The organism is uncultured Agrobacterium sp. (genome assembly GCA_913777615.1).
Classification (GTDB): domain Bacteria; phylum Pseudomonadota; class Alphaproteobacteria; order Rhizobiales; family Rhizobiaceae; genus Agrobacterium.
The window spans coordinates 1-57,058 of sequence record CAJYTK010000012.1 but is presented as its reverse complement, the minus strand read 5'-3'; the positions used below and the strand labels follow the sequence as shown (position 1 = coordinate 57,058).

The window sequence follows — 57,058 nt, the reverse complement described above, 5'->3', positions numbered from 1 at the left end:
CGAGGGCGTCCGCACCCGCAGCTTGGCGATGAACTGTTCCGCGACGGATGCCTCTTTCTTCGGGTTCACTATGCCGAAAGGTGAGAAGTGCCGCCGCGAGGAAATGGCAATATTTTCCTCGATCGAGCGACCCTGAATGATGCCATCGTATTTTCGATCTTCCGGGCAAAGCACCATTCCAGCGGTAATTGCCGCCTTGGGGCTGTTGGGAGCCACGGCTACGCCGTCGATGGTGATGGAGCCTTGCTGGCGATGGTCTGCACCATAAAGCAGCCTTGTCATTTCGCTTCGGCCAGCTCCGATCAGGCCGAAGAAGCCGAGAATTTCGCCCTTTCGAACGGTGAAATTGACGGGCGTGCGCAGCTTTGGACCGGAAAGATTTTTGACCTCCAGCCGCACATCTCCGAGGGGGCGCTCTCGCCAGCCCCAGATATTGCTGATCTCGCGGCCAACCATTTCCGAAATAATCTGGTCGCGTGTCGTGTTCTTGATGTCGAGGTGATGCGCAGCCAGCTTCCCATCGCGCAGGACCGTCAGGCTGTCGCAAAGCCGGAAGATCTCATCCAGCCGATGCGACACGTAAAGGATGATGGTGCCGTTCGCTTTCAGTTTCTCAATCAGCGAAAACAGGATTTCGCTTTCTCGTGAAGAGAGGGAGGATGTCGGCTCGTCCAGCGCAATGACGCGCGCATCCAGCATGACGGCTTTGGCGATTTCTACCATTTGCCGCTCGCCGATAGAAAGGGTGGCGACCTTAGCATTCGGATCGACAGCGATGCCGATTTCCTGAAGTTTTGTCCCTACCGTTTCGACAAGCGTGCGGCTATCGATAACGCCTGCCTTGCCGGGGAAACGTCCAAGCCAGAGATTTTCCGCCACGGTCAGTTCGGGAACCAGCTGTAATTCTTGATGGATGACGACCACGCCAGCGTCGAAAGCATCGCGAACCGAACGGTAGGACTGCTTTTCGCCGTTGATCACGATGCCGCCAGTATCGGAGGACTGATCGCCGGAGAGAATGCGTATAAGGGTGGATTTGCCCGCGCCATTTTCACCCATCAGGCCGTGGACGGCACCCTTTTCAACGGCGAATGAGACACCGGATAATGCCTGCACGCCGGGATAGGCTTTGGATATGTCGTTGAACTCAAGAAAAGCCATCATCGCCCCCTGACTTTACAAAGGATAGCCGGCGGCAGTGGCCGCCGGTGGGTCAATGCAGAGGCTCTGGCTTATTCGATGCCGAGGTCGGCGCGAACCTTTTCGTAGTCGCCGCGAACAGCAAGCGAACCGGATGTCAGGATCAGCTTTTCCGGCTCCTTGTTATTGGCAATCCACTCATACATGTTGAGCGCGGTTTCATAGCCATGACGCTTCGGCGAGATGATGACAGTGCCGTAGAAGCCGGTAGCGGAAGGCTTCTTGAACTCGTTGATCGCAGATTCCGCGCCACCGATGCCGACGCCGATCATATTGTCAGCGGAAATGCCGACGGATTCGGACGCACGTACCGCACCAAGTACAGCTTCGTCGTTCAGGCCGAAAGCGATCCAGTGCTTGATGTTGGAATGCTTGTTGAGAACAGTGGTCGCTGCGTTGAGGGCAGCTTCCGTATCGGTCTTTGCCTGCGGTGCGTCAAAGATGTTTTCGGCAGGGAAGCCCGCTGCTTTCAGCGCAGTAATCGCGCCTTCCACACGGTCTACCGCTGTTGGAAGCTGGTCGTAGGAAACGCGAATTGCGCCCACGTCCTTCATCTCCCAGCCGCGCTTCTTGATTTCTGCGGCAATCGACTGACCGACCGTTTCACCGATCTTGATTGCGGAAATTCCCATATGGGGCACGTCTTCCAGCGGCTTGCCATCCGCGCCGACCAGGCGGTCATCGACGGTCATCAGCTTCAGGTCGTTGGCAGTTGCCTTGGCAACGATGCCGGGACCGAGCTTCACGTCCGGTACGCAGATAATGAAACCCTGTGCGCCCTGTGCGCCGAGATTGTCGATGGCCGACTGAACCTTTTCGCCGTCTTCAGCGCCGATCTTGACCAGCGCAAAGCCCTTTTCCTTGGCGGCCTGTTCGGCGAATTTCCACTCGTCCTGGAACCACGGCTCTTCCGCCTGCTTCACGACGAAGCCGATTTTAACATCGGCCGCAAATGCAGCGTTGGCGGTCAGCGCAATGGCGCTAGCCATGATGATAGCCTTCAATGAACGCATGTCTTATCTCTCCCTTTGACCCCGCGTGCCTCCCGCGGTCTTTCTTCATTATTCTTCAAAAATCATACCAGTCAATATTATATGTATGATTTTATTTTTCTATGCACCTTTGATCAGCTCGCCCGGTTTGCGGGTCTTTCTAAGGGCATCGGTCATTTCGGATCTTGCAACGCCGATCAGCTGTTCCATGGAATGGCGGGCGGCCTCCGGTCGCTTCATTCGAATGGCTTCCAGTACGTTCTGATGGGTCAGGATCGCTTGCTCATGAGACTGGCTTTCGCGATTTGTCAGCCGGAAGCTGGCGAGCAATGCGGCACGGATGGCGCTTGCAAATTGTCGGAAGACCCAGTTTCCGCTGGCATTAATGATGGCAGTGTGGAACTCCAGATCGGCGCGGCTCCAGGCTTCATTGTCGCGCGAATTCGCCTCCACCATGTCTTCGAATGCTTGGGAAATAAGATAGAGCTGCCGAGCATTGGCGTTGGCTGCAGCCTGCGCCGCAGCTGCCGGTTCCAGCAGTTGGCGCGCATCTATCAGTGACGAGTAAAAGCTCTCGTCGCCGCCAACCGTCAACATCACGTCCAGCACGATGGGATCGAGATAGTTCCAGTTTTCTCGCGGCAAAACGATGGTGCCAGCCCGTGTGCGTGATCGGACCATGCCAAGCGCCGAGAGATACTGCATTGCTTCTCGCAGACTTGTGCGGCTGACGCCGAATTGCTCGGTCATATCGATTTCATTGGGCAATGTCGCGTTCTCTGCGAAAGTGCCGGATACAATCAATTCCACCAGTCGGCGCAAGAGGGCCTCCCGAACACCCCGCTTACCCTGCTGTGCAATCGGCTCCCCCTGGTGCGTTAGAAACTGCTCCATAATTCTCGTCCCCTGCCGTTCGATCTCCGAATGGGTAGTATGAATGAACAAATACTCCGCATCAAATCGAAAATAAATCGTACAGAAATTGACATGTGTGGGACTAATGATAATGTCCCGGCATCGCGACCTTAAGGACAATAGGTCGCCATAAAACTCGTCATGGGGGAGGAACCGATGAAAAACACCAAGTACATAGGTATCATTGCAGCTGTTCTTTTGGGCAGTGTCGCAACCTTGTCGGCGCAGGAAAATCTAAAGGTCGGCGCGATCTATATGGACGCACAGGGCTTTTATGCAGGCGTGCGCAAGGGCATCCAGACCGGTGCGTCGGAAGCTGGTCGCAAGCTCGATATTGTCGAAACCAATGCGCAGGGAGACGTCAGCAAGGAATCTTCCTTTATCGACTCCCTGATTTCCGCTGGCGTTCAAGCCATCATTGTATCGCCGGTGTCTGCCGATGGTTCCTACCGCGCGATCCGTCGTGCGCATGATGCCGGTATTCCGGTCGTCTGCTACAACACCTGCCTCAACGACAAGGACATGAAGGATTATATCTCCGCCTATGCGGTCGGCGATCCCTTCGATTTCGGTCATAAGCTCGGTGACGCGGCTGCCGACTACTTCATCGCGCAGAAAAAGGAAGCGCCGAAAATCGCAGTTCTGAACTGCGAATTCGTGGAAGTCTGCGTTACGCGCCGCAAGGGCTTCGAAGAAGCGTTGAAGGCCAAGGTGCCGGGTGCGCAGATCGTCGCCAATCAGGAAGGCGCTGTCCTCGATAAAGCTGTTTCGGTTGCCAGCACCATGTTGTCTTCAAACCCGGATATCGATGCTTTCTTCGGTGAAGCCGGTGGTGCGACGCTGGGTGCTGCCCGCGCTGTGAAAAGCCAGGGCAAGGTCGGCAAAGTCGTCGTCTTCGGCGGTGACATGACCACGGAAATCGCGCAGGAACTTTCCGACTTCTCGGTCATCAAGGCCGTTGTCGATATTTCCGGGCAAGGTCTCGGCAAGCTTGCGCTCGCGCAGGCCATCAAGTCCATCGACGGCCAGCCGCCTGAAGGCATCAAGGTCGCTTACAATATCGATCTCTATAAGTCGTCCGAAGATGGCAAGGCCTGGCTGAAGGCCCACGCCGACGGCATTCCCTGATCGACCTTCTCATCGCTGCGGCTCCGCTTGGAGCGCGCCATGTAGCGCCGCCGGATATCCGGCGGCCTCCAAAGCAATGGAAAGACCCAATGACATCTGCTTCCCAGAACAGCCTGCCGGATGGCTCCGCCGTCGCTTCGATAAGAGGTTGCACACGGCAATATCCCGGCGTGCTTGCTCTTGACGATGCCACATTCGAAGTGGCGCCGGGCGAGGTGAGAGCCCTGCTCGGCAAAAACGGCGCGGGGAAATCCACCCTGATCCGAATGCTGACCGGTGCTGAAACACCCGACATCGGGACCGTCGTGATCGGCGGCGCCGAACTCACATCTCACGGCTCCGCCCGTGCCCAGGAATCCTTTCAGAAAGGCGTACGCGTCGTTTATCAGGAACTCAGCCTTGTTCCGGGCATGACGCTTGCCGAAAACCTGTTTCTCGGACGCTGGCCGCGCAAGGGCGGTGTCATTCAATATGCAGCCATGGAGGCAGAAGCGGCGGAAGCCATGGCAAGCCTTGGCCTCAATCTGCCGCCGGATCGTCTGGTGACGGGCTTGAGTCCTGCGGAGCGGCAGTTGCTTGAGATCGCCCGCGCCATGATTGGGCGACCAAAGATAGTCATTCTCGACGAGCCGACAAGCTCGCTGGCCGCCGCCGAAGCGGAAAAGGTGATGGCCGCGGTGACGAGGGTTGCCGCACAAGGAATCGCGGTTATCTATGTCAGCCACCGCATGAACGAAATTCGCCAGATTGCGCATTCCGCCACCATCATGCGCGATGGACGGATCATCGCCACCGTCGACGTGAGAGGTGCCGATACGCGCGAGATTGTCCGGTTGATGCTCGGCTCCGAGGCTTCACAGGCGGCAGAGTTGGAAAGTCACGCCTCTTCGGAGGTGGTTCTGCAGGTGCGCGATCTGGCGCTTGCGCCAAAGCTTTCCGCCATCTCTTTCTTGCTTCGTAAGGGGGAGGTGCTGGGCATCGCGGGTCTGCTCGGCGCTGGCCGCACGGAACTGCTGCAAGCCATCATGGGCGTGCGCGATTTCGATAGCGGCGATGTGCTGGTGGACGGCCGCTCTGTCAAGTCCGCCGGTTACAAGCAGATGGTTGATGCAGGTTTCGGCTATACGCCGGAAAGCCGCAAGGAGGAGGGCATCGTGCCGCTTCTCGGCGTGGATGAAAACACGCTTGCTACGAATTTCTCCGGCGTCAGCCGTAACGGCGTCCTTTCGGGCAGCCGCATGGCGCAGGCGACGCGGGATATCATCGAGCGCCTGCACATCAAGACGGCAAGTACCGATACGCCGATTGGCACGCTTTCGGGCGGAAACCAGCAAAAGGTTGTCATCGGTCGCTGGGTCTATGCCGGAAGTCGCGTTCTTCTTCTCGACGAGCCGACGCGCGGCGTGGATATCGAGGCGAAAGCGCAAATCTACGCCATCATCCGCGAGCTTGCGGCAGAAGGCCGAAGCATCATTTTCGTTTCCAGCGAAATAGAGGAACTGCCACTCGTCTGCGACCGCGCGCTGGTTCTGCGCGATGGCGCGCTGCGCGAAGAGTTCGAATCACCAAACATCGATCAGGACACCTTGATGGCTGCCTGCATTACCGGACATTGAGGGAGACAAGACCATGTCGCTCGATCAAACTACCAAAACGGCCGTTTCAAAGCGGGCACCAAAGCGGGGATTCACCCTGTCGAAGCATATGAACGAGCTTAGCCTGTTCTTTGCCATCGTCGTCCTCTACGTCATCTTCTCATCCACCGCGCCGGGCTTCATGTCCTTCAACAACCAGGTGAATATCCTGCGTGACGCGGCGACAATCGGAATTGCTGCATGGGCAGTCACGCTCATAATCATCGCAGGTGAGATCGATGTGAGCGTCGGTCCGATGGTCGCCTTCATTTCCGTGGAACTAGCATTCCTTTTGCAATGGGGCGTGCCCACGCCCGCAGCCTTCGTGCTGGCCATCGTACTTGGCGCGCTGCTCGGTTCCATTTCCGGCATTCTGCGCGCTTATTTCGATGTGCCTTCCTTCGTCGCGACGCTTGGCATGTGGAGCGCCCTGCGCGGCACGGCGCTGTTCGTTACCGATGCCCTGCCGGTGTCCATTGGTCGCAATGATATGCTGGATGTGCTGGACCGCTCAGTCCTCGGCATTCCTCCAGCCGCGATCATCATGCTGGTGCTGTTTGCAGCCTTCGCTTTCGTCAGCCGCAAGACCGCCTTCGGTCGCTCGGTTTTCGCCGTGGGTGGCAATGCCCATGCGGCTTTCCTCAGCGGTATCAATGTCGCGCGCATTCGCGTGGCTCTTTTTGCCATCGGCGGCGCGATGGCAGCCATTTCCGGTATTCTGCTGGTGTCCCGCCTTGGCTCGGGCAATGCCACGGCGGCGAACGGTCTCGAGTTCGATGTGATCGCTGCGGTCGTTGTCGGCGGTACGGCGCTTTCCGGTGGCCGTGGCTCGATGCTGGGAACGCTGCTCGGCGTGCTGGTGATTACGCTCATCGGTAACGGTCTGGTTCTGCTCGGCATCAACCCGTTTTTCCAACAGGTTGTTCGCGGTCTTATCATCGTCATCGCGGTGCTTGCCAATATTCAGGCGATCAAGCGCAGCCTGTCGCGCAATAAGGGATAAGTGCTGCATGGCTGTTATTGATCTGAAATCCGGCCAGCTCTCGCTGAGTCTCTCAACAAAAGGCGGCATCATACTCGGCTTCTGGAAAGACACCGATGCTGGTGGTGTGCCGCTGTTTCGGCCCGCGAAATCGAGTGATGCGGATGCGCTCGGTTCCTCCTGCTATCCGCTGGTGCCATTTGGCAACCGCGTCAAGGGCAACAGCTTCGGGTTCGATGGCAGAACGTACACGCTGACGCCCAACACGGGGTGGGACCCGCATTACCTGCACGGTGAAGGCTGGCAGGCCGAATGGTCGGTGGGCAAAAGCACACCGGCATCCGTTGAAATGAGTTTCATCTGTGACGGACATTCCACGCCCTATCGTTATCGGGCAGTGGAGACATTTACGCTTGAGGATGAGCGTTTGTCGTTGAGCCTTTCCGTGGAAAATATGGGAGAGCGCCCACTGCCCTTCGGACTTGGCTGGCATCCCTATTTTCCGCTGACGCCAATGACGACGCTGCAAGCGCGCGCCGATCATTTCTGGACCGAAATCGAGGGCTGGTTGCCGGGTGAAAGAACCGAGATCCCTGCCGACCTCGATTTCAGCGAGCCTGCTCCACTACCGGAACGCTGGGTCAACAACGGCTATGAGGGATGGTCCGGCGAAGCGACCATCGTCTGGCCGGAGCGTTTTACCCAGTTGAGATTGACCGCCGATCCGATATTCAGACACGCCTTCGTCTTCGTGTCCGACACTGCTTTCGATTCTTCTTTCGATCGCGATTATTTCTGTTTCGAACCCATGTCGCACCTTGCAAACGGGCATAATCTGCCGGATTTGGGAGACCTTAAAGTGCTGGCATTCGGTGAGAAACTAGCGGGCAGTATTACGCTTGAGCCGCGGAGTTTATGAGCATGCATGCGGAGTTTGGAAATGGCCGATAGCCATGGGTTCGACTACATCATCGTCGGCGGCGGCAGTTCAGCATGCGTCGTGGCTGCGCGTCTTGTGACGTCTGGTGCGCGCGTGTTGTTGCTGGAACGTGGACCGGATAAGGCCAATCCGATCATGCATATCCCTGCCGGCTACATGAAGTTTCTGGCGAAGGATACATACCTTGCCATGCATCAGACAAAGCCGCAGCCACAACTGGGCGGTCGGGGCCCCATCGTGCCGCAGGGTAAGGTTTTGGGCGGTGGAAGCACTGTCAATGCCATGGTCTATATGCGCGGACAGGCAGCGGATTTCGATCTGTGGAACGAGCTCGTCACAGCGCCCGGCTCTAACAATGATGGCTCATGGTCATACAAAGACCTTCTGCCCTACTTCAAGGCGCAGGAAAACAACGACCATCTGGGAGGTGAATTTCACGGTGTCGGCGGGCCGCTGAAGATTTCGCATCTCGGCCACACCAGCCCGATGACGCGCACTTACGTCAAAACCCTCCAGTGCATGGGCATTCCCTATAATCCTGATTTCAACGGTGCGGAGCAGTTTGGCGTCGGCTTCATGCAGCACACGATAGACTGGAAGACGCGCAAGCGCTCCAGCGCGGTCGATGCTTTCTTGGCACCGGTTATGAACAATCCGAAGCTGACCATCGAGACCGGCGCGACCGTGACCCGCATCCGTATGGACGGCGACCGGGTGGTCGCCGTGGACTATGTTCAGGGTGGGACGCGCAAGACTGCGGAAGCAAGCGTTGAAGTCATTCTGGCAGCGGGCGCTTACCAGACGCCGAAGCTGTTGATGATTTCCGGTATCGGACCGGAAGAACATCTCAAGCAGCATGGCATCGCCACGAAACTCGCGCTTCCGGGCGTGGGCAAGAATCTTCAGGATCACTATGAATGCCCGGTCGTCGCCACGACAAAGGGCGCGTTTGGGTATTACAAGCAGGACCGTGGCTGGCCGATGATCAAGGCCGGATTGCAATATCTGATGTTCAAGTCCGGTCCAGCTTCGACCACCGGCGTGGAAACCTGCGCTTTCTACGACCCGGATGGAAACAATGACCGTCCAACGATCCAGATGTTCTGCGTCCCGACCGTCTATCTCGACCGCGATGTGATGGGCACCGATCCGGGCGATGGCGTAACGATCAACTCGCTGCTGCTGCGCCCAAAAGCACGCGGCTCCGTCACGCTTTCCTCCAGCGATCCCTTCGCCAATCCGATTGTCGACACGCAGATATTCGGCCACCCCGATGACTTGAAGCTGACCATGGCTGGCTTCCGTTTCGCGCGTCAGGTGCTGGCGGAATCCCCGATGCGTGACCTTATCGACAAGGAAATCTTCCCGGGTGCAGAAGTGACCAGCGATGAGGCGATTGCAGCCCATTGCAAGCGCACGGTCAAGACCGGATACCACCCCGTTGGCACATGCAAAATGGGCCATGAGGGCGACCCGGACGCGGTGCTGGACACCAAGCTGAATGTACGCGGAACGCGTGGCCTGCGGGTCATCGATGCATCGCTCATGCCAACCATTGTTAGCGGTAATACCAACGCAGCCGTTTATGCCGCGGCAGGGAAGGCAGCGGATCTTATTCTTTCCTGATTGGATCAATCTCATGAAGCTTACTAAGCTAACCACCTACATCGTTCCGCCGCGCTGGCTTTTCCTCAAGGTCGAAACTGATGAAGGCATCGTCGGCTGGGGAGAGCCGGTTGTTGAAGGCCGTGCGCTGACCGTTGAGGCTGCCGTGCAGGAAATGGCCGATTATCTGATCGGCAAGGACCCGTTCCTGATCGAAGATCACTGGACTGTGCTTTATCGCGGCGGCTTTTATCGTGGTGGCGCAGTGCACATGTCGGCGCTGGCGGGCATCGATCAGGCGCTTTGGGACATAAAAGGCAAAGCACTTGGCCAGCCGGTTCACTCGCTTCTTGGTGGACAGCTCCGTGACCGGATCAAGGTCTATTCCTGGATCGGCGGCGACCGTCCGTCGGATGTGGCACAGAATGCTAAGGACGTGGTGGCACGCGGTTTCAAGGCCATTAAGCTTAACGGCTGCGAGGAAATGCAGATCGTTGACACCAATGAGAAAGTCGAAAAGGCCGTTGAAACCATCGCCATCATTCGTGAAGCCGTTGGCCCGCATATCGGCATCGGTGTTGATTTCCATGGCCGCGTCCATCGTCCCATGGCCAAGGTTCTCGCAAAGGAGCTTGAACCTTACAAGCTGATGTTCATCGAAGAGCCGGTTCTCTCCGAAAACCGCGAAGCTCTGAAGGAAATCGCAAACCACACCTCGACGCCGATTGCGCTGGGTGAGCGTCTCTACTCGCGCTGGGATTTCAAATCGGTTCTGGCGGACGGCTTCGTCGATATCATCCAGCCCGACCTATCACATGCCGGTGGCATCACCGAATGCCGCAAAATCGCGGCCATGGCAGAGGCCTATGATGTGGCGCTGGCACCGCATTGCCCTCTTGGACCGATTGCACTCGCGGCCTGCCTACAGTTGGACGCGGTCGCCTACAACGCCTTCATTCAGGAACAGAGCCTCGGCATTCACTACAACAAGAGCAATGACGTTCTGGACTACCTTTCCAACAAGGACGTGTTCCAGTACGCAGACGGCTTCGTGTCCATACCGCAGGGATTGGGTCTCGGGATCGAGATCGACGAGGCATACGTCATCGAGCGTGCCAAGGAAGGCCACCGGTGGCGCAACCCGATCTGGCGTCATGAAGATGGCAGCTTTGCTGAGTGGTGAGGGAGGAAAACGCCATGACGGCAAGACTTTCAGGAAAACGCATTTTCATTACGGGTGCTGCGCAGGGCATTGGCCTTGCGCTTGCCAAGGCATTTCTGCACGAAGATGCTGCTTTGTTTCTTATCGACCGCGATGCCTCTCTCTTGGATAGAGAGGCTGAAGTACTCAAGGAAAGCGGCGGCCAGTTCGGCTGGATGGCTGCCGACATAACGGATACGAAGGCGATCGCTTCTGCCGTGGCACAAGCAGCGGAGGAAGTCGGCCCAATCAACGCGCTCGTCAACAATGCGGGCGTCAACGTTTTTGCTGAGCCCTTGCAGACGAGCGACGAAGAGTGGCAGCGCTGCTTTGACGTGAATCTCAAGGGCGCATGGAACTGCTGCAAGGCCTTGCTTCCGGGAATGATCGAAATGGGGGGCGGCGTGGTGCTGCACATTGCATCCACCCACGCCTTCACCATTATTCCACATACCTTCCCTTATCCGTTGGCAAAACATGCGTTGTTGGGAATGACGAAATCGCTGGGTATTGAATATGCGCCGAAGAATATCCGGGTGAATGCGTTGGCACCTGGCTATGTCGCGACACAAAAGGTCATCGACTACTGGAACAGCTTCCCTGATCCCGTCGCTGCCGAAGCCGAGACGATGAAGTTGCATCCCGGCGGGCGCATCGCAACCCCTGAAGAAATCGCGATGGCTGCCGTCTTCATGGTATCTGACGAATGTCCGTTTATGAATGCAACATGCCTCACCATCGATGGGGGCTTAAGCGTCCAGCAGCATCCCGTTTAATGTGTATGTGACGGTATAGTCTGTAACGGCAAGGATCAAGGCTTAGCGGATGAGTTGAATCCAAAGCCTGGTTGGTGACCTTTAGTAAGTGGGCCGCCCATCCGTTTTGCAGGCCTTGACGAATCTCGCCCATTTCAAGAGCTTTTTCAGAGGTGTTTCTATATACGCTTTTGATGCTCCCGATAAATATGGCTCACGATAATCGACGTCGAGGCGAGCGGCGATTTGTGACTTATTGAGGCATTGGCCGATTTCCCAGAGAAGCCTTCTTAGCGCATGAGCAACAGTATCGCATGATCAGTCGATAGCTGATGATCTCGAAACGCCTTGCTTCACATAGACTGCCTTTACCAACGCTTATAAAATAACGAGGGGGTAATGTGGTATCTGGGTATATTATGCAGGTAACTCTATTATACACTGCGATCTCGCAGTCATTATATGACGCCTACCCACGCATAATCGAATTAACCCAAGCTTTACTTTGCCTTTAGTGTCAAACTTTAATAAGCAGTCCCTTATGGTTGTGAGAGGTAACAGGTAGCTCTCATGATTTTTCCGTGGAACCAAAATCGCCGCAAACAGGGCATCGCCACCAGGCCTAGAATCGGATCGATTGAAGAACGTTATCAACCCTCTCGGATCTCTGCCAAATCTTTGCGACGTGCGATATCGAGTGGCGAAATGTGGCCTGCGTTTCAGCCAATCGTTGATCTGCAATCAGGCGCCATTGTGGGCTTCGAGATCCTTGCTCGCTGGACACATCCTGTTCTTGGCGCAGTTCCACCGGCGGAGTTCATTCCGGTAGCCGAACAGTGTGGGCTAATCGGAGATCTCACAGAGGAAGTCCTGCGAAAAGCGTGTGCATGCGCGATAAAGTGGGAAGGTTCATTTGTCTTAGCTGTCAATCTTTCTCCCGTACAATTTGATGACCCAGAACTCTCGAACAAGATTTTACGTACCGTTCGTTCAAGTGGGTTTCCAGTCAATCGCCTTCACATTGAAATCACAGAGAGCGCACTGCTTGAGGACGATCCGCGTGTCCATGCAACGATTGCGTCGCTTAAGGCATCGGGAATGGGACTTGCCCTGGATGATTTCGGGACTGGATTTTCGAGTTTGACCCAGTTGCATGCGTTCCCGTTCAATAAACTCAAGATCGATATGAGTTTTGTAAGGTCGATGACTGTCGATAGCGGTAGCAGGAAGATCATCGCATCCGTTATCGGGCTGGGTCAAAGCCTTGGAATGATGGTTGTTGCAGAGGGGGTAGAGACAGAGGAACAGGCAATTCTTCTGCGCCGGATGGGCTGCGATCTTGGGCAGGGCTGGCTATTCGGAAAGGCTGAGAACGCCTGGGAAACCAGTAAACTCATCGGAAATCGCTTACTTGGGGAGTTCACAAAACGTGCCGCGCCTGCCCAGCTTTTTCAGCGAGTTCATCAACTAGATGCACTCTACACGGCGGCGCCGATCGGTCTATGTCTACTAGACACTGATCTTATACACCGTAGCGTGAACCCCCGCTTTTCAGCTATGTTTGGCTTGTCACCCGATGACATGCTCGGGAAGACAGTCGGCTCATTCATGCCGGCGCAAGAGGCTGCAAGAGTCTCGAATGATCTCCTGAGGGTACTCAACGGCGAGACAGTCATTCTAGAAGAGTATCGGCCTGTTGGATCAGGCAAAGTATTTTTCGTGATCAATCAGCGTGTTGACGACGACGATGGTGTTCCGATCGGCATATCGGTGTCCGCAGTGGACGTGACAGGCCACAAGGCGGTCGAAACACGGCTGTCACAGACTGAGGATCATCAACGCTGGAGTATTGATCTCAGCCCAAATATTCCCTGGGCAAGCGATGCAGCCGGAGCGGTCAACTTCATGGGGCCTACTCCCGACAGCTCAAAGATTGATGTGAAAGCGCGCATCGATGACTGGATGGAGCGAATGCACCCAGATGATCGACTTCGAGTCCGGTTGGAATGGCTGGGATGGATTCCTTCCGGAAAACCATTCGAAACAATTTTCAGAATGAGACTTGGCGACGACGGCTTTCACTGGATGCTCAGTCGCGCCAAACCTCACCACGGTCCGGACGGCACCATCTCGAAATGGTACGGGGTGATCACAGAGGTGGCTGCCCAGCAAAGCCTTAGCGAACAAGTGCTTAGACTAAAGAATGTTGGCACCTTGTTGCAGCAGCATTCGCACGACGTCGCGCCTATCCGCGCACATGACAATAACGTTCAGTCAATCAAATCTTCAGGCGAAACAGACCACTACAGCCAGCCGTCAGACGGACTGTCGCGATCGCATTATTTATCGATGCTGATGAGGATGTTCGAGGGTGCGCCGATAGCGATGTCGATTACCACCAGTGACACGAAGACTTCGCGCTACGTCAAGGTCAACTCGGCTTATCTTAAGATGACTGGACGTTCCTGGGAGGAGATCGGGGGAAAGACCCTGCTCGCTGCGGGCTCAGCCATCGACAACCCAGCCCGCAATCGGCGCCACCAGCTGTTGCTTGAGCAGGGATACTATGAACTGGAAGAGGTTGACATTGTCCGCGGTGATGGGACGACGATTCCAACCCTGATTTCGGCCCAGAGGACGACCATCAACGGAACCTCATTCGACCTCGAAATCATCGTGGATGTTTCAGAGCGCATGCGGCAACAACGCGAGGCTGAAAATGCTCTGAAAGTTTCAGCTAGAACCGACGCGCTCTCCGGGCTGCCAAATCGTGCCTATTTTGACGAGCAATTGCCACACCGGATCGAGAGGGCCAGGCGATTACAAAGCGTGCTGGCGATCGCTTACGTGGACCTTAACGGCTTCAAGGAAATCAACGATACATCAGGGCATCCTGTCGGCGACGAGGTGCTGAGGGTTATTTCATCAAGGCTGCGGACTGAGTTCATTTCGCATTTTATCGCTCGAGTTGGTGGGGATGAATTCGCGCTGTTGATCGAGACGGATAGGGCGCGGGCGATCGGCCTGCAACAGATGGTCGAAACGCGCATAAACAATATTTTTAAGTCGATATCTCTCAACGGTCGGACTCTGAGGCCTGGAGCGGCGGTCGGCGTAACAATCCTTAACGGCCGGGACGATGCATATTCTCTTGTAAAACGAGCCGACGACTACATGTATACCGCGAAATCGACACGCCAACGGATCGCATTCGTCTATGATGGCAATCAAAAATTTGAAGGTAACGAAGAAATAGTATCCGGTGCTGCCTGATGTTGGAGATAACGGCGAGCTGCTAGCGACTTGTGTGGTCCGCCGTCCGCCATTAGCGCCCATGCGACAGATGGTCGCCTCCGTTTGCGGTCTGCGCGACCAGATCCTTCCGGACGAGCGTTGCGATAATTCCGCTTAAGGTGGCGCGTTCGAGCTCAAGTGCGCGGGCAAGGTCACGCTGCACCGATGGGCCATTATTGACGAGATGCCAGAGAACATACCATTGCGTGGATCCGAGATCGAACGGACCCAAGCACTCGTCCACGAGCGCTCGACCGGCGAAATAACATCGCTTCGTCCATGCCCCTACGGAACGGTTATCAGCGTCAGCTTTATCAGGCATGATGGCAAAACTTTATGGATTCGTATGCTACTAACGATAATCGCAAGGTAGCATACGAATGCCAAGGCCGGGCACGGTTGACAGCGCTTGATGGGCGGGCGCTATCGCCATCTCTTCACATGATCGACGAGAGCACGCAGTTTTGGAGCGAGGTTGCGTCGGCTCGGATAGTAGAGAAAAAAACCCGCGAATGGAGGGCAAAAGTCCTGAAGGAGAGGAACCAGCTCTCCGGATTCGACATAGGGCTTGAATGTGTCTTCCATTCCGAAGGTGATGCCGCCGCCAGCACATGCTGTGCGGATCATAAGCCACATATCATTGGTGGTAATCTGAGGATCGACGGCTACATCAAACTCACGCCCATCCTCGCCGAATTCCCAACGGTAGGGTGCGCTGCGAGGCGTTGGACGCCAGCCTATGCACCGATGCGCAGAGAGCTCCGAAGGATGGTCGGGCTTGCCGAACCGTGCGATGTAGGACGGGGCTGCGAAAGCGCACTGACGCTGGTCGCCCGAGGCGGGAACTGCGACCATATCCTGATCGATGACTTCGCCCAGACGCACCCCAGCGTCATACCCTTCCGCGACAATGTCGAATTCCTCGTCAGTGACCGTCACATCGAGCTGAATGTCTGGAAAGGCATCAGTAAAACGGGCAAGGAGCGGCCCTGAGATAAACTGCTCAGCGATAGATGACACCGCCAGCCTCAACAACCCGCTTGGTGCGCTGTCGCGGTCCGTGGTCGCGTCAAGCGCCAGTCCGACTTCGGAAATCGCCGGCGCAACCCGCTGATATAGCTGTTCGCCAGCCTCTGTGAGACTGACACTGCGCGTGGTTCTATGGACGAGTGCCACGCCCAACCGGTCTTCTAGACGGCGGATCGCCTGGCTGATGGCTGGCCGTGTGACGCCCAAATTTTCCGCGGCGGCGCGAAAGCTCTGCGCTTCTGCGACGGCCAAGAACACGGAGATGCCATTCAGATCGATTGCCATTGGTTAGATTTAGTTACCACGGTGGTCGTCATTGGGCAAGTTGTTCGCTCTCCCTGGCGTGTTTACCTTGGATCTCGCAAAACAGGAGATAGCTGACATGGCGCTTGATCATTATAAACTTCTTGGACGGTCGGGCTTGCGCGTTTCGCCGTTGAGCCTTGGAACGATGACCTTTGGGTCCGAGTGGGGATGGGGTGCGGATGGCGACGAGGCCCGCCGCATTTTCGATCTCTATGTCGACCGAGGTGGCAATTTTATAGACACGTCGGTCAACTATACCGACGGCGGCGCTGAACGACTGCTTGGCACCTATATCGGCGATAAACGCGAGCGTATCGTCCTTGCGACGAAATTCACCATGGCGCGAGAGCCGGGCAACCCTAATTCGGGCGGCAATCATCGCCTCAACATAGTGCGTTCCGTCGAGCAGAGCCTTTCGCAACTCGGCACAGATCGCATTGACCTGCTTTATGTGCATGCATGGGACATGACGACCCGGCCGGACGAGGTTATGCGGGCGCTCGACGACCTCGTTCGGTCCGGAAAAGTTCTCTATCTCGGTATCTGCAACACGCCTGCATGGCTCGTCGCCCAGATGCAGACTCTCGCCGATATCCGCGGCTGGTCTCCTTTTGTGGCGCTGCAGATAGAATATAGCCTTGTGGAGCGGACCGTGGAACATGAGCTTCTGCCCATGGCTGCTGCGCTCGGCCTCGGAGTTTTGCCGTGGTCGCCTCTCGGCGGTGGCGTGCTGACCGGCAAATACTCTCTCGTTGACGTTGAAGATTCACGAGAAGCGGCCGTGTCCGCCAGCCGCAAGGGCGTCATTGCGTCGTCCGGGCATCTGAACGAACGGGCGATCGAAATTGCGCAGGAAGTGAAGGCCGTTGCGGAAGAGGCTGGTACCACGCCCTCACGGGTGGCGCTTGCGTGGACCCTGGCCAATCCGACCGTCGTCTCGCCGATTGTCGGCGCCCGCACGCTCGCCCAGGCGGAAGACAACCTTGGAGCTCTGGATCTGGTGCTCACGCCGGAACAGGTGGCCCGTCTGGACCGGGTCAGCGCGCCGGGCCAAATCTTTCCGGGTCGCTTTACGCAGCGTCCCCTCGTCCAACAACTGATCTTCGGCGGCGCTGCAGTTGAACACCGTGACTGACCCTTGCAACTATGGAAGGCCCGTCGATGGTGCCGGCAGTGTCGTTGCCGGTTGACGGGTCTCAACACGTCCTCAGCAATACGTAAGGACCGATACCATGAGCATTTACCCAACAGACCGCCGGGCTGCCAGCCCGAGCCGGGTAGCTTTAATCGCATTCGCACTGCTCGCCATGCCGGGCGCCGCAATTGCCAACACCGCGGCAACGCAGGTGCAGTCTCAGGAACGTGCCGCAATCGAGCAACGGAACAAGCCCATCATCGAAGCCGCCTTCGAAAAATGGCGAGGAGGCACCTACCTCTTCGCGGAGCTCCTCGCTCCCGACGTCGTCTGGACGATCCATGGCTCCGGACCGGTCTCCGGCACCTATCGCAACCAGCAAGACTTCATTGAACAGGCCTCGCGTCCCCTAACCAGCCGTCTCGCGACACCGATCGTGCCGGAGGTACACAATATCGTTGCCGATGGCGACACGATCATCATCCGCTTCGATGGAACGGCGACCACGACCTCTGGAGCGCCTTATCGCAACCAGTTTGTCTGGATATTCGAGATGAAGGACGGCCTTGTCGCCAATGTGGAAGCCTTCCTGGACCTCGTTGCCTATCAGCAGATCGCCGACAACAACGCCCCGCGTGCCCAATAACCAACGCCCTCGGCTTCCGCAGAAGTCCCGTCTGCCGCACCGGGGCAGTGCGCCAACGCTTTCACCTGCAATTTTAAACAGCAACGTTGAACGGACCCAGACAATGAGACAAGCATTTGCAACTTTCGTCGCAGCGGCAACAATTTCAATTCAACCCTTAGAAGCACAGGAGATCAATTTGCAGCCGAACCATCCATACGCAGGCATGTGGATTACCGACGACAATCGTGTCCGCCATGAACTTTTGCCAAATGGGCGTTATGTCGAGGCCCGCGGTCAGCGTGAGCGAGCCTATGAAGGCCGTTATGAAGTCAACGGCACGCATATCGAGTACTGGGACGACACAGGCTTCACCGCCGATGGCGATTTCGTCGAAGAGGGCACACTGCACCATGGCGGCATGATCTTTCGCCGCAGGTCGGTGACGCCGTGACATGCCGACGAGCCTGTACTAATGCAGTACGGATCAGAGCGATGGGCGAACCAGGTCTGCCTGAAGCCATCCGTTAGGGCGCGCCTTTCATCGTAACCTCTCCGCCTTTCGCGAGAGGTCTATGAAGGCCCGTAGCGGTTGCGGCACGTGGCGGCCGCGCAAGGTAGTGGAGTGTCGGCCCCGGTATCGGCGATCGTCAGCAAGCTCTTGATAGATGACAACGCAGCCCTTGATGATGATGAAGGCGTTGCGCCGCATGGATTGCAGAAAGAGAGGGCGTCTTGGAGTCAGGGTGGAAGTACTGGTCCTGAAGCCGCCCGGCTTCCCGCAGGGTAGGTCAGAGTACGCCGCAGACTGGGTGTCGTTTAAAGATGAGGAAAGCATGAGATTCCGCCCGAATGCGTACCGCTCGGAAGCCGAACGATTCTACAGGCCACGGTTCCAAGCGTACAAAACGAAGAAGACCGTCATCGCGGGACGATGCGGCAGCTCTACGGCTCAGACGCTGGACGGCGGCCCTCGTAGAGACGAATTGGGCGGGAAAAGCTGCCGGTAAGTGGACACGGAGGGAGCCGCCGCCTCGAACACGAGTTCCCGCAGGATTGGAGAACCATGTATATCGGTCGGCGTAGGGACGAGAGAAATGGCCGTCAGGCGGCAAGCTCACAACCTAAGCCTAGCCCGTGATCGGTCTTGCTGTGTCCGTCGTCCGTTGGAAGACAATACACCGGTAGGGTTCCATCCGGTAGCGTGTACTGGGCGAGGTCACCAGTTATTTGCGGTGTTTGGAGAAACGGCTTGTGCGCAAACCCAACGCATACGAAGGCAATCGCGCACATGATGCGCAGCAGAAGACCGAATCTGCCTATCGCTCTCGTCATCGTGGATGCTCCCCACGAACGGGTAGCGATGTTTTCGTTAAGGGGCAATGCGGCAAGCAGTCTTACGATGAACGGCCACGGCGATGTAGTGGGAGAAAAATTACATCGTGAAAGGTCTGTCCGCTGTCAAGCTAGCCGCTTCAGAAGCAGACGAACTCATGTTTTATGATCGAGCCACGCTTATCCACAGTCAACCTTCCGTTACAGAGTCATAACCGTTGACGATTTTTTCACGCCGTATACCATATCTAGTGTTCGAGGTTCTTCCGATTCGCGTCGGAAGCTAAGACGGGAATACGGTGCGTGATGTCCTTTCTGGACGGAGCAATGCCGGAGCTGCCCCCGCAACTGTAAGCGGCGAGCATTCTTCTCAAACTGCCACTGAGCCGAAAGGTCTCGGGAAGGCGAGATGGATGCGACGACCCGTGAGCCAGGAGACCTGCCTCAAACGAATACGTCCACGGGCGGGGTGTCCGAAGGTCGCGCTTGCGTGCGGGATGATCCTGCGCGTGCCGCTTCCTTGATCCCCCGCATCAACCACTTCGGGGTGAAGTCAATGTCGCATCATTCTAGTCAGTATCCGCGTGAATAGCGGGCGGTAACGCCTGCCGCCGATTTCGGCTGTCCTGATTTCCGAGTTCCTGAATGGGCGTTCACCACGCCCGATCGATATCGCACGCCTACTCAAATCTCACGAGGATCATCATGACCGTTACCGTTTACAGCAAGCCTGCCTGCGTCCAGTGCACAGCCACCACCCGCGCTCTTGATCGTCAGGGCATCGACTACACCGTCGTGGATGTGTCCGAAGACACCAATGCCTACGCTCTGGTACAGGGGCTGGGGTATCGTCAGGTTCCAGTTGTGGTGGCTGGCGAGACCCATTGGGCGGGCTTCCGCCCGGATATGATCAGCACGCTTGCGGCCTGAGCCGGAGCAATGGGACAGATCGTCTATTTCTCCAGCCGGTCGGAAAACACTCATCGCTTCGTCGGGAAATTGGGGATGATTGCGCGGCGGATTCCGCTTAGTCCTTCCGAGAGCCTTCGGGTCGAAGCCCCCTATGTCCTGATCCTTCCAACCTACAGTGGCGAAGGTGGAAAAGGGGCCGTTCCAAAACAGGTGATCCGCTTCCTCAACGATGCGGAGAACCGGGCAAACATTCGCGGCGTGATCGCCGCGGGCAACAGCAATTTCGGGGCGAGCTACGGGATCGCCGGCGATGTCATCTCCCAGAAATGCCAGGTGCCGTACCTCTACAGGTTCGAGCTTCTGGGCACTGAGGAAGATGTCGCGAACGTCAAACACGGATTGGAACGATTTTGGACGCGACCACTTTCGAAAAGCCTTTGAAGACATCGGAATCCGAACTGGATTTCCATGCCCTCAACGCGATGCTTAACCTCTATGACGAACAAGGAAAAATCCAGCTCGATAAGGACAGACTAGCTGTGAAGCAATATTTCCTGCAGCACGTCAACCAGAACACGGTGTTCTTCCATAATCTGCGGGAGAAACTCGATTACCTCGTCACCGAAGGCTATTACGAGCGCGAGGTTCTGGACCAATATTCCTTCAATTTCGTGCGAGATTTGTTCGACGCTGCCTATGCCCGAAAGTTCCGGTTTCCGACCTTTCTCGGCGCGTTCAAATATTACACCAGCTACACGCTGAAGACCTTCGACGGCAAACGCTATCTGGAGCGCTACGAAGACCGCGTCTGCATGGTTGCCCTGACGCTGGCCCAGGGAAGCGAAACGCTCGCCCAGTCGCTGCTGGATGAGATCGTCTCCGGGCGTTTCCAGCCCGCAACGCCGACATTTCTCAATGCCGGAAAGAAACAGCGGGGCGAACTCGTTTCGTGTTTCCTGCTGCGCGTTGAAGACAACATGGAGTCGATTGCCCGCGGCATTAACTCCGCGCTTCAGCTTTCCAAGCGCGGTGGCGGTGTCGCACTTTGCCTGACCAACATCCGTGAGGCGGGTGCGCCGATCAAGCAGATCGAGAACCAGTCATCCGGCGTCATTCCCGTGATGAAGCTGCTTGAGGACAGCTTCTCCTACGCCAACCAACTCGGTGCGCGTCAGGGCGCGGGTGCAGTCTACCTCAACGCCCACCATCCCGATATCATGCGCTTCCTCGATACCAAGCGAGAGAATGCCGACGAGAAGATCAGGATCAAGACCCTGTCGCTCGGCGTCGTCGTGCCCGACATCACCTTCGAACTGGCAAAGAACAACGAGGACATGTACCTGTTTTCGCCCTATGACATCGAGCGTGTCTATGGCGTCCCATTCACCGAAATTTCCGTGACCGAAAAGTACCGCGAAATGGTCGCGGATTCCCGGATCAAGAAGAAGAAGATCAAGGCGCGTGACTTCTTCCAGGTAATCGCCGAGATACAGTTCGAGAGCGGCTATCCATACATCATGTTTGAGGACACGGTGAACAAGGCGAACCCGATTGCGGGACGCATTTCCATGAGCAACCTCTGCTCGGAAATCCTTCAGGTCAGCGACGCCAGCCAATACAATGACGACCTTTCCTATAAGGTCATGGGCAAGGATATCTCCTGCAATCTTGGCTCGCTGAACATTGCTGCAACGATGGACAGCTCCGATTTCGGCAAGACCATCGAGACATCGATCCGGGCGCTGACGGCCGTGTCGGACATGAGCCATATCTCTTCCGTGCCATCGGTCGAAAAAGGCAATGACGATAGCCACGCCATCGGTCTCGGCCAGATGAACCTGCATGGTTATCTCGCCCGCGAGCGCATCTTCTACGGCTCGGAAGAAGGCATCGATTTCACCAATATCTATTTCTACACGGTGACCTACCACGCCATCCGCGCCTCGAACCGGATTGCCGCCGAGCGAGGCGTCAGCTTCAAGGGCTTCGAGAAGTCGAAATATGCCTCTGGGGAATACTTCGACAAATACACTGAGCAGGAATGGCTACCAGCGACAGAGCGGGTTCGCGAGCTGTTCGTGACGGCAGGCATCGCAATCCCCACACAGGCGGACTGGCTTGCGCTGAAGCAGGCCGTCATGACCTCTGGCCTCTACAACCAGAACCTGCAGGCCGTGCCACCAACCGGTTCGATCTCCTACATCAATCACTCGACATCTTCGATCCACCCTATCGTGTCGAAGATCGAAATCCGCAAGGAGGGAAAGATCGGGCGCGTTTATTACCCCGCCGCCTTCATGAGCGACGACAATCTCGAGTACTATCAGGATGCGTACGAAATCGGTCCTGAGAAGATCATCGATACCTATGCGGCGGCCACCCAGCATGTCGATCAGGGTCTGTCGCTGACGCTGTTCTTCCGCGACACGGCCACCACCCGCGACATCAACCGGGCGCAAATCTACGCGTGGAAGAAGGGTATCAAGACCATCTACTACATTCGCCTGCGTCAGATGGCTCTGGAAGGCACGGAAGTGCAGGGTTGCGTGTCATGCGCGCTGTGAACAAGAACGCTTCGAAAGATCAACTAATGAACATCGCCGTAAAGCCCGCCAGCCGCGTTCGCGCCATCAACTGGAATCGCATCGAAGACGACAAGGACCTGGAGGTCTGGAACCGTTTGACAGGAAATTTCTGGCTGCCGGAAAAGGTGCCGCTCTCCAACGACATCCCATCCTGGGGAACGCTCAAGCCGGAAGAGCAGAAACTTACCATCCGCGTCTTCACCGGCCTGACGCTGCTCGACACGATCCAGAACGGTGTAGGCTCGATCAAGCTCATGGAGGATGCCGCAACGCCACATGAGGAAGCGGTGCTGTCCAATCTCCTTCATGGAGGCGGTGCACGCACGTTCATACTCCTCGATCTTTTCCACTCTTTGCTCGACGCCGGATGTGGACGACGCCTATCGCTGGTCGGCGGAAAACGAATTCCTGCAACGGAAATCGGCGCTCATCATGCGCGAATATGACAGCGGCGATACGTTGAAGAAGAAGGTTGCCTCCGTTTTCCTCGAAAGCTTCCTGTTCTACTCCGGCTTCTATCTTCCGATGTACTGGTCAAGCCGCGCCAAACTCACCAACACCGCCGACATGATCCGTCTCATCATCCGCGACGAGGCTGTGCACGGATATTACATCGGCTACAAGTTCCAGCGTGCGGTGGAACGTCTGCCGGAACAGAAGCGCCAGGACATCAAGGACTTCGCCTTCGATCTCCTGCTCGAACTCTACGACAACGACGCAAAGTACACCGAAGCTCTCTATGATGGCGTCGGCTTGACGGAAGACGTCAAACAATTCCTACACTACAACGCTAACAAGGCGCTGATGAACCTCGGCTATGAAGCCCTGTTTCCGGCTGAGGCCTGCAAGGTCAATCCGGCGATCCTTGCGGCGCTTTCACCGAACGCCGACGAAAACCATGACTTCTTCTCCGGGTCCGGCTCGTCCTATGTGATCGGCAAAGCGGTGGCGACGGAAGATGAAGACTGGGATTTCTGAGCTTATGTAGAAGCTGAACTATTCAGTGATCCACCGTAATGCAAAGGAGGGGTCGTGGGTTCGGCTCAGTTCAAAGCGGAGACACTGTAAGTTCGCGTGTTCTCCGTGTTCAAAGAACCTCAAGCGATTTTACATGATCAGCGCTTTGATGTGCGTGCACGCGAGTGTATCGGATTAGCTCATCGAAGTGGCGTTGCATTTTACGTATGGAGTCGGCGTTATTGAGAACGAGATACATGCCGCCCACGAAGATAGCCGCGCGTTGCGATCCGAAGATCGTGTAGGGGACCGAGAATTTTTCCTTTTCGTTGAACAGGAATAGGCGGAATGAAGGGTAAAGTTCGTCAATGAGGTTGGACATGTATTGCAACTGTGTTGCTCTGACCTCCTTCTTCAGCCCACTCCACATGCCACGCCCCTGGGCAAAAGCTTCTAGTGTTTCGCAGGGCATGCAGACTTCCATATCCGTGCCCGGCTGGCGGTTGTAGTCCAGCCGGAAGGCGGATTCGCTCGCTTGCGCTTTCACACTTTGGTGCGCGCTTTCGGCTTCGAAGGCGATGATTTGCGGGGTGCGTAGAAGGTCCGGGATGCGGGCCGGCACGTAGCGGATCTTCGACCCAGTCGCCTCGGCATGCCATTTCATCAGCAACGTGTCTGTGTAGTCTTCGCCACCTTCTTCGATTTCGAAGCTAGGACGCAGCTCTCCAGTGAGCCCTGGATCGTGCGATATCCCCAGGAGCCAATCGAGCGATACGGCGTGGCGTTCGGCAATGTTGAGAAGAGTTTCCACGCGCGGTAGACGCGCCGAATCACCCGACAAAAGCTGTGATAGCGCCGAGCGGTCGATGCCGATCCCGGCCGCAAAAGCCGAATGGCTGTCACCGGACCGCGTGACCAGTTCCAGCAAGCGGAGACGAAAAAGTTCCGCCAAGGCGCGCTTGTCCATAATCCACCCCAATGTTTACTATTATCAACATTTTATGGTTTCTGTTATCAAAATCAACAGTCGGTCACCAAACTCTCGTTGTCCATGTCGCGGCTCGGTGAGACTCTTATGCGGGGCAAAGCATCAGGGGATATGATGAGCGACACGTCATTCGATAGGCAACACCGAGGAATCCATCAACGCCGAACAAGGGCGCCTAGGATAGAGTGGCCGACAGTCGCTCTACTTCTTGCATGCTACGGCCTGTGGGGGATGGCCGGCTACAGTCTTTATCCGGCCTATCCCATCGTCGCGCTCGTGCTGATGGGCGTGGCGGTCGCACTTCACTCGTCGCTTCAACACGAAGTTTTGCACGGGCATCCGACGAGGAGTGCCAAGGTGAACGAGGCGCTGGTCTTCGCTCCGCTCGGGGTGTTTTACCCCTACCGCAGCTACAAGCGGACGCATCTTCAGCACCATGCGGATGAGCGTCTCACCGATCCCTTCGATGATCCCGAGAGCTACTACCGCGCCATGAGCGACTGGGAGACGATGCCAGCGTTACTGAAGCGTCTGCTTGCCTGGAACAACACGCTGATTGGACGTGTGCTGATCGGTCCGCCGCTGATGGTGGTTGGTTTCACCGCTTCCGAATGGCGAAAGATTTTCAAGGGCGATCGCAAGGTCATCATGGCATGGACCCTCCACCTTGCCGGGCTCATTCCGACCTTGTTGGTAGTCTCGAATCTGTTCGGCATTCCTGTCTGGCTTTACATTGGGGTTTCCGCCTATCTCGGGGTTTCCATTATCGCCATTCGCTCCTACTGTGAGCATCAGTGGGCTGAGCAGCCGGATGGTCGCACGATCATCGTCGAGAACTCGCTTCTCGCGCCGCTTTTTCTCTATAACAACCTGCACTTCGTACACCACAAGCTGCCGACCGTCGCATGGTACAGATTGCCGTCGCTCTATCGTGCCGGACGCGCAGAATGGCAAAGGATGAACGAGGGATATGTATTCGCCAACTATTTCGAGGTTTTCCGTGCATTCGCTTTCAAGGCGAAGGAGCCGGTGGTGCACCCCGCCTGGCGAAAGGTGCAACCGGTCGTCGCGAACGATATCGTTGTAAAGCATCAGGGCCAGGTAGCCAGCTATCAAGCCGCGGGTGGTACCGCAATTCCGGATCTCCCTGCATGAGGTGGATTGCCGCTCTGCCGATGTATGACTGGCCGGAAGTGCGATCGGATGTGGATCGCAGTTGGGAAATAATGCGCGCCCGCTTGATCGCAAATGGCATTGATGCGCCTGAGCACCTCATTCGGCGCAATGCGGACATGCCACCGGTCCCGGGCGGCATTCGTGGCGGGGATGGTTCGGTCATCGCGCCGGACCCGGCGACGCTCGATCCGGATGCCCTCGATTTCGATGTTCTGTGGCGCCATCCGGCTCTTCTCGTCTCCGCTACCTGTTGGGGGCCGATGGAACTTGGCTTGCAGGATCATGTCCAGGTCATCGGGCAAAGCCCGTATGAAGATGTCGCGGGGGGCTCGGGGATATTCTATTCGAGCGCCATTATTGGTCGAAGAGGGGAGGGCGCCAGCGTGATGGCGCCTGAGACCGGCGAACCGGTCTTGCCGATCTCGTTATTTCGAGGAAGAAAACTTGCCTTTAACGAGCACCGCTCGATGTCCGGTCATCTGGCTTTGAAGCGCGATCTGGAGGCCATGGGCGAAAGCTTCAAGCTGTTTTCCGAAATGGTGGAAACCGGAGCGCATCGGGCGTCGGTGACAGCTGTCGCACGGGGAGAAGCCGACTTCGCGGCAATCGACTGCCGATCCTGGATGCTGGCTGAGCGCCACGAGCCGGCGGCGAGGGATCTGCATGTCGTCGGCTGGACAGGGCGGCGCAAGGGCCTGCCCTATATCCGTGCCAGAAACATCCATCTCGACTTCCTGATGTAGGCGTGGCGCGCATCTCAGACCGTTTGATCGGTAGGCAGGATCTTCGACAGGAGCGCCCTGGTCTTCTCCATGTCGGATGAGATCGGCCGATCGTCAGAATAATGGCTGACGTGCGACCGGAGCAGGCTGTAGAGCGCATCCGTACCTGGTGCTCTGGGCGCCACGGTTTCCAGAAAATCATGGGCCTGCGTGGCCGCCAGCCACTCGATCGCCAGAATGTATTCGGCATTGTCAATGACGGCGAGAAGCTTGTTGGCTGCAGCGGTCGGATGGGCAAGGAAATCCTCCTGCAGCGCCGAGGTGAGACCGCCATCGGTGGAGGCGGGCGCTGCCAGCCTGCGGTTCTCGTTTGCAAGCGCCGCTGCCGTGTATTGGGCGATCATGAAGCCGGAATGGCTGCCTGGGTCGGAAGCGAGGAAGGGGGGAAGTCCGCTCACCAGCGGATTGACCAGGCGGTCGATCCGCCGCTCGCTCATGGCCGCAATTTGCGCAATGGCAATGGCGAGCGCGTCGGCGGCCTGACCGAGTGCTGGCGCCACCGCATGGGCTTCCGACCAGACAAGCGGCTCCTCCGGCGTGCCGGCGACAGCGGGGTTGTCGGTGACCGATGCGAGTTCACGGTCAACGATGGCGGTGCAGTTTTCGAACAGATCGCGCGTCGCACCATGGGCATGGGGGATAGAGCGCAGGCTGAGTGCATCCTGTGTGCGCCGGCCCTTGGCAGCTTCGATCAGTCCGCTGCCGGCAAGACGTGTCCGCAGCACCTCGCCCACCTTGGTAATGCCATCGGAGACGCGAAACGACAGCACGGCCTCGCTGAAAGCCAGCATCTGGCAGCCAGCAGCCTCAAGCGTCATGGCGGCAATGGCATCGGCCCAGTCGAGCAATTGCGCGGTCCGCTTCAGCGCAATGCTGCAGAGACCTGTGGCGCAAGCGGTGCCATTGACGAGGCTCAAACCCTCCTTGGCGCCGAGAGTGACTGGCTCAAGTCCGAGCTCCGCCAAGGCCTCACGCCCGCTCAAGGCACGTCCGGCGATATGGGCGGAGCCTTCTCCAATAAGCACCAGCGCTGTATGCGCATTGTGCGTCAGGTAGCCCGCCGATCCGCGGGAAGGGACATCCGGAATGCAGTCGCGCTCGAGAAACGTGGTAAGATGGCGAACGATCTCCAGGCTGATGCCGGAATACCCATGGGCGAAGTTGGCGATCTGCGCGGCGATGATGGCGCGCACCTCACGAGGGGGTAGAAGCGGACCGACGCCGCAGGCATGGCTCAGGATAATGCTGCGCGAGAGCTTGCCCTGTGCTGTGCGATCAACCACGGTGTCCGAAAGAGCGCCGACGCCGGTGTTGATGCCATAGGCGCGGATGCCCCGCTCGACGATGCTTTCCACGATCCGTTGAGCGTTTTCGATCCGCTGCATTGCAGCGTCTGAGAGCGCAAGTGTTTCTCCCTGGCCGACATTTGCCACGTCCTGCCAAGTCAGCCTGCCATCGAGCAACACGGTCATTCGGTTTTCCTGATAATGTTCAATGGAATGAAAGGGTTCGTCTGGATTGTGCGGTTTCAGGTTTCCCAGACGCTGGATCAGGTGCTGTAGAGGCGATAGCGGCTGCCGGGGTAAAGCAAGCGGACGGAAGAGATGACGCCGGCGTCAGACCAGGTACGGCGGCGCACCAGAAGGCAGGGCTCCGTCTTGGAAATGGCAAGCAGCTTGCACTCCCATGGCTGCGCCGTCACCGCTTCGATATGCTGCTCGGCCCTCACGATAGGCGCGATGGCGGTGAGATAGCCGTTCGGCGTTGCTTTGCCGAAATCCTGATCGATATAGTGCGGAACGATGGCGTGGTTGACGAAACGATCCTCGATCTGCATCGGTACGGAATCTTCCGCATGCACCATGATCGAATGCGACACCGGGCTGCCGATCTCGATCGACAGTGCCTCTGCCAGTTCGGCATCGCAGCTTTCCATCTTCAGTACGACGACATTGGCTGTATGGACACCGCCGTTGCGGGTGATTTCGTCGGCAATATTGGGGACGCTCTGAAACTGCGACGTCCGCTTCTTGCTGGCAACGAAAGACCCCTTGCCCTGTACGCGAACAACGAAGCCTTCATCGGCCAGTTCGCGCAGTGCGCGGTTGGCCGTCATGCGGCTGACGCCAAGCAGTTCGACCAGTTCGTTTTCGGACGGCACGCGATGGCCGACGGTCCACTCGCCGGTTTCGACGCGGCTTCGAACATAATCCTTGAGCGTGACGTAAAGCGGCTTGTCGGATGCCTGCTCGTGCTGCGCTTTTTCGATCTGTTTCTCTACCGTTTGCATGGGGCTCCAAAAGGCGAACTACGAATGTTCGGCACCGGACGCGTCCGGGGCGCGTGTGCGGGTATGGTGCGTGCCATACCCGCAAACAGCCGTCAGTTCAACTTGTGCGTCGTCAGCCACTCTTCGGCAACCACGTCGAAGCTGTCATGGTTGGCAAGGCGACCGTTCATGACAATCAGGTCCTTGGTCGTCAGAGCGGCCGAAACCGCATCCAGCGTCTTGGTGACCGTGTCGTTAACCTTGGCCTTGGCCACGACCGGCACGATGTTCTGCGCGGGGAACAGGTTCTTGACGTCTTCGAGAATGATCAGATCGTTTGCAGCAATCGCCGGGTCCGTCGAGAACAGGTTCGCTGCCTGAACCTGATTGTTCAGGAGTGCCGACAGCGTCAAAGGACCACCGACATCGAGAGACTTGAATGATTTGAATTCAAGACCATAGAGTTCCTTCAGACCAATGATACCTTCCTTGCGGGTCTTCCACTCCGGCGGGCCACCAAGCACCAGTTCGGATGCGACAGGCTTGAGATCGGCGATCGTCTTCAGCTTGTATTTCTCCGCAGTGGCACGGGTTACCGCCACGCCATCGGAATCCTGAGCCACGGATGGTGTCAGCATGACAACACCTTCTGGCAGCGCCTTTTTCAGTGCTGCAGCGACGTCCGCCGGCGAATGGGCGGTGGCGTTCTTGTCGAGATAGCTCAAGGTCGCGCCGGCATATTCCGGCAGGAGGTCGATCGAGCCATCGAGAAGTGCCGGCATATAGACTTCGCGGCTACCGATGCTGAGCTTGGTTTCCGTCTTGATACCCTTGGCGGCCAGAGCCTTGGCATAGATCGTGGCCAAAAGCTGGCTTTCGGGGAAGTCGGCCGAGCCGACGATGATGGTGGACGTGTCCGAACGCTGAGCCGGAGCATTCCCGAGAGGATCGGTCTGGGCAAGCGTCGTGGTGGCGGAAAGCGCAATCAGCGCAAACGCGCCGGCGGCTTTTAAGATATTGAATGCCATGCAAGCTACTCCTTTTGTGTCGACGTCTTCAGAATGAAAATGCAGTTTTGGTTGATGCCCGCCCTATGCCCGGCGGGTTAGTCCTGGTGAGACTGTGAGCCTCGATATGATGCCGATCACCAGATCGACCATAAGGGCGAGCGCACCGACGAGAACCGCACCGGCCGCCATCTGGTAGTAGTCGTTCTGCGCACGGCCATCGATGATGAGGCGCCCTAGACCGCCAAGCGATACGTAAGCCGCAATGGTTGCCGTTGAGATGATCTGCAATGTCGCGCTCCGAAGTCCAGAGAAGATCAGCGGCAGGGCGCAAGGAAGTTCGACATCGAAGAGAATATCGAGAGGGCGCTTGCCCATGCCGCGCGCCGCATCCACCGCTGCCGGATCCACCGCCGCAACGCCGGCATAGGTCGCGCTCATGATGGGTGGCACGGCCAGCAGCACGAGAACGATGATACTTGGCACGATGAACGCCATGTCGGAGGCAAAGACCGGACCGAAAAGAATGACGAGCAACACGATCAAACCCAGGCTCGGCAGTGCACGCAGTGCGTTGGCAAGGCCGGCGATGACAACCACGCCGCGGCCGGTGTGGCCGACATAAAGACCGATCGGCAGGCCGATCAGGCAGGAGAAGAAGAGGGCAACGCCGCTATAGATCAGGTGCTGGATGACGAGCGCGAAGACGCCATCGGTGCCTGTCCAGTGGGCCGGATCGGAAAACCACGCGATCATCGTTCTGCACCTCCGGGCTGCCATGGTGTCAGGCGTTTCGTGGCAAAGAGCACAATCCCGTCGAGCAGAGCTGCCAACAGCACGCACAGAACGATACCGGCGATGATCGGCGTCAGGAAGCGCAGTTGAAGCCCTTGTGTAAACAGAAGACCGAGCTGCGGCGTGCCGACGAGTGCTGCGACGGAAACGATACTGACATTGGATACCACCGCGACGCGCAGGCCAGCGGCAATCACGGGCACGGCGAGCGGAAGCTCAACGAAGAGAAGGCGCGGCAATGTGCGATAACCCATGGCATTTGCAGCCTGAATGACATCGGGCTGTACGGAATCGAGGCCATCGGTGACAGTGCGGATAAGAAGCGCCAGCGCATAGATCGTCAGCGCGACAACCACGTTGAGCGGATCGAGAATGCGCGTGCCGAGAGCGAGCGGTAGCAGAACGAAGAGGGCAAGCGACGGGATCGTGTAGAGCAAACCAGCCGCACCAAGCATCGTGGAGCGGAAGAAGCCGGCCCGGTGCGCAAGCCAGCCAAGCGGCAGCGCGAGGAGGAGACCAATGACGACGGGGATGACAGAAAGCCAGAGGTGCCAGAGGAAGAGTTCGGCGATACGGCCGGACTCGCGGTACAGCCAATCGAACCTCATGCTTGCGCCCTCGCGCGACCGGTGCGTGCCGCCTCGATCGCGGTGACAACATGAGACAATGTGACGGTGCCTGCCAATGTGCCTGACGGACCGACGATCACGCCTCGGCCTGAGGGTGAACTGAGGGCGGCGTCAAGAACGTTGCGCAGACTGCTGCCCTCTACCGCAAGCGTGCCGCTGAGATTGAGATCGCCCTCTCTCAAAGGAGCCTTGATGCTTTCCACATCGGCCCAACCCAACGGGCGGTTCTCGGCGTCGGCGACGAGCACCCATCTGTCGGTCGCAATCTGGCGAAGGGATTCCGGTGTGGCGCCGAGCGTGGCTGTCGGTTCCTGGCCAAGTTGCACGCCATCATCGTTAAAGTCGGCAAAACCCAGGATGCGATACCCCCTGTCGCGTCCGATAAAATCAGCGACGAATTCGTCTGCGGGTCGTGCCAGCAATTCCTGTGGAGTGGCGATCTGCGCCAGCGTTCCGCCAGTGCGCAGAACCGCGACCTGATCGCCAAGCTTCAGAGCCTCGTCGATATCATGCGTGACCATGATGATGGTCTTGCCGATTTCACGCTGGAGACGGAGGAACTCGTCCTGCAGTTGAGCACGGACCACCGGATCGACGGCGCTGAAAGGCTCGTCCATCAGCATGAATTTCGGATCTGACGCGAGTGCACGCGCAACGCCGACGCGCTGCTGCTGGCCGCCGGAAAGCTGCCAGGGATAGCGATTGGCGAAAGCGGAAGAGAGGCCGACGCGCTCCAGAAGATCATGGGCAGTCCGAAGCGCCTGCTCCTTGGGCGTTCCGTTCAGCCGCGCGGTCGTTGCAATGTTCTGCACGACGGTGCGGTGGGGAAAGAGGCCGGCATTTTGAATGACGTAACCGATCTTGCGGCGCAGCAGCGCCACATCCATGGCGTTCGTCGGTTCGCCATCAAGAAGAATCCTGCCCGAGGAGGGCGTGATCAGCCGGTTGACCATGCGAAGCGACGTCGTCTTGCCGCAACCCGATGGGCCTACGAAGATGGTGAGCTTGCCGCTGGGAGCCGTCAGCGACAGTTTGTCGACAGCCGTGGTCGGCCCCCGATAGTGCTTGCTGACATGATCGAATGTTATCATAGGCGCGTTCCCTCTTGTCGACAATCGGACTTAGCCCCTGATCCCGATGCCCCTTAGTTGTCTATACAAGCACGAAGATAAGGCCCCCGCAAGCTGGGTGATCAAAGAATCTACACAAATAAACATTGCTTAAATTTATGCGGGACGGTTGTGGCAAAGTAGCTTAGGGTGCGGTCTCTTTGCGGACCTTTTTCGCGCGCGTTGCTATTATGAACACTTCCGAAAGTTTTTCTGATCGCGCGTTGGTGGCTAGAGTTTTGCCAGCGCAATACATTCTAGACTAATCGCTCGCAAGAACTGCCGCGGGGTCGCTAGTTCGACCCCACTCAAGAGCAAAAACCTGACCAAGAACCCAATTTCCCACGAGGGCGTTCCGTGTTGAGGAGAGAAACCTCATATATGTAGGTACGTTTCTACATGGAGCTTCATATGGGTGCCTTCAGTTTGACCAGCCGAGAATTGAACCACGATGTTGGCAGAGCAAAGAAGGCTGCTGAGGCTGGACCTGTCGTTATAACTGATCGGGGCAGGCCATCGCACGTCTTGATGACATACAGTGAGTTTGAGCGACTGACTGGAAAAGGTCGTAATCTTCTTGATGCGCTGTCAATGCCGGGTTTGTCGGCCGTCGATTTCGATCCGCCTCGATCGATTATAGCAGCCCGCGAAGTTGATCTGTCTTGAGATATTTACTCGATACAAAGGTTATCTTCGAACTTCGAAAGGTCGGCGACGGTAAAGCCGATCCGAATGTAACGGCTTGGATAGGTGCGCACGATGCCCGGGATTTGTACATTTCTGCGATAACAATTCTGGAGCTTGAGCGCGGGATACTTAGCATGCAGCGCCGCTACATTGCGCAGGGCTCTCGTTTACGCGCATGGATGGATGGCTGGGTTCGCCCGGAGTTTGCTGAGCGCACAATTGTAATTGATGATGCGGTTGCTACTCGTTGCGCCCATTTGCATGTACCATATCGCCGTAATGAAGCTGATGCAATCATTGCCGCCACGGCGCTTGTCCACGGGCTTGCGGTGGTGACGCGGAATATTCAGGATTTCCACGGAACAGGGGTAGTCCTTGTGAACCCTTGGAGCATCTGAGGCCAGGACCGTAGGGGCCTTGATCGCCCCTGCGAGGTGGGCAGTAATTGACGTGTCGCCGGTTCATATCCCTTCAAGGCGGTGGCTACGGCAGCGTTGCTGCCAATAGCAGTCGTCGCCACCCTTTCAAACATCGCGTTTGGCACCGTGGCGACGCAGGGTGGTTACGCCGTAACTTGATCATTCCGGGTTTTGTGTGTTTTACGTCTGCTCGATACGGTCAAGATGACAGACCCTGCAACGCCCATTGTCAACGGTTCGCTGAAGACCGAAAGGCTTAAGTCAGAAAGCGAAACGCCTGCGTTGGCGAAGCCGAAGATCGGCACAATGATGAATGCAACAGGCTTGTGCAGCGCATGCTCTAGGCGATGAAGCGGAGACTCATCCTTCGTTGCTTCTGGTGTGCCAGGGGTTAGCTTCAATGGAATGGTCAGTGCCAGCATGACGCCGGCCAGTGTCGCGTGAACGCCGGACGCAAACACGAGCACCCAGAGCACGGCACCAAGGACGAGATAGGGCCACAGCACTTTTACCTTGATCTTGTTGAAGATAAAGAGATTGCCCCAAACGAGAGCGACACCAGTGAGAGCGATCAGATTCAGATCTGCTGTGTAGAATAAAGCGATGACGATGACAGCTCCCAGGTCATCAATGATGGCAAGCGCCGCCAGAAAAATCTTTAGCGACGTCGAACGCGTGATCCGAACAGTGAGAGGGCGCCAAGCGCGAATGCGATGTCGGTTGCAGTTGGTATGGCCCATCCTTGCGATGCAGCGGGATTGTCTCGGTTCAGCAGAGCATAGAAGAGTGCGGGGAACAGCATACCACCCGCAGCACCGCACCCGGCAAAACCCTGCGGCTCCAGGTGGAGAGTTGGCCATCCAGCATCTCGCGTTTATCTCCAGCCCAACTATCAGGAAAAACACCGCGATCAAGGCATCGTTGATTAGTGCTGAAGGCTGAGAGGTCCAATGTAGACGTGCAGGATGTGGAAGTAGTCTTCAGCTAGAGGCGAGTTCGCCGTCATGATCGCCAGAAGGGCGACCGCCATAAGCACAAGACCACCGGAGGCCTTTTTATCGAGGAACTTGCGAAGTGTTGAATTAATGCGACCTGGATTTGATGTCGAAGACACAGGTTCAAGCTCCCTGAGTTGGAAGTTGAGCTAGTCTCCGTGGATTTCGGGGGAACCCGCAGCGCGCGCTATAGAAGGGCTTTATACTAGACCTTTGACTGGTTTTCCAAAAAATCCGTCACCGTTTTTCAAAGATAGCGCGTACGTTTCGCCTGTTGCGCTCAATCATTATCATTCGGTATGTTCAGCAAATGCCCGCAGGCTTGGCAGTGAACGGCGTCGACCGCCAAGACCTGGCACACTGGCATTCGATGCTGGTTGCGAGATCCCGATGCTCGCTTACCGGACGGGTAAAGACACAGACCGCGTCAGGTCGATTGGCCCGGTCCAACATCCACTTTGTAGACTTCCCGTATTTCCGTGTTGACGTCGAGTGGAGAGCTTCATCACATGGCTCAATCGACCCAGGCCCGAGGTCCGAACGCTCCGGACGGTCCGAGTTTGGCGAAAACCAGCTCGGCCGTCTCCAAACGATCACGCTACCAGCGCAGGAGGCGCGTGCCGAGCGCCATGCCGATCAGGCCGCATATAACAATACCGAGCGAGTACCACAGCGCCACGAATGGAAGGCCGTTTTCGATGCATGCCCAGGAATAGGTCCACGCCCCTGCGGCCCCTGCCATCATGCCAGCGGTAAATCCGGCGAGTCGATACCGCGTCGGTGCGCAACGTCGCAAGAACCAGATATTGGCGGCGAAGACGGGAGCGGCGGACGCGACAATGATCAGTGGGCAGAACCAGGAGGAGACGCCGAAAATCAAATTCGGATAGTCCATAGCTGGCGATGCATGCAACTGCCAGAGCCCCAGCATTGCTAGCAGCATATAGATGCCAATCGAGGCCAAGCCTGCCGATTTCGGCAGCCCACCGGGGCGCGAGACAATCAACACGGCGCAGATACCATTGATCGCCAGCGCCAGCGGATAGAATGATTTCACCCAGAAGGCGGGAAGAGACATTGCCGAGATTATGTCTGGACGCAAACCGTGCAGGAGCAGGATAAATGCACCAGACAGCAAGACGCCAGGCAGCAGCGCTTTGGAGAGTAAGCGGAGAAGAGCATGCGACCGTATAGGCTGCAGCCCTCTTGCCAGGCTATCGATCAGATCATCCGTTTTCGCCACGTTCGCCTCTCAATCTCGCAGCCAGCGCCTTGATGCCGCGATGAACGCTGACCTTGACCATTGCTTCCGTCTTGCCACTGGCAGCCGCCGCCTCTGCGACCGAACGACCCTCCAACCTGACGCGCCGGATCAATTCGCTTTGCCACGCCGGAATGCCAGAGAGCAATCGCTCCACATCCATGCTCGCGAGGATCGCGTCTTCGGAATAGCCGTCCGCGACGCCCTCGACCAGTTCCAGGCTGACAACCGATCGCCCGCCTCGTCGCCTGTGGTGATCGACCAGCTTGTGGCGTGCGATGGTAAAGAACCAGGCCGTGAACGGTCGCTCGCGATCGTAGGTGATCCGGCGCTGATGCAGCGCCAGAAGCGTATCCTGGATCAGATCGTCCGTGTCCTGCGCGTTCGACGTCAGCCGTCGTTTAAAATAGCTCTCCAGCAGATGCCGCAAAATACCGAGCAGACAGCGATAGGCATTCTCGTCCCCGTCAAGGAACAGAAGCATCAACGCCTTCAGCTCAAATTCGCTCATCGCCATCATGTCTTCCAGCTTCATACGGCCCTACGGCGAAACGGTTACACAGCATCGATGGTAAAATCGAGAAAAGTTCAGCCAGACCGAGTTTGCGATCACAAACGCGTGATGCCTGTTACCAACTCCCGCCTTCCGCGAATGAGCCTGATGTGAACCTTCGGCGCAAACACGCGGCGAGCACATCAAACGGGAGACGCATCATGACTATTCGTTCCTTCGCTGTCGCCATCGGCGCCGTCATTCTTGGTCTTTCCTTTGCGGCAGGCACCGCTGAGGCTCAGTCCTCCGACGCAATGAAAAAGACCGATACCATGAAGATGGATACGATGAAGAAAGACACCATGAAGACCGATAGCATGAAGATGGCCGGCAGCAAGACCGACTGTATGCACAAGGCCGGCATGGAAAAGGACTCGATGAAAAAGTCCAACATGATGAAGAAATGCGACGCGATGAAATGATCCTGTCCGCCCCCGCGAAACGCAACTTTTGCGGGGGCGGTTTCGTATCGACGATAACGCTGGCGCTCGAGGGAAATTATGGATGCGACCGCACAACCCGTCACTGGAAAACGAATTCTCATCAGGCGACACAGTCTGACCGTACGCCTATCGCACTGGTTGAACGTTCTGTTCATGACTGTGCTGCTGTTTAGCGGACTGCAAATCTTCAACGCGCATCCGGCTCTCTATTGGGGTCAATATGGCGCCGATGACGACCCGGCCTTCATTGCCATGGACGCGGTGCAGGACGGCGACCGGGTCAAGGGCATGACACATATCGGCGACGTCTCCTTTGAGACGACCGGTTTCCTGGGCGTGTCCAATGTCGATGGGGAGCTTACGGCCCGCGGCTTTCCCGCCTGGCTGACGTTGCCGAGCTATCAGGATCTCGCCACCGGTCGGCGGTGGCACTTTTTCTTTGCCTGGCTCTTCGTCATCAACGGACTGATTTATATTGCCTATGGTTTCATTGCCCGTCATTTCCATCGGGACCTTTTGCCTAGGCGCGGTGAACTCGCGGTACCGCATCTCGTCCAAGAGGTGGTTGATCATGCTCGTTTGCGCTTTCCGAAGGGCGAAAAAGCGCGTCACTACAATGCTCTGCAGAAGCTCACCTATCTTCTGGTCATCTTTTTTCTGCTTCCCTTGATGATTGCGACTGGTTTGACAATGTCACCGGGCTTCAATGCCTTCGCGCCCTGGCTTCTGGATCTGTTCGGCGGTCGACAGTCGGCCCGGACACTGCATTTCATCACAGCCAGCGCACTGATCGCCTTTGTCGTCATTCACATCGTGATGGTTCTGGTCTCCGGCGTATTGAACAATATGCGCTCGATGATCACCGGACGTTATGTCATCATCGAAGAGCCGGAAGGGGAGTTCAAGCCATGAGCCGCCTCATTACCCGTCGCCGTTTCCTGATCGGATCAACGCTTACCGCATCCGCACTCGGTCTGAGTGGCTGCGATGCGCTTGTCCAAAACGATAAGGTCCAGAAAACCCTGAAACTCGCCGAGGGCCTGACGAAGCGTGCGCAGCGCTTGCTGATCGGCGACAACACCCTGGCGCGCGAGTATACGCTCGCGGACATCTCGCCAAGTTTTCGCGCCAACGGCACAAGCATGCCCGAGGGCGCGCAATATCAGCAATTGTTGTCGACGCAATTTTCGCAGTGGCAGTTGGAGGTAGGTGGCCTCGTCGAGCGCCCAACCAAATTCCCCCTTGCAACCCTGAAGGCAATGCCGGCACGCAGCCAGATCACACGCCACGACTGCGTCGAAGGCTGGAGCGCGATCGGTCAGTGGACAGGTGTGCCGCTCGCTGCCGTTCTGGACAAGGTCGGCCTCAAGCCGGAAGCGCGTTATATCGTCTTTCACTGTGCCGACGAATACGAAAAGACCCTGGATGGCAGCGGCTGGTATTACGAGAGCATCGATCTTGTTGACGCTTTTCATCCTCAAACCATTCTCGCCCATTCCATGAACGGAAGAGATCTCGAAGTCGCGCATGGCGCGCCGCTACGGCTGAGGGTCGAGCGGCAGCTTGGTTACAAGCAGGCGAAATATCTGATGCGCATCGAGGCCGTCGCAGATTTCTCCAATCTCTACGGCGGAAATGGCGGCTTCTGGGAGGATCGCGGCTACGAGTGGTATGCCGGAATATAGGTCGAAATCCAGATTTCCATAGCTAGCGGATTTTTCAGCCCGCCTCCGCCGGTTGTTCAGCAGACAGGGTTTGAAACACAAAGGAAGCACAATGTTCTCAACCTCAAAAACAGGTTTTACCCTTTTCGCCGGCGCGCTGGTTGCGTTGACGCTCGGCGGAGGCGCCAAGGCCGCCGATCAGGTTCGTGTCCGTGGCACCGTCGAAAGCCTTCAGGGCAACATCTTGTCCGTTAAAACGCGTGAAGGCAGCAGCGCAAAGATCATGCTGAAGGATGGCTGGAAGGTCTCCGGCGTCGCCAAGGCATCGGTTGACGATATCAAGCCAGGTGACTTCGTCGGTATCGCATCACTGCCAACGGCGAGCGGCGGCGATGGCGCTTTGGAAGTGCTGATCTTTCCTGCAGCGATGAAAGGCACAGGCGAGGGGAGCTACGCCTGGGACCTGAAGCCAAACAGCTCGATGACCAATGCGACTGTTGCCGACGCCGTAAAGTCGGTTGACGGTCATGCGGTGACCGTGAGCTACAAGGGGAAGGAAAAGAAGATCACCATTCCGGATGGCACGCCGGTTGTCACTTTTGCCAATGCTGCGGAAACCGACATCAAGCCTGGCGCAACCGTTTTCGTACCCTCCGAAAAGGCAGACGACGGTTCGATGTCGAGCGGTCGTGTGGTTGTCGGCACGAATGGTGTCGTTCCGCCGATGTGAGCGGAAGAAACCGCCTCAGGTAGACAGAGACCGTCGGGCGATAAAGGCCGGCGGTCGAAACATGCCAAAAGGGCGGAGCACTTGGCTCGATATTCACGTAAGCTTGGCAAGCTTCGCCGTCCGGAGAGCGATGAAGGCTGACGGGACTGGTCCTCGCCGAGCCGCCGTCGGCGAAGCGCGCGCAGAAGCGATCGCCTGACCCGACCATAAGCGGCCGTATATCGCCTCGCTTCGGCCATGCGAAAGACCGTCTATCGGCGAGTCCGGTGCGGGCCGTGGAAGAATTTACAGAAACCAAAGGGAAAATTGAGGAAGGCGAGCGGTCGCTGAAACTAATGGTTCGCCGCGTTCGTAACTGGTCGGAAACCAAGGCCTGAACGTGGGAGCGAAAGGTCGCGCAAGGCGCTTAGGATGAAAACGCGCTGCTGAACTGTCGCGTGATTGCTCTGCCTTCGGAATCGCATAGGGCAGTATCGGCTGGAGGCCATGGCAATGTCGGAGTTGACCACATGAGGACCTGTCCCATTGACCATCTTGCCACGCTCATGGTGGTCGTCGCGATCGGCTTCTTCCGGTTAAGCAGCATGGAGAGCCGCTTTCGCTCCTTGCCATTTGATCGATCGCGCAACACTCAGGAGCCTTTCGACGATGCTGACGCGCGGGGGCTGATCGGGAGAACTCTTCTCTCGACAGTTACGGCAGGATCCGGTCTCTGGCTCATCCGACGCCAGTTGAGAACCTTGGATGCGTCGCGATGAGCAATATTCGCTCCAATAGTCGATCGTGGACTGACAGAAGCAGCGTCTTTGTCGGGTTTACCGCCCGTCGCTCCTTGTTTTTTCCAGAAGCCAACCGCTATAAGGTTGGGGTGGCAAGGTTTTCTTCAATGCAAAGCAACGACATCGAAGTTTTGATCAATCGTGTCGCGATGGGAGACCGCGCCGCCTTTGTGACACTTTACAAGGCGACTAGCCCAAAATTGATGGGCGTATGTTTGCGCATCCTCAAAAATCGCAGCGATGCTGAAGAGGCGCTGCAAGAAATATACGTCAAGATCTGGCAACGCGCGAAAACCTTCGCGACTGGACATAGCGGTCCGTTTGCATGGCTTGCGACAATCGCGCGCAACCACGCGATCGATACGATCCGCGCCCGCAAACCTGTTTCCGATGATCTCGACGCAGCATATGATCTTGCCGATGACACAACCCCGAACCCAGAGCAGCGCATGGGTATCGTCGATGATGGCCGCAGGATCGACAGATGCATGGCAGAGCTCGATCCGGCACATGCCAACGCAGTTCGTCGCGCCTATGTCGAGGGCCTGAGCTATATCGAACTTGCAGACGATCTGCGGGTCCCGCTGAATACGGTGCGCACGTGGCTGCGCCGTAGTCTCCTGAAGCTTAAGGAGTGCATCCAGCGATGACGCGTGATCCTGGCTCAAGCGAGCACTCAAAAGACGAAATCCTGGCAGGCGAATATGTCTTGGGTGTTCTGTCCATCGAAGGAAGAAGGATGGTCGAGCGCCGCATGGCCGGCGATGAGGCGTTTTCGCAAATCGTTGCGCGCTGGCAGGCCGACATGGAGTCCTTCAATCAGGACTACGACGAAGTAACGCCTCGCGCCGCCGTGCTGGAACAGCTTGAACAGCGCCTCTTCGCAGCACCGCTGACGAGTAACGCCAGCCTTTGGAATTCAATGGCTTTCTGGCGTTGGCTTTCGCTCGGCACCTCCGTAGCCGCTGCTGCCGCCCTGATCTATGCATTGGGTATCGCGTCGCCATCTTCTCGGGATGGTAAGCTGGTTGCGGAACTCTCGGCACCCAGTAATTCCGTCAACATGCTGGCGTCCTACGATGCCGAAAGCGGGCGAATGCGCATCGTACCTGTCGCGGCAGGGCGCGCGCAGGAGAAATCGCTGGAGCTCTGGCTTGTCCCTGGGCAAGGAGATCCCTTCTCGCTCGGCATATTGCCGGCAGATACCGGCGGAGAACTGGTCATTCCATCGGACCTGCGTGATCGTCTGGGTGGGGGCGCAACGCTTGCAGTATCGCTGGAACCGTTCGGCGGCTCGCCCACAGGCAAGCCGACCGGAGCGATCGTGGCGAGCGGCACGGCAAGAAGCCTCTAAGCTTTCGCTTTCCGGAGCGATGCGCTGCGCGATGGCACAAGGCACTTATTTGGAGGGGAGATGGGATACTCCGTGGCTGCTTCTCTGAGGACGGAAGCTTGCCGGCGCAAATGCGCGACAGGGCTCGCCTGCCTGTATGGCTTCGTCGGCACGATGCACCTTCTGTGGCCGAAGCCATTTCTGAAAATCACGCCGGATTGGGTTCCGTCGCCGCATTTGGTGATTTTGCTGACAGGGCTTTGCGAAATCGCTGGTGCGTTGGGGATCGTAACCGCACGACTTCAGCGGGCCGCAGGCATTGGTCTGGCGCTTTATGCGGTCTGCGTTTTTCCGGCGAATATCAAACACGCCATCGATGCGCTTTCTAGTGACCCGTCGGTGTGGGAGTGGATCTACCACCTTTTGCGCTTACCCCTCCAGCCCGTCCTGATATGGTTGCCTTTGTTTGCTGGCCGCGTGGTGAGGTGGCCACAGCAAGAGAGATGATCGTGTAAAATAATTCGACGGCCCTGAAACTTCTTCTCAAGCCTTTCCGTAACCTCCTTGTCCCGGAAGAGGGAAGCCGACCCTTAGGAGATGCAGCCTTGCATCTGGGTGATCGGCTAGGAGGAATCACCATGTTCAAGCTCGCAATCCCTTTCGCAGCCTGCGCCACCGCAATCGCGATCGCTGCTGGCAGCGCGTACGCAGCCAATCCCAAGGTCGGCGGTGCCGCGATGTACGAAGACAAAAACATCGTGGAAAACGCGATGAATTCGAAGGACCACACGACGCTTGTCGCCGCCGTCAAGGCAGCCGGGTTGGTCGAGACGCTGCAAGGGAAGGGGCCATTTACCGTGTTCGCCCCGACGAATGAAGCGTTTGCAGCTCTTCCCAAGGGAACCGTCGACACACTCCTGAAGCCTGAGAACAAGGCACAGTTGACCAAGGTCCTGACCTGCCACGTCGTCGCAGCCAATGCCATGTCAACGGCGATCGAGAAGATGATCAAGGACGACAAGGGCACGCATGATGTCAAGACCGTCGGCGGCTGCGTTTTGAAGGCCAAGGAAAGCATGGGCAAGATTACGCTGACCGATGAAAACGGCAATGTCGCGCATGTCACGATCGCCGACGTGAAGCAGTCGAACGGCGTCATTCACGTCATCGATAAGGTGCTTCTGCCAAAGATGTAATTCGCGTCTTTCAATTGAGATAAAGCCGGACAACAAACCGGCTTTATTTTCATTGAGGCAGGCCTGCAGCAGGCTTGCTTTAATTAGCTGAACAGCAAACCGTCCAGTAATGCGTCAAGTTTTCCTCGGCACGATCGACTTGTCCGATTTTGCTTATCTTTTGTCGATGGGGGCAACAAGAGGGTCGGTGGTTCGATTCGGTTCAAGAGCGACAGATTTTACAAGTCTCTGTGGCTTCAGGCCACCGCAACCAAAGAATACAATATACTAAAGCCCCTTTGCATAAGCCATGGGGCTTTTTGTGTTTAGGCCCGCGCTGCCTCGTCCAACGCAATACGTGCCATAGGATATTTAAAGCGGCAACAAAAACTAACGCTGCGGCGCCTCGATCGAATCCAGCTACGCTATCCTCACTGCAATGCTGCCGTGAACCTACTAGAATTCAGAATGATGATCAGGTGTTGGGTCGATCATGACCGTATGGATCAGATTGAGAATGACCGGCATCAGTCGCCTCATAGCGTGATTACCATTGTTGAGCTCGGGAAGAGGAACCTGTCGACGAGCATCTCGGCCTCTTCTGCATTGGACTGATGCCTTGAGCTCGCCGAACGACAATCCGGCAATCCGCGTCGGGTCTGTGCTATTGCGTCAGGACCTTCCCTGGATTGAGGAGTGCTCTTGCGTCGAGACAGGCTTTAACCTGTTTCATCAACATGACTTTTTCAGGATGCGCGTGTCTGATCAAAGTCTGAGCTCTTTTGCTGCCGATACCGTGTTCGGCGGAGAAAGACCCACCTAATTCGTGAAGGCCGCTGTAGAGGATGTCTTCTATCGCGATGGCCTTGTCGGTGTTGATTGCGTCACGCGCGGCGTTTAAAACGATGTGCAGGTTGCCATCTGCAAGATGACCAAAAATGTAAGGGTCTAGACGAGCATCTAGCTCTCTCAGTTTCGCCATGCGCTGCTCAAGATAGCCCTCTACCTCCGACAGCGGAACGGAAACGTCGTAGGAGGGCGCTCCGGGATAAATGCGGTAGATCAGGTCCGTATCTTCCCGCAAAGCCCAGATCGACCTCTCCTGCGCTTTGGACGAAGCGATGACGGCGGAGACGTTTTCATCGTCTTCAGCAACGTCTTCATAGATGCTTTCCACCTCGGCTTGGACGTCTGCATCGTCATTTCCGCCCACACAGAGCAGGAGATTGATGGGATGGTCGTTTCTGTAGTCGGTTGCAGACCAGTTGTGATGGGTCGACGTCAGATGGAAGTAGCGAGACCAGATGGCTTCCGCAGCGCGCAGATGTCCACGCCGCGCCTTTAACCCGCGCTGCATCGCGTTTTAAGGCAGCTTGCATCGAGGAAAGCCCGAACAGGACGGTTGCAGTTGAGGCCGGTACGGGTTCGAGCTTCACTGCGATCTTGGTGATGATGCCAAGCGTCCCTTCGCCGCCAATGAAGAGATGCGAAAGCGCGTAGCCCGCAGTGTTTTTGACCACTCGAGTCAAATCCGAATAGATGGTTCCATCGGGAAGAACAGCTTCCAGCCCCAAAATGCGATGGCGCATGACGCCATATCGAAAAGCAGCAATTCCGCCCGCGTTTGTGGACGCCATACCGCCGATCGTTGCCGAGCCTCGTGATGGCAGATCGATGCCCGGTTCGAGCCCATAGTCTGCGGCGGCCTCCTGAAGCGACTGTAGAGTAACGCCAGCTTCGACGATGGCGACGTTCTCGACGGGCGATAAGAACGTAATGCGGTTGAGACGGGCGGTGGACACGACGAGCTCGCCAGCGCGCGAAATACCACCGCCGACCAGCCCCGTCCGCCCGCCATGGGTGACGATGGCTACTCGGTGGGCATGGCAGCATCGGACGACGGCTGCCAGTTCCTCCGTGGTTCCCGGCAGAACGACTATGCCGGCGTCGAGATTTTCAGCCAGCACGCCATAGTCGATTGCCGACACGGCATCGTTTTCTTTCACGTGATCGGATCCGACGAGCATTGCGATCTCGGCCTTAAAGCCGGATGTCAGGCTAGACATTATGTTTTCCTTCGGATGAAGTGCGGGCTTGATCGGCGAGGGCGACGCTTTTTAACGCGGCTCGTGGCGCATCAAGTGTCCTTCGAGCAGCCGGATCATCACAACCAGCACCAGATTGATGATGAGATAGATGATGCCGGCCAGAGTGAAGACCTCGAAGATCGCGAAAGTTTGGCTCATGAGCCGCTTGGCGTAGCCTGTAATCTCCAGAACCGTGATTGTGGAGGCGAGGCTTGTGCCCTTGACGACAAGGATCAACTCGTTGCCATAGGCTGGCAATGCCTGACGAATGGCCAGAGGGAATTCTATCCTGCGGAAAGCGGTGAAACGCGACATGCCCGTGGCCTTTGCTGCTTCCTTGAGACCCGTGGGGATCGACAGCAAACCGCCGCGTAGAATTTCTGACGTGTAGGCTGCCGTGTTCAGCGCGATTGCCATGATGGCGCAGCGCGTTCCGTCGCTGACGATCCACCACGTCACCGCATTGCCCTTGATGAACGGGATTTGCGCCAAACCGTAATAGAACAAGAAGAGCTGCACGAGGAGCGGTGTGCCTCTGAAGATCATGCTGTAGTATTTGGCGATGTTGGCAACCCAGCGTCGCTCGGACATCCGCATGACCGCCAGTCCAAGCCCGATATGAAAACCGATAACGACGGACAGGATCGTCAGTATCAAGGTTTTGGAGAATCCTTGGAGGAGAACGGGTATCGAGGTCGAGAGGAAATCCATATCCATGGTGTCAGCTCCTCGATCTCAGCCTGACGGTGCGCTCCACACGATCAAAGCCAGCCTGACTGATGATCGTGATAACGAAGTAGACGACGGCAGCTATCAGAAAGAAGATGAGCGGGTTGCGGGTGCTGCCCGCGCCCACGCTTGCTGTGCGCATCAGTTCCTGCAGGCCGACGACTGAGACAAGCGCGGTATCCTTTATCGTCGCCTGCCAGACATTGTTCATTCCAGGGAGTGCGATGCGCAGCATCTGCGGAAAAATGATCCGCTGGAAAATTCTGTACCGCGAGATTCCGAGCGCTTTAGCAGCCTCGATATGTCCTGTTGGTATGGATGCCAATGCGCCACGGATGACTTCCGTAGAATAGGCGCCTGAAATCGCACTGACGGCGACGACGGCGATGATGAACGCATAGCCACTATCGGCGAGGGCGGCGTAGCCGAAGGCGGTAGCGACCCTGGTGACGAACTCTACCTATGAGAAGAACAGCAGATAGATGATCAGCAACTCTGGCACTCCACGGATCAAGGACGTGTAGGCCGTGACGATGACGGTGAGTGGAAAGATTTTCGCCCACTTGATGAGACCGAGCAGGGTGCCGATGAGCGCTCCGAGTATGATGCTGGCGAGACCGACGGCGATGGTGATCGCGGTACCGCGAAGGATCGCGCCGATCCATCCACCTTCCCAGACAAGTATCAGGCTGTGTTCCATTCGATGCCCCTCGGCAATTGGCTCGGTCCGACGCTTAGATCTCGCTGGCCTTTCTCTGCCGTCGAGATCACTGCGGTTACTGTTCGTGATAGAAGCGCGCCCCGCACGTCCTTGCGCACGGGGCGGCCATGTCAGTTGCAGGGACGCGAAATGTCCATCTTGAACCACTTCTGGCTGGACTTCCCAATCGAGCCGTCGGCGACGAGTTCACAAAGAGCCTTGTCGACTTTTGCCTTCAGTTCGGAATTGTCTTTCGAAATCCCAACACCGATACCTTCACCCAGGGTGGAGTCGAACTTGCTCTGAACTTTAACGTCGACAAACTGGAAGTCCTTGCCATCCGGCTTGGAAAGAAAGTCCTGCAAGGCCGATGCATCGGCAAAGGCCGCATCGATGCGACCGCTGGCGAGATCGATCTGCATGTTTTCCAGCGTATCATAGGTCTTCAGATTGGCGGACGGGATGCGCTTTTCGACGAAATGGGCATGCGTCGTGCCGGTCTGCACACCGATGGACTTGCCGTCGAGGCCCTTCAGCAACGCATCGATATCCTTGAGGCCTGCCAGTTCCGAACTCTTGGGCACAACGAACATGTTAGCGAGTTCCGCGTAGCCGACCGAGAAATCGATCTCTTTTTTGCGATCCTGAGTGATCGACATACCGGAAATGATGACGTCGAAACGCTTGGCTTTCAGTGCCGGGATCAAGCCATCAAACGCCTGAACGACGAATTTGCACTTCATCGCAAGCTTTTGGCAGAGCAGATTACCGACGTCGGCGTCGAAGCCGGTCACGTTTCCGGATGCGTCCGCCATGCTCCACGGTGGATAGGCACCCTCGGTACCAATCGAGAGCTGGCCCTCGGCGGCTTGAACCGCGCCTGCGCCAGCAAGGAGCAGAACGAGTGACAGAGCTTTAAAATTCATGTCGATATTCCCCTTTTTTTGAGTGTGTCATCGAACGTTTTTTGTTCCGGCAGAGCGTCATCGCGTGCGGGAGAGGAACTGGCGTAGCCGTTCCGATCTCGGTGCATTGAACATGTCTGCCGGGGCACCCTCTTCCTCCACTTTTCCTTGATGGAGGAAGAGAATCTTGTGTGACACCTCGCGCGCGAACTGCATTTCGTGCGTCACGAGGATCATCGTGTTTCCTTCTTCGGCCAGTTGCCGAATGACCCGCAGAACCTCGCCCACCAACTCGGGATCGAGCGCCGACGTCGGCTCGTCGAGAAGAATGAGTTTCGGGCGCATGGCGAGCGTGCGGGCAATGGCGGCGCGCTGCTGCTGTCCGCCGGAGAGCTGACCCGGATAATGGGCGTGCTTGTCTGAAAGGCCGACCTTCTTGAGAAGCGCGTGCGCATGATCTCGGGCCTCGGTCTTGTGTTGCTTCAACACCTGAATCGGCGCTTCGATGATGTTTTCCAGCACCGTCATATGCGGCCAGAGATTGAAGTTCTGAAACACCATTCCCACGCGCGAGCGCATCCGCTCGACCTGCTTGAGATCGGCTGGGATCGTACGTCCGTTGGCGCTGCGCTTCATGCGCAATTCTTCGCCATCAATAACGATCTGACCTTCGTCCGGCTGCTCTAACAGGTTGATGCAGCGCAGAAAGGTGCTTTTGCCTGAGCCAGAGGAGCCGATCATCGATACCACTTCACCGCGTTTGGCCGACACATCGACGCCGTTCAATACGCTCAGAGGCCCGAAACGCTTGTGGATGCCGCAAACCTCGACGGCAGGTCGATCCGCGGCCTTTGATTTTTCGTGATGCGGATTTGCGAGAACCGTGACCGATGCGGCGGCTGGAACGATCTTTTCGACACCGGCGCCTCCAAGCGCCTTCAGCTGAGCGAAAGCCCGGTCGAAATGGCGCAGCGACGCGGAGAGACAGACATTGCGCCAATCTGCGTCATCGGGAATGAAGGCAGAACGAATATCTCGCTTGATGGCCTCACCGAGCGGCGAGTCGACCTTGCCGTAAAGATGCAACCAATTGTCGGCCTTGACGGCCTTCGATACGGTTTCGCCGTCGAGGGTGCCGCATTCGATGACGAGAGGTAAAACGCGCGCTGCTGGCAGGGCGTGTCGAACGGCGCTCGACACGTAACCGGTTGCCGTGGCGGCAATTCCTGTTCCGGTTTCGGCGTCTTTTCCCGTCCTCACGACCGAAAGGGCGGGTCCGAATATCTCCACTCCCCACCCCAGCCCTGGATGGTCGCTTTCGGCAACCGACAGAAGTGCTGGATAGCCATATGGCCCGGCGCCCGTGTGGAGATCGAAAACGATAAGGTCCGTCGCTTGCTGCGCGAATATCGTCAGTATGTCCCTCAGTGTCCGGTTGGACCAAACTGGGCCGTCGCCGCCATAGAACAGGCCATCTGGAAAAGCGTATTGGCCAGCCTCTATGATGGGTGCGAGGCCTTTGTAACCACCAGCTTTTACACTGATCGCATCGTAAGCCGCATCCATCTCGTCGCGCACGGGACCATCCCATGAAGGACAGATCAAAAGCGGATGAATGTCACCATAACGTTCGTTCCTCGGCGGCGCTTTCTGCCAGTCGATGAAATTGCGGTTGAGGTCGACATTGTCTTCGTTGACTCGCCGTGACCAGGCGGTACCCCATGGGTTGATGAGATGAACGGCGAGTACGGCTGTATCGTCCGGTAGACGCCACGGAGAGTTCTGCGAGAACCATGCGGTTTGGCAGGCAGACCCGAAGGGGCCTTCGACGCCATGGGTACCGGAGATCGACACCATGAGTTTTTTTGCATCCTGCCGTCCAAGATAGGCGACATCAGTCGAAAGCTGCTCACCCGATGGTCCGTGCAAGGGATGCAGGTACTCCGTGAGACTGGCGCCGGCGGTGCGGGCCGCTGCGATAAAACGCGCGCGCAAGGCAGAAAAATCTCCGGCAAAAAGGCCAGACTGCGGTGAAGATGCCATGCGACAAAGCTCCCGGTTTTTCTCATCGTGGCGCGCTTTCGCACGCAGTTGGTTCCCGCAGGTCATTGCCTGCTTTTTTTGTTAGATTGAACGCTCTCGGTCTTATTGCCCGGCAAGCGTTTGTAGTGCGGCTATGAACCGATCGTTTTCCGTCCTTTTCCCGACCGTCATGCGGATGAAGGTCTCGTAGCCTTTCTCCTTCCATGGCTTGACGATGATGCCGTACGAGAGCAGGTGGTCGAAGACTTTCTGGCTGTCGAGGCCAACATCGATGAAGAGAAAGTTCGTTTCCGATCTCGCGGCTCGTAGCCCCAATGCAGATACCGCATCGGCGACCCGCGCACGCTCGGCTGCAATGGACGCCACGGATGCCTTCATCCAGGCCTCGTCTTCAAGTGCGGCAAGCGCCGCGATCTGTGCTGCTGTGTTAACGTTGAATGGTGTCTTCGACGAGGTTACGGCTCGCGCAAGACGCTTGTCGGAGAACACGGCATAGCCGACCCGCAGCCCTGCAAGGCCATAAGCCTTGGAGAAGGTGCGCAACACCACATAATTCAACGTTGACCTGGACAGGACTGCCAGTCCATCCGGCACGTCGCCACTGACATATTCGAAATAGGCTTCGTCAAGAACAAGAAGTGTTTCCGGCGGCACTGCTGCAAGAATCCGGTCGAGGCTCACTGCATCGAGGGCAGGGCCGACAGGGTTGGATGGCGAGGAAAGAAAAAAGATCGCCGGAGCCTTGGTAAGGGCTGCAATAATCCCCGGCACGTCGAAGTCGAGATCGACGCGCATCGCGACCTTGTCGACCGTTGCACCATTCGCCAGCGCTTCGATCTCGTGCAGGCCGAAGCCAGGCGAGACTGTGGCAACCATCGCGCCGGGACAGAGTACCGCGCGACAGATGGCTGCGATCATCTCCTCCGAGCCGTTGCCGATGACGATCCGCTCTGCCGCAACGCCTAGTTTCTCGCTGAGCGCGCCTCGCAATGCGGTGCAGGCAGGATCGCAGTAACGCGACGGGTTCAGGTTTGCGAGTGCTGCCAGCACTTTTGGAGAACAGCCATCCGGATTTTCGTTGCTGGCAAGCGCTGCGATGTCGTCACGACCACTGATTTTCCTCGCGACGGCGATGTTCATTCCGGCGTTGTAGGGCGGTAGCGCCGCTACATGCGGATTGAGCCTTATCTCTGTTCGTGGCATATCCATCTCGGCATTCCTCAAGTATTGCGGTCGGTTCAGTGGCTCGGTCAAAGATTGAGGACGATTGACGATTTCGGCTTCGTGCAGCACAGCAGCACGCGCCCTTGGGGCACTTCGTCGAGCGGCTCTTCGAAATAATCGACCTCTCCGGCAACAAGCGCCTGTTCGCAGGTGCCGCAAATGCCGGCGCGGCAGGAAAATTCGGGCTCGATTCCGTTCGCTTCGAGGCAGTCCAGGAGAGAAACGCTTGACGCTGTCCAAGCCAGCTCCCGTCCCGACTTCTGAAGTACGATCCGGATGTCATCCTTGTTTCGTCCCGGGTCCGCTGCCCCAGTCTTTTGCGCATCGGTAGCGGCCGGTTGCGCCTCTTTATCGGACAGCAGACTAGCCGGACCGAAGAACTCATAGGCGATCCGTTCCTTGCGCACGCCGAGCCCGATCAAGATCGCGTACAAGGCCTTCATGAAAGGTGGAGGCCCGCACATGTAAATGTCATAGTCATCAAGCGGCAGAAGTTTTTGCAGCCCCTCGCGGGTGAGAAATCCAGTCGAATGACAGCGGCCGGCTGCTAGATCGTTCTCATCAGCGAAACGGTGACAGAAATGCACCGTGATGCCGCTACGGACCGCTGCCAGTTCTTCCACCTCGTCGCGCAGGGCATGGACTTCCATGCTGTCACACGCATGAATGAACCACACCCGTTGTGCTGTCTCATGGGCCAAAACGTGAAGCATGGATACGGTCGGTGTCAGGCCCACGCCGCCAGACAGCAGCAGAACAGGCCTAGTGCTTTGCATGTCCAACTTGAAGGCCCCGCGCGGCGTGTCTATCTCCAGCACCGCACCAGTTTCAATCTCGTCATGCAGCCAGCAGGAACTCAAACCCTGTGGCATATTCTCAGACATTGCAGCCTCACGCTTTACCGTAATCCGATACGTGCCGCTTTGTTTTGGCGATGAGGAAACCGTATAGTTTCTCAATACGTGCCCGCCAGCATCACCCGGAATTCGGATGGTGAGGAACTGGCCAGCCTCGAAGGGCCGCCAGTGATCTTTATTGAGGGGCGCCAAGGTGAAAGAGGTAATCGTTTCGCTTTCACGTGTCTTGGCGATTACCTCGAAGGGCTGGAAGCGTGAGGATGCGGCCTGTTGCATTCAGGACAATCCTTATTCCGCTGCCTGGCTGACCGGCTGGCTCTCTGCTTCCGCGGCAATCAATTGCGCCAGCTTGCGGCGGAAACGTAAGGGACCGACATCGATCTTGAGGTCGAGGTTCGGCGTCTGCTTGTTGGCCATGCCGTGGTGAACCGCCTCCAGAACGACCCGGTCTTCCTCGAAGGCGCCACGAACGGATTTGGCGAAGCTTGCAGACACGGCCGGGTCGTCGGGCGCGAAGTTTCGCATCTGGAACCAGTAATATTTCGTCCGGTTCTCATCGACAGGCGTCATGAAATTGTAGCTGTCCATCAGGAAGGTGTTATCGGGCAGCGTCTTGCCCTCGCCGCCGGTGAAAGCAGGTGCGAAGATTGCTTTGATGATCGCGTTGCTCGGATAGCGCACCTCATAATGCTGCTTACGGTCGGTATTGCCTTCGAATTGGAGGAAAGGCGCATAGAATGGCGCTGGTTCGCTATCGATCATCCAGCGCCAGACCGTTACACCGTCATCCTTGACGGTGGTCTCAAGCGGGGTTTCCTCACAGGCCGAGCTCGCGAAGGACGACTGATGTACCCAGGCAACGTGGGATGGATCGAGCAGATTGTCCGTCATGTAAAGATAGTTGCAGTTCAGCGTCATGGACTCGCCGCGATTGATGCCCCAGGCGGGATCGCCGAAATGCTCGACGGCAAAAATCTCGTCCGGATCTGCTTTCTCGGCATCTCCCATCCAGATCCATAGGAGGCCATAGCGCTCGTGAACCGGATAGGAGCGAACCTTGGCGACATGGGGAATTCGCTCTGCACCCGGAACGCGGGTACAGGCTCCCGAACAGTCGAATGTGAGGCCGTGATAGCCGCATTCCACATCGTCGCCCTTGATGCGCCCCATCGAAAGCGGCAGCTTTCTGTGGGGACAGGCATCTTCCAGCGCGGCAGCCTGGCCATCCTGTTTGCGGTAAAGAACTATGTTTTCACCGAGAATGGTAACGGGCTTCAGCTCTCTGCCGACCTCGTGGTCCCAGGCTGCGACATACCAGGTGTTCTTGAGAAACATCTCGCTCTCCTTGCGTTTTGTTAGGCTGAGTGTTTGCCGTTTTTCAGCCCTCAACAAGTTGCAAGCGGCTGGTTTCTATTTTAGAAAATCTACAAAGGGAAATGGATAGGGGAGCCGCTGTGAAGAACCTGTCACTGCGCGCCTTGCAGGCTTTTGATGCGATTGGTCGTTGCGGCTCGATCACCGCTGCGGCCGAGGATCTGGGTGTGTCGCCCGGCGCAATCAGCCAGCTCGTGCGCAATCTGGAGCACTCTCTTGGCCTCACTCTTCTGGAACGGCGTGGACGTCGCGTCGAGCTGTCGTCCTGGGGACGACTTTACTACCGCGAAGTCTCAAAGGGCTTCCAGCAGCTCTCTTTGGCGACGACCGTGTTGAAGCGTGCCAGCAACGAAGGCGGGATCGTCGTCAGCGCGCTGTCATCCGTCGCCAGCCGGTGGATAGGCCGAAAGATTTTCGATTGGCAGGAACTCTGTCCCGACGCGCATGTGCGTATCTTCGGTCAGGATCAGGAACCTCGTCTCGGGGCTGAGGAGGTCGATTTTCGCATCACCTATGGTCGCCGCTCTTATGTTCATGAGCATGTGGCGCACCTGTTCACCGATTGGGTCGTGCCCGCCTGTTCCCCCGCCCTGATCTCTGCGCGGAAACCGCAATGTCCCGAAGAGGTTTTGACTTTTCCACTTCTCAATGTCGAATGGGAGTCGGATTACAAAGCCTCGCCGCAATGGCGGGATTGGGCTAAGCTGATCAAGGCGGATCATCAGCAGATATTCTCAGGACTTTCCTTCACGTTGTCGAGCAGCGCTATAGATGCCGCGGTCAACGGCAGGGGCTTCGTTCTGGCACAGCTTTCGATGATCCAGGAAGAAATCACCGCTGGGACGCTCGTCGTTCCTTTCGATATTCGGTTGAAATTATCGGAAAGCTACTTTCTCGCCTGGGACAGAACTGCGTTGGAAAAGTCCAACGGACAGCGTTTCCACAAATGGATGCTGGCGGTTGCCAGACAGCAGGAATTGATGTCGAGCCCGGAGCGGATGAGAGCATAAACAGCGGTCATCCATTTTAGCTTTGGCGACGTCCGGCGCCGCCAGGGGAGGTCAGCTTGCTGATCCTGAGGCAGTCGCCGGTGTTGCGGTTGTATTCAAAATCCTCCGAAGGGAAGCATCGTGCCGATATCGGCGTGGCCGAACGCGGAAGAATATTTAACGCGTCTTCACGATGACGTGAAACCTTTCCTGCCGTGGGTCGTTCAGCGCGCATGAAAAATGATGAAGTAAAACCAAAATCGGCTGCTGGTGACGACGAAGTAGGCGCTGAAGCCGCATCCTCCCAAGACAATGAAGGCAATGCTGAGGAGCTTCCCCCGGAGGAAGCGGAACCTGCCGCTGGCTTGACACCGGAGGAGGCTGAGGAAGCTCGCCGAAGGTATCTGCTGAAACGGTTCTGGATTAGCGCACGAGGCTTCTGGAGCCGTCGTGGCGACAAGCTGGCATGGGTTTTCACGCTCGGCCTGTTGACCATGATCGGCATCAATGTCGCGATCCAGTATGGGGTCAATGTCTGGAACCGCGGAATATTTGACGCGATCGAAAAACGAGACGCTTCGACGGTCTATTCGCTCGCGTCGATATTCCCGTTTCTGGTTCTGGGCAGTGTTTTCATCGTCACCGCGCAGGTCTACGTCAGGATGCGCATTCAGCGGCGCTGGCGCTCGTGGCTGACCAAGGTGTTGGTCGGCAGATGGATCGCAAACGGTCGTTACTACCAGCTCAACCTGATCGATGGCGATCATAAGAACCCTGAAGCAAGGCTTTCGGAAGACATGCGCATCGCCACCGAAGCACCGGTTGACTTCGTCTCCGGTGTTATCGCTGCGTTCGTCTCGGCCTCCACCTTTATCGTTGTGCTCTGGACGATTGGCGGTGCACTGACGCTGTCGATCGGCGGTATTTGGGTCACCATTCCTGGCTTCCTGGTCATAGCGGCCATTATTTATGCGGCAATTACCTCCACGGCCATCGCATTTATTGCGCGAAACTTCGTCAAGGTATCCGAAGTGAAGAATCAGGTGGAGGCGGAATATCGCTACACACTGACGCGCGTCAGAGAGAATGGCGAAAGTATCGCTCTGCTTGGTGGGGAAGAGGAGGAGCGTAACGATCTCGACAAGAGATTTGGAAATGTCCGGCGGCAGTGGCGACTCATGGCGCAGCAATATATGCGCACCACGGTCGTTTCCAACGGTTCGATGCTGATTGCACCCGTCGTGCCATTGCTGCTCTGCGCGCCGAAATTCCTCGATGGCAGCATGTCGCTCGGCGAGGTGATGCAGGCGGCGTCGGCGTTCACCATCGTTCAGTCCGCTTTCGGCTGGCTGGTCGATAATTATCCGCGGCTTGCGGACTGGAACGCCTGCGCACGGCGCGTGGCGTCCTTGATGATGTCCCTCGATGGCCTTGAGCGGGCTGAAAAAAGCGAGACTGTTGGCCGTATCGTGCGCGGCGAGACGGAAGGCGATACCATGCTTGGCCTCAAGGATGTGTTCGTGTCGCTCGGCGATGGAACCGCAGTCGTCAAAGAGACGGATGTGGAGATCGGCGCAGGCGAAAGGGTCCTGGTGTCGGGCGAGTCCGGCTCCGGAAAAAGCACGTTGGTCCGTGCGATCTCCGGTCTCTGGCCATGGGGCGGCGGTAGCGTCAATTTCCGCTCCGGCAGTCAATTGTTCATGCTGCCGCAGCGGCCCTATATTCCAGCCGGCACGCTACGCCGTGCCGTATCTTATCCGCAACCGGCGGAAAGCTGGACGGCGGAAGAGATAGGTGCCGCTCTCGAGAAAGTCGGTCTAGGCCAACTCAAGGACAAGATCGAGGACGAGGCGCCTTGGGACCAGACATTGTCCGGCGGCGAGAAACAGCGCCTCACCTTTGCTCGCTTGCTGCTCAACGCCCCCGATATCATCATCATGGATGAGGCGACGGCAGCGCTGGACGAAAAAAGCCAGGACAAGATGATGCAGACGGTGATCGATGAGTTGCCCGACGCAACCATCATCAGCGTGGCCCATCGTGCCGAGCTGGAGGCATTCCATAGCCGAAAGATAACACTTGAGCGCCGCGAAGGTGGCGCAAAACTTGTCAGCGATATCGAGCTTATTCCGCGGAAATCGAGAAGGGGCTCCATGCTTCGGAGGATCGTGAAGCGAAAGTGATGTGTCGCCGCTGACAGTCACCCGCCCACGGGGTCGCTTGACGACAGCTACGCATCTTTTTGCGTGCAGGCAAATGAATGGACTTTCACGACAGAATGCCCAGGGTCTGCCTGTCCTGAGCGCCTCTGTAAAAGAGTTCAAGAGCGCCCCGGAAGAGCGGGCTCTGGCCAGCAATTTCGGAAAACAGCGTCATGCTGGAGTGAAATTTAAGGTCATCCGGAGATCCGAGAATGTCATGGGCGCTCAAGTCCGGGTGGCTCAGCATCGCGCGGGTGCAATCTTCCAGCCGCGAGCCGAGAACCGGATGCGCCAAATACGCCTCTGCCTCCGGGCGGCCTGAAATGGCATAGAAGCGCGCCGTTTCCGAGCGGCCAAGACCGCGGATCTGCGGGAAGATAAACCACATCCAATGCGACTGCTTCCTGCCGGCGATTAATTCGTTCAGCGCTCTGTCATAAGTGCCCTGCTGCGCATTCACGAAGCGCTCAAGATCGAAGGACATTGCTCACGCTTTCAGTTCAACTTTGCTTCATCCGAGCACGTTTCGGAAGGTGTAGCAGGTGACCGTCGCAGACTTCGGCCTACGACCCTCAGAATGGCAGAGCAGGCTGTTCGCGCCTGCTCTATGGATCAGCGCTTGCGCTGCAGCTCTTCCGGCAGCACACCGAAATGATCGAGAATGATCTGAACGTTTCGGCGATGAGATTTGAAATAGACGTCGAAAAGATCGCCTAAGAGCGGTACGCTGCCGACGACCGAATCCATCGCCACGTTGCCGATCATCTTCGAAATTTTTTCCCGTGGAAGACCAAGACGACGCGCTTCATTGACGATGTAGAGCCCGACAAGCGCGCCGGCGCCGTCACCGAGGATCGGAACAAGACCCAGCACCGAGTCGGCGCCGAACCGCAGCCGCGTGCCCGGAATTCCGACCGCCGTATCCATGAGTCGCGATATGCTGGATAGCATGCGCAGTTTACGAAGACGCTGTTCCAGGACATCCGTGTCGCGCGAGGTGTTCGCACCAAAATGACCAGAATTCCAAGCTTGTGCTGCCATAGTGATCTCCAACGCCGGTAAACCCGGCAACAGAGAAATGGGAGAGCAGCACTGGATTTCAAGTCGAAGCACCGCTTCTGCTAAAAACGCCCCGTGCTTTGTACGCTACCTGACCAGCAGTAGGGAACCCGCCTGACCCCGACTATGTCTGACAAGACCAGACGCACGCGATCTGTAATCGTCTGTTGGCGGATTGAACGGTTCAAATCGATCGACAATCACGACTTCCAGATCATTGCGGCGGTGAGGTGGATAAAGCGTTGGACGTAAATGGTTTTATGCTCGCAATGTGCTGCGAAGCTAAGATAGCCAACACCGCAAGATGGACGTCTGAACCTGCATTAGGCTCGTTCGCTTGAAGCCAATCTACGGACAATACCGGTCAAGCGGATATCAGCCTTCATTCTGATTTTTGATTCATCTCAGCATCACGCTTGACAAAGCCATAATGGTGACGTTGCCCCCAAGTTTTATCCAGTTTTGAGTTCGCTCCAGCGGTTTTGGGTTGCTGTATTCGGGGCGGTAGCGGCGGGTTGCGGTGCGGAGCCATTCCGGCTGCGCAGCACCGCATCACGCGGGTTGAT

Annotated in this window: 52 protein-coding genes, 4 pseudogenes and 1 riboswitch (1 of these 57 cut by a window edge); of the genes and pseudogenes, 29 read left to right on the top strand and 27 right to left on the bottom strand. The window is 57.0% G+C overall.

The window, feature by feature from the left end; translation table 11 throughout:
• The 3 genes from araG to QZ862_RS11450 all read right to left on the bottom strand — a co-directional run.
• A protein-coding gene (araG, locus tag QZ862_RS11460; RefSeq protein WP_296083612.1) for an L-arabinose ABC transporter ATP-binding protein AraG crosses the window boundary here: on the bottom strand, window positions 1-1,161 show its 5' portion. Its footprint begins 345 nt before the window's first position; the window shows 1,161 of its 1,506 coding nt (coding positions 1-1,161); the start codon lies at window positions 1,159-1,161; its stop codon lies beyond the left edge, outside the window.
• Window positions 1,162-1,232: 71 nt separating this feature from the next.
• Window positions 1,233-2,213, bottom strand: coding sequence for an arabinose ABC transporter substrate-binding protein (locus QZ862_RS11455; protein WP_296099996.1), 981 nt, complete (start codon window positions 2,211-2,213; stop codon window positions 1,233-1,235).
• Between the two features lie 99 nt (window positions 2,214-2,312).
• On the bottom strand, window positions 2,313-3,086 hold the full coding sequence (locus tag QZ862_RS11450; protein WP_296077510.1) for a FadR/GntR family transcriptional regulator: 774 nt from the start codon (window positions 3,084-3,086) through the stop codon (window positions 2,313-2,315).
• A gap of 177 nt (window positions 3,087-3,263) precedes the next feature.
• On the opposite strand from QZ862_RS11450, the gene QZ862_RS11445 reads away from it, so the two are divergent.
• The 8 genes from QZ862_RS11445 (at window position 3,264) to QZ862_RS11410 (ending at window position 14,625) form a co-directional block, all read left to right on the top strand.
• Window positions 3,264-4,235, top strand: a complete 972-nt coding sequence (locus tag QZ862_RS11445) for a substrate-binding domain-containing protein (RefSeq protein WP_296099993.1) — start codon at window positions 3,264-3,266, stop codon at window positions 4,233-4,235.
• Window positions 4,236-4,324: 89 nt separating this feature from the next.
• Window positions 4,325-5,851, top strand: coding sequence for a sugar ABC transporter ATP-binding protein (locus tag QZ862_RS11440; protein WP_296099990.1), 1,527 nt, complete (start codon window positions 4,325-4,327; stop codon window positions 5,849-5,851).
• Window positions 5,852-5,864: 13 nt separating this feature from the next.
• Window positions 5,865-6,872, top strand: a complete 1,008-nt coding sequence (locus QZ862_RS11435; protein ID WP_296099985.1) for an ABC transporter permease — start codon at window positions 5,865-5,867, stop codon at window positions 6,870-6,872.
• Window positions 6,873-6,879: 7 nt separating this feature from the next.
• Entirely contained in the window at window positions 6,880-7,770 is an 891-nt protein-coding gene (locus QZ862_RS11430; protein ID WP_296099982.1) for an aldose 1-epimerase, read from the top strand.
• Between the two features lie 21 nt (window positions 7,771-7,791).
• A complete protein-coding gene (locus QZ862_RS11425) occupies window positions 7,792-9,417 on the top strand; it encodes a GMC family oxidoreductase N-terminal domain-containing protein (RefSeq protein ID WP_296099979.1) in 1,626 nt (541 codons plus the stop codon).
• 13 nt (window positions 9,418-9,430) lie between these two features.
• Window positions 9,431-10,579 (top strand): galactonate dehydratase, encoded by a 1,149-nt coding sequence (gene dgoD, locus QZ862_RS11420; RefSeq protein ID WP_296099976.1) that lies wholly within the window; start codon window positions 9,431-9,433, stop codon window positions 10,577-10,579.
• A 14-nt stretch (window positions 10,580-10,593) separates the two neighbouring features.
• Entirely contained in the window at window positions 10,594-11,373 is a 780-nt protein-coding gene (locus QZ862_RS11415; protein WP_296099972.1) for an SDR family oxidoreductase, read from the top strand.
• Between the two features lie 549 nt (window positions 11,374-11,922).
• Window positions 11,923-14,625, top strand: a complete 2,703-nt coding sequence (locus tag QZ862_RS11410; RefSeq protein WP_296099970.1) for an EAL domain-containing protein — start codon at window positions 11,923-11,925, stop codon at window positions 14,623-14,625.
• A gap of 52 nt (window positions 14,626-14,677) precedes the next feature.
• Here the strand turns inward: QZ862_RS11410 and QZ862_RS11405 are convergent, their stop codons facing one another.
• Window positions 14,678-14,968: a MarR family transcriptional regulator gene (locus tag QZ862_RS11405; RefSeq protein ID WP_296099969.1), complete on the bottom strand. Its 291-nt coding sequence runs from the start codon at window positions 14,966-14,968 to the stop codon at window positions 14,678-14,680.
• Window positions 14,969-15,069: 101 nt separating this feature from the next.
• Window positions 15,070-15,960 carry a LysR family transcriptional regulator gene (locus QZ862_RS11400; RefSeq protein WP_296078038.1) on the bottom strand — a complete coding sequence of 297 codons (891 nt, stop codon included), beginning with the start codon at window positions 15,958-15,960 and terminating at the stop codon, window positions 15,070-15,072.
• Window positions 15,961-16,057: 97 nt separating this feature from the next.
• On the opposite strand from QZ862_RS11400, the gene QZ862_RS11395 reads away from it, so the two are divergent.
• From QZ862_RS11395 to nrdF, 7 genes and pseudogenes are all read left to right on the top strand, one after another.
• Window positions 16,058-17,116 carry an aldo/keto reductase gene (locus QZ862_RS11395; protein WP_296099967.1) on the top strand — a complete coding sequence of 353 codons (1,059 nt, stop codon included), beginning with the start codon at window positions 16,058-16,060 and terminating at the stop codon, window positions 17,114-17,116.
• Between the two features lie 97 nt (window positions 17,117-17,213).
• On the top strand, window positions 17,214-17,762 hold the full coding sequence (locus tag QZ862_RS11390) for a nuclear transport factor 2 family protein (protein WP_296099966.1): 549 nt from the start codon (window positions 17,214-17,216) through the stop codon (window positions 17,760-17,762).
• A gap of 103 nt (window positions 17,763-17,865) precedes the next feature.
• A complete protein-coding gene (locus QZ862_RS11385; RefSeq protein WP_296099964.1) occupies window positions 17,866-18,195 on the top strand; it encodes an Atu4866 domain-containing protein in 330 nt (109 codons plus the stop codon).
• A 1,122-nt stretch (window positions 18,196-19,317) separates the two neighbouring features.
• Window positions 19,318-19,538, top strand: a riboswitch (cobalamin riboswitch).
• A 243-nt stretch (window positions 19,539-19,781) separates the two neighbouring features.
• A complete protein-coding gene (gene nrdH / locus QZ862_RS11380) occupies window positions 19,782-20,006 on the top strand; it encodes a glutaredoxin-like protein NrdH (RefSeq protein WP_296099962.1) in 225 nt (74 codons plus the stop codon).
• 9 nt (window positions 20,007-20,015) lie between these two features.
• Window positions 20,016-20,429, top strand: a complete 414-nt coding sequence (nrdI, locus tag QZ862_RS11375) for a class Ib ribonucleoside-diphosphate reductase assembly flavoprotein NrdI (protein WP_296099959.1) — start codon at window positions 20,016-20,018, stop codon at window positions 20,427-20,429.
• Entirely contained in the window at window positions 20,399-22,552 is a 2,154-nt protein-coding gene (gene nrdE / locus QZ862_RS11370) for a class 1b ribonucleoside-diphosphate reductase subunit alpha (RefSeq protein ID WP_296099957.1), read from the top strand. The genes nrdI and nrdE overlap by 31 nt, the downstream gene beginning before the upstream one ends.
• A gap of 26 nt (window positions 22,553-22,578) precedes the next feature.
• A pseudogene (nrdF, locus tag QZ862_RS11365) lies at window positions 22,579-23,551 on the top strand (class 1b ribonucleoside-diphosphate reductase subunit beta).
• A gap of 109 nt (window positions 23,552-23,660) precedes the next feature.
• Here nrdF and QZ862_RS11360 read toward each other — a convergent pair.
• Window positions 23,661-24,497: a helix-turn-helix transcriptional regulator gene (locus tag QZ862_RS11360; protein ID WP_296075481.1), complete on the bottom strand. Its 837-nt coding sequence runs from the start codon at window positions 24,495-24,497 to the stop codon at window positions 23,661-23,663.
• 252 nt (window positions 24,498-24,749) lie between these two features.
• Here QZ862_RS11360 and QZ862_RS11355 point away from each other — a divergent pair, with 252 nt between their 5' ends.
• Window positions 24,750-25,673: a fatty acid desaturase gene (locus QZ862_RS11355; protein ID WP_296099954.1), complete on the top strand. Its 924-nt coding sequence runs from the start codon at window positions 24,750-24,752 to the stop codon at window positions 25,671-25,673.
• Window positions 25,670-26,437 carry a PhnD/SsuA/transferrin family substrate-binding protein gene (locus tag QZ862_RS11350; protein ID WP_296099951.1) on the top strand — a complete coding sequence of 256 codons (768 nt, stop codon included), beginning with the start codon at window positions 25,670-25,672 and terminating at the stop codon, window positions 26,435-26,437. Before QZ862_RS11355 ends, QZ862_RS11350 begins: the two co-directional genes overlap by 4 nt.
• A 14-nt stretch (window positions 26,438-26,451) precedes the next feature.
• Here the strand turns inward: QZ862_RS11350 and hutH are convergent, their stop codons facing one another.
• From hutH to QZ862_RS11320, 6 genes are all read right to left on the bottom strand, one after another.
• Window positions 26,452-27,948: a histidine ammonia-lyase gene (hutH, locus tag QZ862_RS11345; protein ID WP_296099949.1), complete on the bottom strand. Its 1,497-nt coding sequence runs from the start codon at window positions 27,946-27,948 to the stop codon at window positions 26,452-26,454.
• A 77-nt stretch (window positions 27,949-28,025) separates the two neighbouring features.
• Entirely contained in the window at window positions 28,026-28,766 is a 741-nt protein-coding gene (gene hutC / locus QZ862_RS11340) for a histidine utilization repressor (RefSeq protein WP_296099947.1), read from the bottom strand.
• A gap of 92 nt (window positions 28,767-28,858) precedes the next feature.
• Window positions 28,859-29,773 (bottom strand): ABC transporter substrate-binding protein, encoded by a 915-nt coding sequence (locus QZ862_RS11335; protein ID WP_296099944.1) that lies wholly within the window; start codon window positions 29,771-29,773, stop codon window positions 28,859-28,861.
• A gap of 63 nt (window positions 29,774-29,836) precedes the next feature.
• On the bottom strand, window positions 29,837-30,508 hold the full coding sequence (locus QZ862_RS11330) for an ABC transporter permease subunit (RefSeq protein ID WP_062597551.1): 672 nt from the start codon (window positions 30,506-30,508) through the stop codon (window positions 29,837-29,839).
• Entirely contained in the window at window positions 30,505-31,155 is a 651-nt protein-coding gene (locus QZ862_RS11325) for an ABC transporter permease subunit (RefSeq protein WP_062445271.1), read from the bottom strand. The genes QZ862_RS11330 and QZ862_RS11325 overlap by 4 nt, the downstream gene beginning before the upstream one ends.
• On the bottom strand, window positions 31,152-32,267 hold the full coding sequence (locus QZ862_RS11320; protein ID WP_296099940.1) for an ATP-binding cassette domain-containing protein: 1,116 nt from the start codon (window positions 32,265-32,267) through the stop codon (window positions 31,152-31,154). Before QZ862_RS11320 ends, QZ862_RS11325 begins: the two co-directional genes overlap by 4 nt.
• 429 nt (window positions 32,268-32,696) lie before the next feature.
• Between QZ862_RS11320 and QZ862_RS11315 the strand changes: the two genes are divergently transcribed.
• Together QZ862_RS11315 and QZ862_RS11310 are read left to right on the top strand one after the other, a co-directional pair.
• On the top strand, window positions 32,697-32,951 hold the full coding sequence (locus QZ862_RS11315; RefSeq protein ID WP_296099939.1) for a type II toxin-antitoxin system Phd/YefM family antitoxin: 255 nt from the start codon (window positions 32,697-32,699) through the stop codon (window positions 32,949-32,951).
• The gene (locus tag QZ862_RS11310) at window positions 32,948-33,370 is read left to right on the top strand and encodes a type II toxin-antitoxin system VapC family toxin (RefSeq protein ID WP_296099937.1); all 423 of its coding nucleotides are present in this window, start codon (window positions 32,948-32,950) and stop codon (window positions 33,368-33,370) included. Before QZ862_RS11315 ends, QZ862_RS11310 begins: the two co-directional genes overlap by 4 nt.
• A gap of 164 nt (window positions 33,371-33,534) precedes the next feature.
• Here the strand turns inward: QZ862_RS11310 and QZ862_RS11305 are convergent.
• The 3 genes and pseudogenes from QZ862_RS11305 to QZ862_RS11295 form a co-directional block, all read right to left on the bottom strand.
• Window positions 33,535-34,421 (bottom strand): annotated as a pseudogene (locus tag QZ862_RS11305) (Na+/H+ antiporter NhaA).
• A gap of 563 nt (window positions 34,422-34,984) precedes the next feature.
• Complete coding sequence (locus QZ862_RS11300; RefSeq protein WP_296099935.1) at window positions 34,985-35,629, bottom strand: DUF1109 domain-containing protein; 645 nt, start codon at window positions 35,627-35,629, stop codon at window positions 34,985-34,987.
• Entirely contained in the window at window positions 35,613-36,167 is a 555-nt protein-coding gene (locus QZ862_RS11295; protein WP_296100019.1) for a sigma-70 family RNA polymerase sigma factor, read from the bottom strand. The genes QZ862_RS11300 and QZ862_RS11295 overlap by 17 nt, the downstream gene beginning before the upstream one ends.
• 194 nt (window positions 36,168-36,361) lie before the next feature.
• Between QZ862_RS11295 and QZ862_RS11290 the strand changes: the two genes are divergently transcribed.
• From QZ862_RS11290 to QZ862_RS11255, 8 genes are all read left to right on the top strand, one after another.
• Window positions 36,362-36,622 carry a pentapeptide MXKDX repeat protein gene (locus QZ862_RS11290; RefSeq protein ID WP_296099933.1) on the top strand — a complete coding sequence of 87 codons (261 nt, stop codon included), beginning with the start codon at window positions 36,362-36,364 and terminating at the stop codon, window positions 36,620-36,622.
• A 78-nt stretch (window positions 36,623-36,700) separates the two neighbouring features.
• Window positions 36,701-37,555: a cytochrome b/b6 domain-containing protein gene (locus QZ862_RS11285; RefSeq protein ID WP_296099931.1), complete on the top strand. Its 855-nt coding sequence runs from the start codon at window positions 36,701-36,703 to the stop codon at window positions 37,553-37,555.
• A complete protein-coding gene (locus QZ862_RS11280) occupies window positions 37,552-38,328 on the top strand; it encodes a molybdopterin-binding protein (protein ID WP_296021172.1) in 777 nt (258 codons plus the stop codon). Before QZ862_RS11285 ends, QZ862_RS11280 begins: the two co-directional genes overlap by 4 nt.
• 91 nt (window positions 38,329-38,419) lie before the next feature.
• Complete coding sequence (locus QZ862_RS11275) at window positions 38,420-39,037, top strand: hypothetical protein (RefSeq protein WP_062423840.1); 618 nt, start codon at window positions 38,420-38,422, stop codon at window positions 39,035-39,037.
• Window positions 39,038-39,923: 886 nt separating this feature from the next.
• Window positions 39,924-40,466 carry a sigma-70 family RNA polymerase sigma factor gene (locus tag QZ862_RS11270; RefSeq protein ID WP_296099929.1) on the top strand — a complete coding sequence of 181 codons (543 nt, stop codon included), beginning with the start codon at window positions 39,924-39,926 and terminating at the stop codon, window positions 40,464-40,466.
• The gene (locus QZ862_RS11265; protein ID WP_296099927.1) at window positions 40,463-41,170 is read left to right on the top strand and encodes an anti-sigma factor; all 708 of its coding nucleotides are present in this window, start codon (window positions 40,463-40,465) and stop codon (window positions 41,168-41,170) included. Before QZ862_RS11270 ends, QZ862_RS11265 begins: the two co-directional genes overlap by 4 nt.
• Window positions 41,171-41,230: 60 nt before the next feature.
• Window positions 41,231-41,656, top strand: a complete 426-nt coding sequence (locus QZ862_RS11260; RefSeq protein ID WP_296036908.1) for a DoxX family protein — start codon at window positions 41,231-41,233, stop codon at window positions 41,654-41,656.
• A gap of 131 nt (window positions 41,657-41,787) precedes the next feature.
• Window positions 41,788-42,345, top strand: a complete 558-nt coding sequence (locus QZ862_RS11255; RefSeq protein WP_296099925.1) for a fasciclin domain-containing protein — start codon at window positions 41,788-41,790, stop codon at window positions 42,343-42,345.
• A 643-nt stretch (window positions 42,346-42,988) separates the two neighbouring features.
• Here the strand turns inward: QZ862_RS11255 and QZ862_RS11250 are convergent.
• The 10 genes and pseudogenes from QZ862_RS11250 to QZ862_RS11210 form a co-directional block, all read right to left on the bottom strand.
• A complete protein-coding gene (locus QZ862_RS11250) occupies window positions 42,989-43,609 on the bottom strand; it encodes an FAD-linked oxidase C-terminal domain-containing protein (protein ID WP_296100018.1) in 621 nt (206 codons plus the stop codon).
• Window positions 43,524-44,390: an FAD-binding oxidoreductase gene (locus tag QZ862_RS11245; RefSeq protein WP_296099923.1), complete on the bottom strand. Its 867-nt coding sequence runs from the start codon at window positions 44,388-44,390 to the stop codon at window positions 43,524-43,526. Before QZ862_RS11245 ends, QZ862_RS11250 begins: the two co-directional genes overlap by 86 nt.
• 51 nt (window positions 44,391-44,441) lie before the next feature.
• The gene (locus QZ862_RS11240; RefSeq protein WP_296099921.1) at window positions 44,442-45,128 is read right to left on the bottom strand and encodes an ABC transporter permease; all 687 of its coding nucleotides are present in this window, start codon (window positions 45,126-45,128) and stop codon (window positions 44,442-44,444) included.
• A gap of 4 nt (window positions 45,129-45,132) precedes the next feature.
• Window positions 45,133-45,840: pseudogene (locus QZ862_RS11235) on the bottom strand (ABC transporter permease subunit).
• Window positions 45,841-45,971: 131 nt separating this feature from the next.
• Window positions 45,972-46,766 (bottom strand): transporter substrate-binding domain-containing protein, encoded by a 795-nt coding sequence (locus QZ862_RS11230; RefSeq protein WP_296099918.1) that lies wholly within the window; start codon window positions 46,764-46,766, stop codon window positions 45,972-45,974.
• Between the two features lie 57 nt (window positions 46,767-46,823).
• Entirely contained in the window at window positions 46,824-47,561 is a 738-nt protein-coding gene (locus tag QZ862_RS21335) for an ATP-binding cassette domain-containing protein (RefSeq protein WP_363315124.1), read from the bottom strand.
• A gap of 177 nt (window positions 47,562-47,738) precedes the next feature.
• A pseudogene (locus QZ862_RS21330) lies at window positions 47,739-48,788 on the bottom strand (DUF2817 domain-containing protein); the annotation flags it as partial.
• 102 nt (window positions 48,789-48,890) lie between these two features.
• The gene (gene hisC, locus QZ862_RS11220) at window positions 48,891-49,991 is read right to left on the bottom strand and encodes a histidinol-phosphate transaminase (protein ID WP_296100017.1); all 1,101 of its coding nucleotides are present in this window, start codon (window positions 49,989-49,991) and stop codon (window positions 48,891-48,893) included.
• 47 nt (window positions 49,992-50,038) lie between these two features.
• Window positions 50,039-51,145, bottom strand: a complete 1,107-nt coding sequence (locus tag QZ862_RS11215; RefSeq protein WP_296099914.1) for an FAD-binding oxidoreductase — start codon at window positions 51,143-51,145, stop codon at window positions 50,039-50,041.
• 12 nt (window positions 51,146-51,157) lie between these two features.
• Window positions 51,158-52,204, bottom strand: a complete 1,047-nt coding sequence (locus tag QZ862_RS11210) for an aromatic ring-hydroxylating dioxygenase subunit alpha (RefSeq protein ID WP_296099911.1) — start codon at window positions 52,202-52,204, stop codon at window positions 51,158-51,160.
• Window positions 52,205-52,305: 101 nt separating this feature from the next.
• Here QZ862_RS11210 and QZ862_RS11205 point away from each other — a divergent pair, with 101 nt between their 5' ends.
• Window positions 52,306-53,253, top strand: a complete 948-nt coding sequence (locus tag QZ862_RS11205) for a LysR family transcriptional regulator (RefSeq protein ID WP_296099909.1) — start codon at window positions 52,306-52,308, stop codon at window positions 53,251-53,253.
• A gap of 212 nt (window positions 53,254-53,465) precedes the next feature.
• Entirely contained in the window at window positions 53,466-55,415 is a 1,950-nt protein-coding gene (locus tag QZ862_RS11200; RefSeq protein WP_296099908.1) for an ABC transporter ATP-binding protein/permease, read from the top strand.
• Between the two features lie 85 nt (window positions 55,416-55,500).
• Here the strand turns inward: QZ862_RS11200 and QZ862_RS11195 are convergent, their stop codons facing one another.
• Window positions 55,501-55,917, bottom strand: coding sequence for a DUF1810 domain-containing protein (locus QZ862_RS11195; protein WP_296099906.1), 417 nt, complete (start codon window positions 55,915-55,917; stop codon window positions 55,501-55,503).
• A gap of 128 nt (window positions 55,918-56,045) precedes the next feature.
• Window positions 56,046-56,384, bottom strand: a complete 339-nt coding sequence (locus QZ862_RS11190; protein WP_296038754.1) for a DUF4112 domain-containing protein — start codon at window positions 56,382-56,384, stop codon at window positions 56,046-56,048.
• Between the last annotated feature and the right edge of the window lie 674 nt (window positions 56,385-57,058).

Bases quoted from the DNA above. Each gene is read 5' to 3' on its own strand.
- QZ862_RS11455 (WP_296099996.1), bottom strand. From the start codon at position 2,213: ATGCGTTCATTGAAGGCTATCATCATGGCTAGCGCCATTGCGCTGACC.
- QZ862_RS11450 (WP_296077510.1), bottom strand. From the start codon at position 3,086: ATGGAGCAGTTTCTAACGCACCAGGGGGAGCCGATTGCACAGCAGGGT.
- QZ862_RS11445 (WP_296099993.1), top strand. From the start codon at position 3,264: ATGAAAAACACCAAGTACATAGGTATCATTGCAGCTGTTCTTTTGGGC.
- QZ862_RS11440 (WP_296099990.1), top strand. From the start codon at position 4,325: ATGACATCTGCTTCCCAGAACAGCCTGCCGGATGGCTCCGCCGTCGCT.
- QZ862_RS11435 (WP_296099985.1), top strand. From the start codon at position 5,865: ATGTCGCTCGATCAAACTACCAAAACGGCCGTTTCAAAGCGGGCACCA.
- QZ862_RS11430 (WP_296099982.1), top strand. From the start codon at position 6,880: ATGGCTGTTATTGATCTGAAATCCGGCCAGCTCTCGCTGAGTCTCTCA.
- QZ862_RS11425 (WP_296099979.1), top strand. From the start codon at position 7,792: ATGGCCGATAGCCATGGGTTCGACTACATCATCGTCGGCGGCGGCAGT.
- dgoD (WP_296099976.1), top strand. From the start codon at position 9,431: ATGAAGCTTACTAAGCTAACCACCTACATCGTTCCGCCGCGCTGGCTT.
- QZ862_RS11415 (WP_296099972.1), top strand. From the start codon at position 10,594: ATGACGGCAAGACTTTCAGGAAAACGCATTTTCATTACGGGTGCTGCG.
- QZ862_RS11410 (WP_296099970.1), top strand. From the start codon at position 11,923: ATGATTTTTCCGTGGAACCAAAATCGCCGCAAACAGGGCATCGCCACC.
- QZ862_RS11405 (WP_296099969.1), bottom strand. From the start codon at position 14,968: ATGCCTGATAAAGCTGACGCTGATAACCGTTCCGTAGGGGCATGGACG.
- QZ862_RS11400 (WP_296078038.1), bottom strand. From the start codon at position 15,960: ATGGCAATCGATCTGAATGGCATCTCCGTGTTCTTGGCCGTCGCAGAA.
- QZ862_RS11395 (WP_296099967.1), top strand. From the start codon at position 16,058: ATGGCGCTTGATCATTATAAACTTCTTGGACGGTCGGGCTTGCGCGTT.
- QZ862_RS11390 (WP_296099966.1), top strand. From the start codon at position 17,214: ATGAGCATTTACCCAACAGACCGCCGGGCTGCCAGCCCGAGCCGGGTA.
- QZ862_RS11385 (WP_296099964.1), top strand. From the start codon at position 17,866: ATGAGACAAGCATTTGCAACTTTCGTCGCAGCGGCAACAATTTCAATT.
- nrdH (WP_296099962.1), top strand. From the start codon at position 19,782: ATGACCGTTACCGTTTACAGCAAGCCTGCCTGCGTCCAGTGCACAGCC.
- nrdI (WP_296099959.1), top strand. From the start codon at position 20,016: ATGGGACAGATCGTCTATTTCTCCAGCCGGTCGGAAAACACTCATCGC.
- QZ862_RS11360 (WP_296075481.1), bottom strand. From the start codon at position 24,497: ATGGACAAGCGCGCCTTGGCGGAACTTTTTCGTCTCCGCTTGCTGGAA.
- QZ862_RS11355 (WP_296099954.1), top strand. From the start codon at position 24,750: ATGGCCGGCTACAGTCTTTATCCGGCCTATCCCATCGTCGCGCTCGTG.
- QZ862_RS11350 (WP_296099951.1), top strand. From the start codon at position 25,670: ATGAGGTGGATTGCCGCTCTGCCGATGTATGACTGGCCGGAAGTGCGA.
- hutH (WP_296099949.1), bottom strand. From the start codon at position 27,948: ATGACCGTGTTGCTCGATGGCAGGCTGACTTGGCAGGACGTGGCAAAT.
- hutC (WP_296099947.1), bottom strand. From the start codon at position 28,766: ATGCAAACGGTAGAGAAACAGATCGAAAAAGCGCAGCACGAGCAGGCA.
- QZ862_RS11335 (WP_296099944.1), bottom strand. From the start codon at position 29,773: ATGGCATTCAATATCTTAAAAGCCGCCGGCGCGTTTGCGCTGATTGCG.
- QZ862_RS11330 (WP_062597551.1), bottom strand. From the start codon at position 30,508: ATGATCGCGTGGTTTTCCGATCCGGCCCACTGGACAGGCACCGATGGC.
- QZ862_RS11325 (WP_062445271.1), bottom strand. From the start codon at position 31,155: ATGAGGTTCGATTGGCTGTACCGCGAGTCCGGCCGTATCGCCGAACTC.
- QZ862_RS11320 (WP_296099940.1), bottom strand. From the start codon at position 32,267: ATGATAACATTCGATCATGTCAGCAAGCACTATCGGGGGCCGACCACG.
- QZ862_RS11315 (WP_296099939.1), top strand. From the start codon at position 32,697: ATGGGTGCCTTCAGTTTGACCAGCCGAGAATTGAACCACGATGTTGGC.
- QZ862_RS11295 (WP_296100019.1), bottom strand. From the start codon at position 36,167: ATGATGGCGATGAGCGAATTTGAGCTGAAGGCGTTGATGCTTCTGTTC.
- QZ862_RS11290 (WP_296099933.1), top strand. From the start codon at position 36,362: ATGACTATTCGTTCCTTCGCTGTCGCCATCGGCGCCGTCATTCTTGGT.
- QZ862_RS11285 (WP_296099931.1), top strand. From the start codon at position 36,701: ATGGATGCGACCGCACAACCCGTCACTGGAAAACGAATTCTCATCAGG.
- QZ862_RS11280 (WP_296021172.1), top strand. From the start codon at position 37,552: ATGAGCCGCCTCATTACCCGTCGCCGTTTCCTGATCGGATCAACGCTT.
- QZ862_RS11275 (WP_062423840.1), top strand. From the start codon at position 38,420: ATGTTCTCAACCTCAAAAACAGGTTTTACCCTTTTCGCCGGCGCGCTG.
- QZ862_RS11270 (WP_296099929.1), top strand. From the start codon at position 39,924: ATGCAAAGCAACGACATCGAAGTTTTGATCAATCGTGTCGCGATGGGA.
- QZ862_RS11265 (WP_296099927.1), top strand. From the start codon at position 40,463: ATGACGCGTGATCCTGGCTCAAGCGAGCACTCAAAAGACGAAATCCTG.
- QZ862_RS11260 (WP_296036908.1), top strand. From the start codon at position 41,231: ATGGGATACTCCGTGGCTGCTTCTCTGAGGACGGAAGCTTGCCGGCGC.
- QZ862_RS11255 (WP_296099925.1), top strand. From the start codon at position 41,788: ATGTTCAAGCTCGCAATCCCTTTCGCAGCCTGCGCCACCGCAATCGCG.
- QZ862_RS11245 (WP_296099923.1), bottom strand. From the start codon at position 44,390: ATGTCTAGCCTGACATCCGGCTTTAAGGCCGAGATCGCAATGCTCGTC.
- QZ862_RS11240 (WP_296099921.1), bottom strand. From the start codon at position 45,128: ATGGATATGGATTTCCTCTCGACCTCGATACCCGTTCTCCTCCAAGGA.
- QZ862_RS11230 (WP_296099918.1), bottom strand. From the start codon at position 46,766: ATGAATTTTAAAGCTCTGTCACTCGTTCTGCTCCTTGCTGGCGCAGGC.
- hisC (WP_296100017.1), bottom strand. From the start codon at position 49,991: ATGCCACGAACAGAGATAAGGCTCAATCCGCATGTAGCGGCGCTACCG.
- QZ862_RS11215 (WP_296099914.1), bottom strand. From the start codon at position 51,145: ATGCAACAGGCCGCATCCTCACGCTTCCAGCCCTTCGAGGTAATCGCC.
- QZ862_RS11210 (WP_296099911.1), bottom strand. From the start codon at position 52,204: ATGTTTCTCAAGAACACCTGGTATGTCGCAGCCTGGGACCACGAGGTC.
- QZ862_RS11205 (WP_296099909.1), top strand. From the start codon at position 52,306: ATGGATAGGGGAGCCGCTGTGAAGAACCTGTCACTGCGCGCCTTGCAG.
- QZ862_RS11200 (WP_296099908.1), top strand. From the start codon at position 53,466: ATGAAAAATGATGAAGTAAAACCAAAATCGGCTGCTGGTGACGACGAA.
- QZ862_RS11195 (WP_296099906.1), bottom strand. From the start codon at position 55,917: ATGTCCTTCGATCTTGAGCGCTTCGTGAATGCGCAGCAGGGCACTTAT.
- QZ862_RS11190 (WP_296038754.1), bottom strand. From the start codon at position 56,384: ATGCTATCCAGCATATCGCGACTCATGGATACGGCGGTCGGAATTCCG.